The 51,934-nt window shown below is 74.3% G+C and carries 43 protein-coding genes (1 of these 43 running past the window's edge); 18 read left to right on the forward strand and 25 right to left on the reverse strand.

Annotation, left to right across the window (positions count from 1 at the left end):
• On the forward strand, nt 1-870 hold the 3' portion of the coding sequence (locus tag BLS70_RS08525) for a class I SAM-dependent methyltransferase (protein ID WP_091765789.1). The gene continues 768 nt to the left of window position 1, outside the view; the window shows 870 of its 1,638 coding nt (coding positions 769-1,638); its start codon lies off the left edge, out of view; its stop codon occupies nt 868-870.
• On the forward strand, nt 849-1,235 hold the full coding sequence (locus BLS70_RS08530; RefSeq protein WP_091765792.1) for a DUF6752 domain-containing protein: 387 nt from the start codon (nt 849-851) through the stop codon (nt 1,233-1,235). Before BLS70_RS08525 ends, BLS70_RS08530 begins: the two co-directional genes overlap by 22 nt.
• A gap of 49 nt (nt 1,236-1,284) precedes the next feature.
• On the opposite strand, the gene dprE2 is transcribed toward BLS70_RS08530, so the two are convergent.
• Genes dprE2 through BLS70_RS08550 form a run of 4 tightly spaced genes read right to left on the reverse strand, consistent with a single transcriptional unit; the run spans nt 1,285 to nt 4,892 of the window.
• Nucleotides 1,285-2,040 carry a decaprenylphospho-beta-D-erythro-pentofuranosid-2-ulose 2-reductase gene (gene dprE2 / locus BLS70_RS08535; RefSeq protein WP_091765795.1) on the reverse strand — a complete coding sequence of 252 codons (756 nt, stop codon included), beginning with the start codon at nt 2,038-2,040 and terminating at the stop codon, nt 1,285-1,287.
• Nucleotides 2,037-3,386 (reverse strand): decaprenylphosphoryl-beta-D-ribose oxidase, encoded by a 1,350-nt coding sequence (gene dprE1 / locus BLS70_RS08540; RefSeq protein ID WP_091765798.1) that lies wholly within the window; start codon nt 3,384-3,386, stop codon nt 2,037-2,039. Before dprE1 ends, dprE2 begins: the two co-directional genes overlap by 4 nt.
• On the reverse strand, nt 3,379-4,362 hold the full coding sequence (locus BLS70_RS08545) for a decaprenyl-phosphate phosphoribosyltransferase (protein WP_218122337.1): 984 nt from the start codon (nt 4,360-4,362) through the stop codon (nt 3,379-3,381). The genes dprE1 and BLS70_RS08545 overlap by 8 nt, the downstream gene beginning before the upstream one ends.
• Nucleotides 4,359-4,892, reverse strand: coding sequence for a phosphatase PAP2 family protein (locus BLS70_RS08550; RefSeq protein ID WP_091765801.1), 534 nt, complete (start codon nt 4,890-4,892; stop codon nt 4,359-4,361). Before BLS70_RS08550 ends, BLS70_RS08545 begins: the two co-directional genes overlap by 4 nt.
• Before the next feature lie 91 nt (nt 4,893-4,983).
• Between BLS70_RS08550 and BLS70_RS08555 the strand changes: the two genes are divergently transcribed.
• From BLS70_RS08555 to BLS70_RS08570, 4 genes are all read left to right on the forward strand, one after another.
• Complete coding sequence (locus BLS70_RS08555) at nt 4,984-5,829, forward strand: TIGR03089 family protein (protein ID WP_255362334.1); 846 nt, start codon at nt 4,984-4,986, stop codon at nt 5,827-5,829.
• A 187-nt stretch (nt 5,830-6,016) separates the two neighbouring features.
• Complete coding sequence (locus BLS70_RS08560; protein WP_091765804.1) at nt 6,017-6,604, forward strand: hypothetical protein; 588 nt, start codon at nt 6,017-6,019, stop codon at nt 6,602-6,604.
• Nucleotides 6,604-9,216 (forward strand): hypothetical protein, encoded by a 2,613-nt coding sequence (locus tag BLS70_RS08565; RefSeq protein WP_091765807.1) that lies wholly within the window; start codon nt 6,604-6,606, stop codon nt 9,214-9,216. The genes BLS70_RS08560 and BLS70_RS08565 overlap by 1 nt, the downstream gene beginning before the upstream one ends.
• Before the next feature lie 115 nt (nt 9,217-9,331).
• On the forward strand, nt 9,332-12,487 hold the full coding sequence (locus tag BLS70_RS08570; protein ID WP_176946335.1) for an arabinosyltransferase domain-containing protein: 3,156 nt from the start codon (nt 9,332-9,334) through the stop codon (nt 12,485-12,487).
• A gap of 9 nt (nt 12,488-12,496) precedes the next feature.
• Here BLS70_RS08570 and BLS70_RS08575 read toward each other — a convergent pair whose 3' ends face one another.
• The 3 genes from BLS70_RS08575 to BLS70_RS08585 are packed head-to-tail and all read right to left on the reverse strand — an operon-like array spanning nt 12,497 to nt 15,441.
• Nucleotides 12,497-13,651 carry an acyl-CoA dehydrogenase family protein gene (locus BLS70_RS08575; protein ID WP_091765814.1) on the reverse strand — a complete coding sequence of 385 codons (1,155 nt, stop codon included), beginning with the start codon at nt 13,649-13,651 and terminating at the stop codon, nt 12,497-12,499.
• Nucleotides 13,652-13,673: 22 nt separating this feature from the next.
• Nucleotides 13,674-14,201 (reverse strand): 5-(carboxyamino)imidazole ribonucleotide mutase, encoded by a 528-nt coding sequence (gene purE / locus BLS70_RS08580; protein WP_255362335.1) that lies wholly within the window; start codon nt 14,199-14,201, stop codon nt 13,674-13,676.
• A 28-nt stretch (nt 14,202-14,229) separates the two neighbouring features.
• On the reverse strand, nt 14,230-15,441 hold the full coding sequence (locus tag BLS70_RS08585) for a 5-(carboxyamino)imidazole ribonucleotide synthase (RefSeq protein WP_091765817.1): 1,212 nt from the start codon (nt 15,439-15,441) through the stop codon (nt 14,230-14,232).
• 56 nt (nt 15,442-15,497) lie between these two features.
• Between BLS70_RS08585 and BLS70_RS08590 the strand changes: the two genes are divergently transcribed.
• Nucleotides 15,498-16,031: a GtrA family protein gene (locus BLS70_RS08590; RefSeq protein ID WP_255362336.1), complete on the forward strand. Its 534-nt coding sequence runs from the start codon at nt 15,498-15,500 to the stop codon at nt 16,029-16,031.
• Nucleotides 16,032-16,052: 21 nt separating this feature from the next.
• On the opposite strand, the gene BLS70_RS08595 is transcribed toward BLS70_RS08590, so the two are convergent.
• Together BLS70_RS08595 and BLS70_RS08600 are read right to left on the reverse strand one after the other, a co-directional pair.
• Nucleotides 16,053-19,013, reverse strand: coding sequence for an AAA family ATPase (locus BLS70_RS08595; protein ID WP_091765823.1), 2,961 nt, complete (start codon nt 19,011-19,013; stop codon nt 16,053-16,055).
• The gene (locus BLS70_RS08600) at nt 19,010-20,170 is read right to left on the reverse strand and encodes an exonuclease SbcCD subunit D (RefSeq protein WP_091765826.1); all 1,161 of its coding nucleotides are present in this window, start codon (nt 20,168-20,170) and stop codon (nt 19,010-19,012) included. Before BLS70_RS08600 ends, BLS70_RS08595 begins: the two co-directional genes overlap by 4 nt.
• A 161-nt stretch (nt 20,171-20,331) precedes the next feature.
• Here BLS70_RS08600 and BLS70_RS08605 point away from each other — a divergent pair, with 161 nt between their 5' ends.
• The gene (locus tag BLS70_RS08605) at nt 20,332-20,832 is read left to right on the forward strand and encodes a hypothetical protein (protein ID WP_091765829.1); all 501 of its coding nucleotides are present in this window, start codon (nt 20,332-20,334) and stop codon (nt 20,830-20,832) included.
• A gap of 47 nt (nt 20,833-20,879) precedes the next feature.
• Here the strand turns inward: BLS70_RS08605 and BLS70_RS08610 are convergent, their stop codons facing one another.
• Both BLS70_RS08610 and BLS70_RS08615 read right to left on the reverse strand, forming a co-directional pair.
• Nucleotides 20,880-21,536, reverse strand: a complete 657-nt coding sequence (locus tag BLS70_RS08610) for a PH domain-containing protein (RefSeq protein ID WP_091765832.1) — start codon at nt 21,534-21,536, stop codon at nt 20,880-20,882.
• A 31-nt stretch (nt 21,537-21,567) separates the two neighbouring features.
• Nucleotides 21,568-22,407, reverse strand: a complete 840-nt coding sequence (locus tag BLS70_RS08615) for a biotin--[acetyl-CoA-carboxylase] ligase (RefSeq protein ID WP_091765835.1) — start codon at nt 22,405-22,407, stop codon at nt 21,568-21,570.
• 98 nt (nt 22,408-22,505) lie between these two features.
• Between BLS70_RS08615 and BLS70_RS08620 the strand changes: the two genes are divergently transcribed.
• The 6 genes from BLS70_RS08620 to BLS70_RS08645 all read left to right on the forward strand — a co-directional run bounded on the left by BLS70_RS08620 (nt 22,506) and on the right by BLS70_RS08645 (nt 29,210).
• Nucleotides 22,506-24,134 carry an acyl-CoA carboxylase subunit beta gene (locus BLS70_RS08620; RefSeq protein ID WP_091765838.1) on the forward strand — a complete coding sequence of 543 codons (1,629 nt, stop codon included), beginning with the start codon at nt 22,506-22,508 and terminating at the stop codon, nt 24,132-24,134.
• On the forward strand, nt 24,131-24,364 hold the full coding sequence (locus tag BLS70_RS08625) for an acyl-CoA carboxylase subunit epsilon (RefSeq protein WP_091765841.1): 234 nt from the start codon (nt 24,131-24,133) through the stop codon (nt 24,362-24,364). Before BLS70_RS08620 ends, BLS70_RS08625 begins: the two co-directional genes overlap by 4 nt.
• A complete protein-coding gene (locus tag BLS70_RS08630) occupies nt 24,361-24,969 on the forward strand; it encodes a Maf family protein (protein WP_091765844.1) in 609 nt (202 codons plus the stop codon). The genes BLS70_RS08625 and BLS70_RS08630 overlap by 4 nt, the downstream gene beginning before the upstream one ends.
• 66 nt (nt 24,970-25,035) lie before the next feature.
• Nucleotides 25,036-26,865 (forward strand): serine hydrolase, encoded by a 1,830-nt coding sequence (locus BLS70_RS08635; protein WP_091765847.1) that lies wholly within the window; start codon nt 25,036-25,038, stop codon nt 26,863-26,865.
• Complete coding sequence (locus tag BLS70_RS08640) at nt 26,862-27,353, forward strand: hypothetical protein (protein WP_091765849.1); 492 nt, start codon at nt 26,862-26,864, stop codon at nt 27,351-27,353. Before BLS70_RS08635 ends, BLS70_RS08640 begins: the two co-directional genes overlap by 4 nt.
• Nucleotides 27,354-27,452: 99 nt before the next feature.
• The gene (locus BLS70_RS08645) at nt 27,453-29,210 is read left to right on the forward strand and encodes an acetyl/propionyl/methylcrotonyl-CoA carboxylase subunit alpha (RefSeq protein ID WP_176946336.1); all 1,758 of its coding nucleotides are present in this window, start codon (nt 27,453-27,455) and stop codon (nt 29,208-29,210) included.
• 4 nt (nt 29,211-29,214) lie between these two features.
• On the opposite strand, the gene BLS70_RS08650 is transcribed toward BLS70_RS08645, so the two are convergent.
• From BLS70_RS08650 to BLS70_RS08695, 10 genes are all read right to left on the reverse strand, one after another.
• Nucleotides 29,215-31,590: a reprolysin-like metallopeptidase gene (locus tag BLS70_RS08650; protein WP_091765855.1), complete on the reverse strand. Its 2,376-nt coding sequence runs from the start codon at nt 31,588-31,590 to the stop codon at nt 29,215-29,217.
• 53 nt (nt 31,591-31,643) lie between these two features.
• A complete protein-coding gene (locus BLS70_RS08655) occupies nt 31,644-33,398 on the reverse strand; it encodes a reprolysin-like metallopeptidase (RefSeq protein ID WP_176946337.1) in 1,755 nt (584 codons plus the stop codon).
• Nucleotides 33,399-33,558: 160 nt separating this feature from the next.
• Nucleotides 33,559-34,962 (reverse strand): NAD(P)H-quinone dehydrogenase, encoded by a 1,404-nt coding sequence (locus tag BLS70_RS08660; RefSeq protein ID WP_091765861.1) that lies wholly within the window; start codon nt 34,960-34,962, stop codon nt 33,559-33,561.
• A gap of 71 nt (nt 34,963-35,033) precedes the next feature.
• Nucleotides 35,034-35,798: a polyprenol monophosphomannose synthase gene (locus tag BLS70_RS08665; protein ID WP_218122338.1), complete on the reverse strand. Its 765-nt coding sequence runs from the start codon at nt 35,796-35,798 to the stop codon at nt 35,034-35,036.
• 35 nt (nt 35,799-35,833) lie between these two features.
• Entirely contained in the window at nt 35,834-37,345 is a 1,512-nt protein-coding gene (gene mptB / locus BLS70_RS08670; RefSeq protein WP_091765865.1) for a polyprenol phosphomannose-dependent alpha 1,6 mannosyltransferase MptB, read from the reverse strand.
• 76 nt (nt 37,346-37,421) lie between these two features.
• Nucleotides 37,422-38,441, reverse strand: a complete 1,020-nt coding sequence (gene meaB / locus BLS70_RS08675; protein WP_091765868.1) for a methylmalonyl Co-A mutase-associated GTPase MeaB — start codon at nt 38,439-38,441, stop codon at nt 37,422-37,424.
• Nucleotides 38,442-38,456: 15 nt separating this feature from the next.
• Entirely contained in the window at nt 38,457-40,700 is a 2,244-nt protein-coding gene (scpA, locus tag BLS70_RS08680; protein ID WP_091765871.1) for a methylmalonyl-CoA mutase, read from the reverse strand.
• Nucleotides 40,697-42,682, reverse strand: coding sequence for a methylmalonyl-CoA mutase subunit beta (locus tag BLS70_RS08685; RefSeq protein WP_091765874.1), 1,986 nt, complete (start codon nt 42,680-42,682; stop codon nt 40,697-40,699). The genes scpA and BLS70_RS08685 overlap by 4 nt, the downstream gene beginning before the upstream one ends.
• Nucleotides 42,679-43,971, reverse strand: a complete 1,293-nt coding sequence (locus tag BLS70_RS08690) for an amidohydrolase (RefSeq protein WP_091765877.1) — start codon at nt 43,969-43,971, stop codon at nt 42,679-42,681. The genes BLS70_RS08685 and BLS70_RS08690 overlap by 4 nt, the downstream gene beginning before the upstream one ends.
• Nucleotides 43,968-45,170, reverse strand: coding sequence for a glutamate--cysteine ligase (locus BLS70_RS08695; RefSeq protein WP_091765880.1), 1,203 nt, complete (start codon nt 45,168-45,170; stop codon nt 43,968-43,970). Before BLS70_RS08695 ends, BLS70_RS08690 begins: the two co-directional genes overlap by 4 nt.
• 151 nt (nt 45,171-45,321) lie before the next feature.
• Between BLS70_RS08695 and BLS70_RS08700 the strand changes: the two genes are divergently transcribed.
• From BLS70_RS08700 to BLS70_RS08715, 4 genes are all read left to right on the forward strand, one after another.
• A complete protein-coding gene (locus BLS70_RS08700; RefSeq protein WP_091765883.1) occupies nt 45,322-46,134 on the forward strand; it encodes a purine-nucleoside phosphorylase in 813 nt (270 codons plus the stop codon).
• Nucleotides 46,131-46,949, forward strand: a complete 819-nt coding sequence (locus tag BLS70_RS08705; RefSeq protein ID WP_091765887.1) for an NAD-dependent epimerase/dehydratase family protein — start codon at nt 46,131-46,133, stop codon at nt 46,947-46,949. Before BLS70_RS08700 ends, BLS70_RS08705 begins: the two co-directional genes overlap by 4 nt.
• A gap of 16 nt (nt 46,950-46,965) precedes the next feature.
• The gene (locus BLS70_RS08710) at nt 46,966-48,591 is read left to right on the forward strand and encodes a phospho-sugar mutase (RefSeq protein ID WP_091765889.1); all 1,626 of its coding nucleotides are present in this window, start codon (nt 46,966-46,968) and stop codon (nt 48,589-48,591) included.
• 169 nt (nt 48,592-48,760) lie between these two features.
• Nucleotides 48,761-49,324: a dihydrofolate reductase family protein gene (locus BLS70_RS08715; RefSeq protein WP_091765891.1), complete on the forward strand. Its 564-nt coding sequence runs from the start codon at nt 48,761-48,763 to the stop codon at nt 49,322-49,324.
• Nucleotides 49,325-49,327: 3 nt separating this feature from the next.
• Here the strand turns inward: BLS70_RS08715 and BLS70_RS08720 are convergent, their stop codons facing one another.
• The 4 genes from BLS70_RS08720 to BLS70_RS21625 all read right to left on the reverse strand — a co-directional run.
• Complete coding sequence (locus BLS70_RS08720; RefSeq protein ID WP_091765895.1) at nt 49,328-50,218, reverse strand: Gfo/Idh/MocA family protein; 891 nt, start codon at nt 50,216-50,218, stop codon at nt 49,328-49,330.
• Nucleotides 50,219-50,220: 2 nt separating this feature from the next.
• Nucleotides 50,221-50,844, reverse strand: a complete 624-nt coding sequence (gene upp, locus BLS70_RS08725) for a uracil phosphoribosyltransferase (protein ID WP_091766103.1) — start codon at nt 50,842-50,844, stop codon at nt 50,221-50,223.
• Between the two features lie 56 nt (nt 50,845-50,900).
• Nucleotides 50,901-51,308, reverse strand: coding sequence for an HNH endonuclease (locus tag BLS70_RS21620; protein ID WP_369406224.1), 408 nt, complete (start codon nt 51,306-51,308; stop codon nt 50,901-50,903).
• Nucleotides 51,305-51,934, reverse strand: a 630-nt coding sequence (locus tag BLS70_RS21625; protein ID WP_369406225.1) for a DUF222 domain-containing protein, incomplete at its 5' end; no start/stop codon positions are given. The genes BLS70_RS21620 and BLS70_RS21625, both read right to left, overlap by 4 nt.

Here is a 51,934-nt window from a genome sequence, read left to right on the forward strand (position 1 = left end):
CGGCTGCAGGCGCGGCGCGATCAGGTCGTCCCCACGATCACCATCGACGTGGAGGGTCGCCCCGAACCCGCGCCGCGGGAGCCCGAGCTCATGCTCGAGGCCAACTACGGCCCGGGGTGGAAGGTGCCCGACCCCTCCTACCGGTTCGACATCCCGCGCTCGGTGCAGGACCGGTTCTGGGGCTGGTTCTCCGACTACGGCATGGACCGGACCATGTGGGAGGACTTCTACCGCTACGACATCGAGGGCGCCCGCGTGCCGCTCGGCAGCGCGCCGTCGGACTACGCCCGGTGGCTGGCCGACCGGATCCCGGCCGGGGCGCGGGTGCTCGAGCTCGGCGCCGGACGCGGGCACGACGCCCTGTGGCTGGCCGGGCAGGGCTTCGACGTCGAGGCGCTGGACTACGTGCGCTGGCCGATGCGCGCGGCCGCGCAGACCGCCGAGGACCAGGGTGCCGGCGTCCGGTTCCGGGTGCTCAACCTCTACGACCTGCGCCGGGTGATCACGCTGGGCGCCGAGATGGCCGCCCGCCGGGAGCCGCTGGTCGTCTACGCCCGCGGGCTGCTGGGCAACTACTGGGACATCGGGCGCCCCATCCTGCTGCGGGGCCTGTCGATGCTGCTGCGCAGCGGCGGTCAGGCGCACCTGGACGTGCCCCGCTCCAGCCTGATGCCGCAGCCGGGCACCGGCATCCCGATGCACCGCGCCGTCGCCGTGGAGATGCTGCGCGCGGAGATGGCCCCCTACGGGCTGCGCATCGACGAGGTGCACGACGCCGACGAGGTCGTCGAGCACACCCCCTGGGAGACGGGCACCGACCCGCTCCCGACGACGAGGATGGTGGTGACATGGCAGCGACCGGTGCGGTGAAGCGGCTGGTGCGGGCTCCGGCGAAGGCGTTCCGGAAGGCTCTCTTCCCCGACTACGAGGTGGTGCTGCGCGACATCCGGCTGGCGTTCGACTCCCTCGAGGCGGCGCACCAGGGCATCGCCGACCTCCAGGTGGAGAACGCCGCGCTGCGGGCCCGCCTGGACGAGGCCCACCTGCGGCTGGACGAAGACCACGGCCGGCTGGACGAGGCGCTCCCGCGGCTGACCGACGGCCTGCTCGAGGAGCGGCGGCTCAACCTGCGCATCGCCGAGCTGACCGACCTTGTGACCGAGGTCGTGCTGCCGCTGCACGACCGCGACATCGACCCCCAGCGCCTGCAGCGGCTGGCCGCGGACACGCTCTGAGCCGGTCCCCCACCGGTGGCCCTTCGCGGCCGCCGGTGGCGGGAGCCGTCTAAAAGGGCAGCCGGCGGAAGATCGCGCGCGGCGTGTGCCGCAGTCCGCTCATCACCCAGCGCATCGCGCCGGGGACCCACACGGTGTGCCGTCCCTTGCGGACGCCGCTGACGATCGCCTCGGCCACGGCCTCGGGCGTGGTCGACAGCGGGGCCTCGGGCAGCCCCTCGGTCATCTTGGACCGGACGAACCCGGGGCGGACGACGAGCACCGAGACGCCGGTGCCGACGAGGGAGTCCGCCAGGCCCGAGAAGTAGGCGTCCAGGCCGGCCTTGGTGGAGCCGTAGACGTAGTTCGACCGCCGGGCCCGCTCACCGGCGACCGAGGACAGGGCGACGATCACGCCGTGGCCCTGCTCGCGCATGCGGTTGGCCAGCAGGGTGCCGACGACGACCGGCGCCACGTAGTTGACCTGGCCGAGGGCGGCGGCCGCCGCGGGGTCGGAGGCGAGCTGGTCCTGGTCGCCGAGCTGGCCGAAGGCGATCACGGCCACGTCGATGTCGCCGCCGGCCGCGGCCGCCGCGACCATGCGCTCGGCCGAGCTGGGGTCCTCCGCGTCGAAGTCGACCACCTCGACGTCGCCGCCCGCCGCGCGCAGCTCGTCGGCGACGGCCGACCGGCGCGGGGTGTCCCGGGCCGCGACGACGACGCGCAGCGGCCGCTCCGCCAGGTAGCGGCGGGCCGTGGCGACGGCGATGTCGGAGGTGCCGCCGACGAGCAGGAGCGATCCGGGGGATCCGAGCGCGTCGATCACAGTGCGAGCCTCCTGGCCAGGTCGGAGGTGAAGACGCCCTCGGGGTCCACCCGCTTGCGCACCGCGCGGAACTCCTCGAGGCGCGGGTACATCGTCGCGAAGGTCTCCGGGCGCACCCGGGAGTCCTTGGCCAGGTAGGTCCGGCCCTCGGCGGCGATGACGACCTCGTCCAGGGAGTCGAGCAGGCCGGCCAGCCCCTTCATCACGGGGATGTCCAGCGCCAGCGTCCAGCCGGGCGAGGGGTAGGACAGCATGCCGGGGTTGCCGGGGCCGAACCGCTTGAGCACGGCCAGGAAGGACGCCGTCCCGAACGAGCTGAGCCGGTCCAGCACCTCGCGCATGGCCTCCTCCTGCCCGAAGGGCACGGTGACCTGGTACTGCACGAAGCCCCGGGGGCCGTAGATGCGGTTCCACCCACCCACGGCGTCGAGCGGGTGGAAGAACGTGGGGATGCTCTGCAGCTGGTTGCGCTTGCGCTTCGGCGACTTGCGGTACCAGAGCTCGTTGAAGGCGGCGACCGTGGCCAGGTTCAGCAGCCCCGGCGGGAAGACGTCGGGCACCGTGACCTTGATCGAGCCGTGGTACTTGAGCGGGTCGGCCTTCCGCTTCTCCGGCAGCTCGTCCAGGGTCGCGAACCGACCGCGGGTGACCACGGACCGGCCCATGCGCTTGCCCTTGGCGAGGGTGTCGATCCAGGCCACGGAGTACTCGTAGAGGTGGTCGGTCTCGGCCAGCAGCGACATGAGCGAGTCGAGGTCCGGCGTCCGGTCGGTGTCGACCAGGCAGCGCGAGGACTCGATCCGCTTCATCTGCACCTGCGCCCGCAGGATGACGCCGGTCAGCCCCATGCCGCCCGCGGTGGCCCAGAAGAGGTCCGGGTCCTGCTCCGGGCTGACCCGGTGGACCTCGCCGTCGGCGGTGAGCAGGTCCAGCCAGCGGACGTGCTGGGAGAAGCTGCCCGCGACGTGGTGGTTCTTGCCGTGGATGTCCGCGCCGATGGCGCCGCCCACGGTCACCAGGCGGGTCCCCGGGGTCACCGGCACGAAGAAGCCCTGCGGCACGAACCGGTTCATCAGCTCGTCCAGCGAGATCCCGGCCTCGACGTCGACCAGCCCGGTCTCCGCGTCGAACGCGAGCACGCGGTCGGCCGCGGTCATGTCGAGGACGTGACCGCCGGCGTTCTGCGCGGCGTCGCCGTAGCTGCGGGCCAGTCCGCGGGCCACCACACCGCGGCCGCCGGCGGCGGCGAGCACGGCACGCACCTGGGCGTCGTCGTGGACGGGGGTGAGCACCGCCGGGGTGGGCGCCGTACGGCCCCAGCCGTTGAGCAGCACCTGGTCAGACATCGAAGACTCCCAACGCCATGGTGGCCACCCAGAGCACACCGAGGCACAGCAGGACACGGTCGCGCAGGACGATCTCCTCGGGCGCACCGGCGGCGCCCTTGTCGACGTCCACGGCGTACCTGAGGATCGCCATCACGAAGGGCGCGATGGAGATGGTCGACCAGGGGATGCCCTCCTGGGTCTCCCCCAGCTCGAAGGCCCACAGGCTGTAGGCGGTGACGGCCACGCCGGCCGACAGGCTCCACACGAACCGCAGGTAGCTCGCCGAGTACTCCTTCAGCGTCTTGCGGGTCGCGGCGGCGTCGCCGACCAGGACGAGCTCGGAGTAGCGCTTGCCGGCCACCATGAACAGCGAGCCGAACGCCGCCACGAGCAGGAACCACTGGGACAGCAGCAGCCCCGCGGCGACGCCACCGGCGATGCCACGGAGCAGGAACCCCGAGGCGACGACGGCGAGGTCGATCACCGGCTGGTTCTTCAGGAGGACGCAGTAGGCCAGCTGGATGACCACGTAGCTGCTGAGCACGAACGCCAGCTCGGGCCGGGTGAGCAGGACGGCGGTGACCAGCGCGATGCTGAACAGCACGGCGGCCATCGCCACGGCGAGCCAGCGCGGCACGATGCCGGCGGCGATGGGGCGGAACCGCTTGCGCGGGTGGCGGCGGTCCTCCTCGACGTCGATCGTGTCGTTGACCAGGTAGACCGCCGACGCGGAGAGGCAGAACAGCACGAAGGCCACGGCGGTGGGCCGCATCACCTCGGCGTTGAAGATCTCCCCCGCGGCCAGGGGGGCGGCCAGCACCAGGACGTTCTTGACCCACTGGCGAGGGCGGAGCGCCCGGACCAGGCCCCAGGCGAAGCTGCCACGGAAGCCGGGGAGCCGGGGGGCCAGCTCCGGCGTGGACGAGAGCTCGCCGTCGGCGGGCGCGGTGCCCTCGGGAGCCAGTGCGGGGCTCGACTGGGGGTGCACGGTCACGCCTTCCTGCCTGCGTCTCTGGTCATGCGGCGCCGCACGGCCGAGGCCACGCCGGTGCCGAGCACCGCGCCCGACACCACGTCCGAGGGGTAGTGGACGCCCAGGAGAACCCTCGAGACCAGCATGACGCCGGTCACCACCACCATGGGGGGACGCCCGAGCATCGGCCCGAAGCCGACGGCCGCCGCGGCGGTGGAGCAGCTGTGCGCGCTCGGGAAGGAGAGCCGGCTGGGCGTCCCGACCAGCGCCGGGACGTCCTCGAGCGCGGGACGCACCCGGCGCACCACGCGCTTGACCACCACCCCGGCGGCGTGCGCGGCCACGACGCCGGCCATTCCTGCGGCCCAGTCCTCGCGCCGGCGCCCGGTCGCCCAGCCCGCGGCGCCCAGCGCCAGCCAACCCAGGGCGTGCTCACCGAAGTGCGACAGGCCCCGGGCGACGGCGACGGCAGGGGTGTCCCCCAACGCGCGGCGCGTCGAGCGGAGCACCGCGTGGTCGATCCGGATCAGGGCAGCGCTCGGTGCGGTCATCGAGTGACGACTGTAGACGGGCGGGCCCGTCGTCGCCGGGACCACGCGGGGCGGACCGATCCGTCGCACCGTCCCCTGCCACTCTTGCCCCGTGTCCACCACCCGACCCACCACGTCCGGCGCCGGGCGCCCGCAGGCCGACCTGCCGGGCGAGCTGCTCGCCTCCGTCGTCCGCCGGAACTCCGCCGCTCCGCTGCTCACCGCCTACGACGACGCGACCGGCGACCGCGTCGAGCTGTCCGCTGCCACGCTGGCCAACTGGGTCGCCAAGACCGCGAACCTGTTCCAGGCGGAGTTCGACATCGCCCCCGGCAGCACCGTCGCGGTGGCGCTGCCCGTGCACTGGCAGACCGCCGCGGTGCTCCTGGCCGCGTGGAGCTGCGGCGCGGCCGTGCTCGACACCGCGGCGGAGGACGACGACCGGCTCGCCGGCTCCGACCTCGTCCTCGCCGACCGCGACCGGCTGCCCGCGTTGGAGGACGCCCTGGCGCAGGGCGCGGGCGGGGAGCTGCTCGGGTTGTCCCTGCACCCGCTGGGCCTGGGCATGACCGACTACGTGGGACCGGCCCGTGACTTCGCCCTCGAGGTGCGGGCCCAGGGCGACTTCTTCGCACCCTGGCAGCCCCCGGATCCCGCCGCACCGGGGCTGGTGACCGGCGGGCTGACCCTGGACCTCGGGGGCCTGGTGCCCGCCGCCGGCGAGCTCGCCACCCGGCTGGGCATCCGACCCGACGACCGGGTCCTCGTCGACGCGGACACCGCGGCCGAGGCCGGGCCGGTGGCGTGGCTGCTCGCGCCGCTCGTCGCGGGGGCGTCGACGGTCCTGGTGCGGAATCCAGCACCTGAAGGCCTGCCGCACCGGGCAGAGACCGAGCGCGTGACGGCCACGCTGGGCGTGCGGATCGACGGGATCCGCATGCTGGGCGCGCCCGGCTGAGGTCCACGGCGGCGCAGTTCCACGACGCGCCGTAGTCGGTCGGTTACTGGACGCGGGCGGCACCTTCTTGGTCTGCTGAACCGCGCTCCACACTGTTCCGACCCGCTGCTCAGCCGCCTCGGATGCGACGGCTCGGCCGTCCGTCTGCTTTCGGGGATGCTGCGCTCGACACCACTGAGGTGTTGCTGTGCCTTCCCGTCCCCGCCCGTCCCGCCTCCGCCGCACGCTCCTGGTCCTCCTGACGGTGGCTGTCGCCGCCGCTGCCGGCTTCTGGCTCACCACCCGCGCGGACGACGACGGCGGCACGACCGCGGGCGACACCTCCCCCGTGGCGGCGCCGACGACCGAGGCCCCCGTCCCGGGCGGTGACCCGGTCGCCACCCTCGAACCCGAGCGCACCGGCGGGGCACCGGTGCCGACAGAGCCCTCGGGCGAGGTCGCCACGGACGCCCCCGCCCCGACCGAGGAGGCCGGTGGCGAGGTCGCACCCCAGATCACCTACTACGGCTGGGACGACGCCATCGGCGGGGTCGAGGCCGGCGGCATCGTCATGGGCATCGTCGAGTCCGGCGGCACCTGCACGCTGACGCTGACCCAGGGCGCGACCGCGGTGGACGTCTCGGTGGAGGCCGTCGACAACGTGACGTCGACGTCCTGCCCGGCGATGACCGTGCCCGGTGACCGCCTGGCGTCCGGGACGTGGCAGGCCACCCTCTCCTACGAGTCCGACGACTTCCGCGGTGCCGGCGCCGCGGTGGAGGTCGAGGTCCCGTGATGCGTCCGCTGATGCGCGTCCTCGCGGTCCTCGTCGTCGTCGGGGCCTCGCTGCTGAGCCCGGTCGCCACCAGCACCCCGGCCCAGCAGGCCCAGGCAGCGGACGCACGGCTGTTCGATCCCGGCAACATCATCAACGACGCCGTCTTCTTCGACGGGCGGGCGATGACCGCCGCCCAGATCCAGGACTTCCTGCGCAGCAAGAGCCCCAGCTCATGCCCCGACCCGGCGCTGGACAGCAGCCCGTGCCTCGAAGACTTCCGGATGGACACGACCTCGCAGGCGGCGGACGACCTGTGCGCGGGCTACCAGGGCGCGATCGGTGAGAGCGCCGCGACGATCATCGCCAAGGTGGCAGTCTCCTGCCGGGTCAGTCCCCGGGTCATCCTCGTGCTGCTCCAGAAGGAGATGGGCTTCATCACGAGCAGCAACCCGACGGCCAAGATGTACGACCGGGCCGCCGGCTACTACTGCCCGGACATCGGGACCGGGTGGTGCCACCCCGACTACGCCGGGCTGCAGAAGCAGCTGTACAACGCGGCACGGCAGTACCAGCGGTACGCCGCCAATCCGAAGAGCTACAGCTACCGGTCCGGCTACAACAACACCATCCAGTGGAGCGTCCCGAAGTCCTGCGGCACCTCCGTGGTCTACATCCAGAACCAGGCGACGGCCGGGCTGTACAACTACACGCCCTACCGACCCAACCAGGCGGCGCTCGACGCCGGCTACGGCACGGGCAACAGCTGCTCGGCCTACGGCAACCGCAACTTCTGGCTCTACTTCACCGACTGGTTCGGCTCCACGCAGCACGCGACCGGCGGTGCCGTCGTGGCCCGCGCGCAGGCCTCGGACACCCGGTCGCTGATCGGATCCTCCACCGGCAACGTCATCTGCGGTCTCCGTGAGGGCGGCTGCTTCCAGCCGTTCGAGCGCGGCGCGATCTACTGGTCGCCTGCCTCGGGAGCACGGATCGTCCGCGGCCCGATCCACGAGCGCTGGGCCGGCATGAAATGGGAGACCGGCCGTCTCGGCTACCCCACGGGCGAGGAGATCTGCGGCCTGAAGGACGGCGGCTGCTTCCAGGACTTCCAGCACGGGGCCATGTACCGGTCCTCGTCGACCGGCGCCCAGCCGGTGCTCGGATCGGTCCGGAAGAAGTGGGCGTCGACGCAGTGGGAGACCGGCTACCTCGGCTACCCGACCAGCGCTGAGAAGTGCGGTCTCACCGCCGACGGCTGCTACCAGGTGTTCCAGGGTGGGCGCATCTACTGGTCCTCCGCGTCCGGGGCGCACGTGATGGTGTCCGGCCCTGTCTGGAACGCCTGGAAGCGTCAGGGCTACGAGAAGAGCGCACTGGGCTATCCGACCGGAGAGCAGATCTGCGGCCTGCGCGACGGCGGCTGCTTCCAGGACTTCCGGAACGGCGCCATGTACTGGACACCGGGCACCGGCGCCCGGCCCGTCGTGGGGGCCATCCGCACGAAGTGGGCCAGCACGAAGTGGGAGACCGGCGCACTCGGCTACCCGATCTCGGCCGAGGCGTGCGGGCGGGTCGACGAGGGTTGCTACCAGCGTTTCGAGGGCGGCTCGATCTACTGGTCACGGGCCAGCGGAGCGCACATCGTCACCACCACCGGCGTGATCCGGGACAAGTGGGTCGCCCTCGACAAGGAACGGGGCAGCCTCGGCTACCCCACCAGCGACCAGGAGTGCGGGCTGCGCGACGGCGCCTGCGCCCAGCAGTTCCAGGGCGGGACGCTCACCACGTCGGTGCACGGCACCTACCTCATCCGCGGCGCCACCCTCGCCACCTGGGCTGCGCGGGACGCGCACGCCGGCACGCTCGGCAACCCGATCGCCAAGACGGCCTGCGGCCGCACCGACGGCGGGTGCTACACGCGCTTCCAGGGCGGCTCGATCTACTGGTCACGGGCCAGCGGGACGCACATCGTCAGCGCCACCGGCGTGATCCGGGACAAGTGGGTCGCCCTCGACAAGGAACGGGGCCGCCTCGGCTACCCCACCAGCAACCAGGAGTGCGGGCTGCGCGACGGCGCCTGCGCCCAGCAGTTCCAGGGCGGGACGCTGACCACATCGGTGCACGGCACCTACCTACTGAGTGGGGCCGTCGTGGCCACGTGGACGGCGGAGGGCGCCCACGCCGGCCGCCTGGGCAACCCCATCGCCGCCACGGCCTGCGGCCGCACCGACGGCGGGTGCTACACGCGCTTCCAGGGCGGCTCGCTCTACTGGTCACGGGCCAGCGGGACGCACGTCATCAACGCCACCGGGGCGATCCGGGACACGTGGGTCGCCCTCGACAAGGAACGAGGCCGCCTCGGCTACCCCACCAGCGACCAGCGGTGCGGCCTCAAGCAGGACGGCTGCTTCCAGGACTTCCAAGGAGGGCACCTGTACTGGTCGCCGACCACGGGTGCCCACATGGTCAGCGGGAAGATCTTCACGGCCTGGGGCGCCCAGGGCTGGGAGACGGGCGCGCTGGGTTACCCCACCGGGGCGGCCGTGACGACCTCCTCGACGATCACCCAGGCGTTCCAGGGTGGGACGCTCGTCCAGAACCGCAGCACCGGCAACGTCACCCGCAGGTAGCGCGGCCGGCGCCGAGCGAGCGGCCGGAGGGATCCTTCCCTCCGGCCGCTCCCCCGTCCGTCGAGAAAGTAGGGTGCGCGGTGATGACGACCGCCCCGCAGGGCCTGGTTCGCCGGTGACCGCGGACTCGCCCGCAACGCCCCGGACCGGAGCGACGGCCGCGCCGTCCGGCGACGCCACCTCCCGCACCGCCTCGACCGGCAATGCGCGGCGGTGGCGCCGGGCCGGCTGGGCGCTCGCACTGCTGACCCTGGTGCTCGCCGTGGCCCTGCCGCTGGCCCCCGTCTCCGTGGACACCCCCGAGGTGCAGTGGCCGCTGGATCCCGCGGACCCGCAGCCCACGACGGCGCTGTTCATGCCGTACCGCCCGATCGACATCACGGCCACCGCGCCCTGCGCCACCGTCCGGGAGCTCGCCGGTCAGCAGGACGAGGGCACGTCCGCCGTCCTCCTGGCGACGGCGCTGCCCGACTCCACCCGTGGCAACGAGCGGGCCCTGTCGATCACCGTGGGTCCCGACGCGGTCCGGATCGTCTCCTCGGGCGCCGAGCTCTGGCAGGGACCGGTGCCCACCCAGGAGGACTGCGCGCTCGTCGTCCGGGCCGATCAGGACGGCACGCGCGCCCTGCTGGAGAACGCCGGCGAGGAGCCCGAGGTGCTCGCGGACGACCCCGGGGCCAAGGTCCCCGAGGTCACGGCGTTCACCACCGACGTCGCCCCTGGGGCCGGCCCCTCGCCGACCGTCGTCGCCCATCCCGACGCCCGCTTCCAGACCTCGCCCACGGCCGGCAAGCTCGTCCTCGTCGCCCTGCACGTGCTCGCGGTGCTCGCCTGCCTGTGGATGCTGTGGCGCGCCAGCCCGCCGGCGGTGCGCGGCCGTGACCGGACCGTGGACACCGAGGGGACCGAGCGCCCTCCGCTGACGTACGAGACGGTGCGGTGGGGCCGGGCGATGGGCCTGCTCGCCGACGTCGGCGTGGTGGCCACGCTCGTGGCCTGGACCGCGATCGGCTTCCTCAACACCGACGACTACTACTACAGCCTCGAGGCGCGGACGCTGGACAACGCGGGCTTCGTCGGGAACCAGTTCCGGTTCTTCAACGTGCCCGAGGTGCCGTTCGTCCTGCTCCAGACGCTCATGGCGCCGCTGACGGAGCTGTCCACCCAGCCGGTGGTGCTCCGCCTGCCCTCGCTGCTCGCGGGGCTGCTGGTGTGGTGGCTCCTCACCCGCCAGCTCATCCCGCTGCTCGTCGACCGGCCGCACCCGGCGCTGCGCCTGGTCGCCGGAGTGGCGCTGCTGGCCTGGTGGCTGCCGTGGAACATCGGCGCCCGGCCGGAGTTCCTGGTCACGCTGGCGTGGGCGGTGACCGCCACGCTGGCGCTGCAGGCGATCCGCCAGGAGCGTGCGTGGCTCATCGGGCTCGCCGCCGCCGTCGCCGGGACCGCGGTCACGATCACCGCGTCCGGTCTCGCCTGCGTGGCGACGCTGCTGATCCTCCTGCCCCGGATGTGGCCGACGCTGCGCCGGTCGGCGCTCGGCGAGTGGGGGACGCTCGCCCTGGTGACGGCCTGCGCCAGCCTGCCCGCCACGGTCGTCTTCTCCGACGCGACGCTGGCCACCGCGATCACCGCCCTGCGCGTGCACCAGGAGGTCGGCCCGGCCGAGTCCTGGGACATGGAGGTCATGCGGTACTGGTACCTGACCTTGGGTCCCGACGAGAACATGCGGACCTTCGCCAAGCAGCTGATCGTCGTCCTCACCATCGTGGTGGTCGTCGCGGTCTCGATCAGCCTGCTGCGCACGACCCGCCCCCGCGGCGGGCGCACGAGCTGGCTCGTCCCGGCCCTGGGCTTCCTGATCGCCGTCGTCGCGCTGGTCCCCTCCCCCACCAAGTGGACGCACCACTTCGGCGCACTGGCCGCACCGGGGGCCCTGGCCCTGACGGTGGCGGTGGCGCTGCTCGTGCGACGGCGCCCGGACCGCTGGGCCTCGCTGGGGATCCTCGGCGCGGTGGCCTTCACGGCGGCGCTGGCCTTCCACGCCGGCAACCAGCAGGTCGAGTCCTCCGCCTACGGCGTGACCCCCGTGCTGCCCGACGTGCTCGGGAACCCCGTGCTGTGGCTGGGCACCGGCCTGCTGTTCGCGGCCGCCGCCTGGTACGTCCGTCGCCGGATCGGGTCGACCGGCCGGCAGCCCTGGCCGGAGGCGGCCGTCGGCACGCTGGCGGCCGCGCTCGTGCTCTCCGTCGCCGTGCAGACCGCGAGCGCGGCGCTGGCCACCTGGCGGTACAAGGACACCTTCTCCATCGCCGGGAACGCGGTCAGCGCGTTCACCGGCGGGGAGGACTGCGGCTTCGCCGACCACGCCGTGGCGCTGACCGACCCCGTGGAGCTGCGCGCGCTCCCCGCTGCCGACGCCGCCGCCGAGGGCTCCCCCGACGGGGACTTCCCCGGCGCGGAGGGCTCCGCGGGCGCCCTCGCGCCCGAGGGCGTGCGCCGGTGGTCGACCTGGACCGACGAGCCCACCGCCGGGCCGACGACGATCACGACGCCCTGGCTGGAGATCGGCGACCTCACCGAGCGCGACGTCCTGGCCCTCTCGGTCACCGGAGCCCTCGACGACGGAACGGAGGTGAGCGTCGAGTTCGGCGCCGCGGGCGACGGCGCCGAGCCCGCCGTGCTCCAGGCGGTCGAGGTCGAGTTCGAGGACGACGAGGACTACGAGGGCTCGTGGGAGCAGGAGCGGCTCGGCTCCACCACGCACCTGCCGGCCGGGGCGACGCTGGTCCGCGTCCAGGCGGTCGACCGCAACTTCAGCGGGGGCGGCTGGCTCGGCGTCACCGACCCCTACCGGGTGGACGGGACGCCCCTCCGGGAGCTGTTCGAAGGACAGGACGTCGTCCTCGACTGGCCGGTCGGCTTCACGCTGCCCTGCGTCGACCCGCCGCGCATCGCCGACGGCATGGTGCCCCCGGTGGAGTGGATCATGCTCAGCGAGAAGTACGCCGACGCGCCGGAGCTGCTCGTCATCGACGAGCGCGGCGGCAGCTACTCGACCATGACCGAGGTCGCCGACGCGACCACCTACCCGGGCTTCTCCCCCGGCGTCGGCCCCGAGTACACCGAGTGGGGCCGGCTGATCCGGTACGACCGGGAGCTGCCTGCCGACGCCTACCGCCTGGTCGAGGACGAGCGCGTCATCGCCGGGTGGGGCTGGTGGCCCGGCGCCGGCGAGGGTCCGGTGCCGGACGGCGAGAAGCCCGACTCGTGAAGGAGCCGGTCAGCGGAGCAGGCTGCGGGCGATCACCATGCGCTGCACCTGGTTGGTGCCCTCGTAGATCTGGGTGATCTTGGCGTCGCGCATCATGCGCTCGACCGGGAAGTCCTGGGTGTAGCCGGCACCGCCGAACAGCTGGACGGCGTCCGTGGTCACCTGCATCGCGACGTCGGAGGCGAAGGCCTTGGCCGAGGCGGAGACGCGGGTGACGTCGGGGCGGCCGGCTTCGCCGGCGGCGGCCGCGACGTAGACGAGGTGCCGGGCGGCCTCGATCTTCATCTCCATGTCGGCGAGCATGAACTGGACGCCCTGGAAGCTGCCGATGCTCGAGCCGAACTGCTTGCGGTCCTTGACGTAGGCCACGGCGGCGTCGAGCGCCCCCTGGGCGACGCCCACGGCCTGCGCGCCGATCGTCGGCCGAGTGAAGTCCAGCGTCCGGAGCGCGGTCTTGAAGCCGGTGCCCGGCGCGCCGATGATCCGGTCGGCCGGGATGGTGCAGTCGGTGAAGTAGAGCTCACAGGTGGGCGAGCCCTTGATGCCCATCTTGCGTTCCTTGGGGCCGACGGCGAAGCCGGGGTCGTCGCGGTGGACGGCGAAGGCGGAGATGCCGTTGGCCTTCTTCTCCGGGTCGGTGACGGCCATGACCGTGTACCAGTCGGAGATCCCGGCGTTGGTGATCCAGGCCTTGGTTCCGTCGAGCACCCAGGTGTCGCCGTCCCGGCGGGCCCGGGTCCGCATCGCGGCGGCATCCGAGCCGGCCTCGCGCTCGGAGAGCCCGTAGCTGATCATCGATTCGCCCGAGGCGATGGAGGGCAGGACCTTCCGCTTCACCTCGTCCGACGCGGACAGGATGATCGGCATCGACCCGAGCTTGTTCACCGCCGGGATGAGCGAGGCGCTGACGTCGACCCGCGCGACCTCCTCGATCACGATGCAGGTCGCGATGGCGTCGGCGCCCTCGCCGCCGTACTCCTCGGGGACGTGCGTGGCGTGGAACCCTGCCGCGGTCAGGGCCTTCTGCGCCTCGGCCGGGAACCGGGACTCGGCATCCACCTCGGCGGCCCAGGGCGCGATCTCGCGCTCGGCGATGTCGCGCACCGCCTCCCGGATCGCCTGGTGCTCCTCGGTCAGCGCGTACAGGCCAGCGTTGTTACCCACGGGTAGATGGTAGGACGACCGACTACCTCTCGGAAGCGAGGCGCTCCTGGAGGGTGAGGTCGCGGGCCACGACGGACGCGGCCAGGTCGGCCTGGAAGCGGGCCACGTCGGCCAGCAGGGCCGGGTCACCCGCTGCCAGGATGCGGACGGCCAGCAGCCCGGCGTTGCGCCCTCCGCCGATGCTCACCGTGGCCACGGGCACCCCGGCCGGCATCTGCACGATCGACAGCAGGCTGTCCAGGCCGTCGAGCCGGTCCAGCGGACGCGGGACGCCGATGACCGGCAGCGGGGTCGCCGCGGCGACCATGCCGGGCAGGTGTGCGGCACCTCCGGCGCCGGCGATGATCACCCGCAGCCCCCGGCCGGCCGCGTTCTCCGCGTAGTCCAGCATCCGGCGCGGCGTCCGGTGGGCGGAGAGGACGTGCGCCTCGTACGGGATGCCGAACTCGTCGAGCGCCTCGGCGGCCGGCTGCATGGTCGGCCAGTCGGAGTCGCTGCCCATGACGATGCCGACCACGGGATCGTCGGCGTCGCGCCGCTGCTCGCTCACGGTTCTCCTCGGGTCGGCGGTTCGGGACTCAGTGGTCGTGCTCGAAGGCGAAGGCCGGGTCCACCACGCCGTCGGCGAGGTACCGGGCGGCGGCGACCGCGCGCGCCCTGACCTCGGCGACGTCCTCGCCCAGGGCGGTGAGGTGGCCGAGCTTGCGGCCGGGCCGCTGGCCCTTGCCGTACCAGTGCAGCTTCACGTCGGGCCAGTGCGCCATCAGGTGGTGGATGCGCTCGTCCAGCCCGGGACCGTCCCACTCCGCCGACGACGCCGCGCCGCCCAGGACGTTGGCCATCACGGCGACGGGGGCGGTCATCGCCGTCGAGCCCAGCGGGTAGTCGAGGACGGCGCGCAGGTGCTGCTCGAACTGGCTGGTGCGGGAGCCCTCGATCGTCCAGTGCCCGGAGTTGTGCGGCCGCATGGCCAGCTCGTTGACCAGCACGCCGTCGGCGGTCTCGAAGAGCTCGACCGCCAGCATCCCGACCACGCCGAGCCGGTCGGCGATGCGCACCGCCAGCTCCTGGGCCGCCGCGGACAGCTCCTCGGAGAGCCCCGGGGCCGGCGCCAGCACCTCGGCGCAGACGCCGTCGCGCTGCACCGTCTCCACGACGGGCCAGACGGCGACCTGCCCGAACGGCGAGCGGGCCACCTGCGCGGAGAGCTCCCGCAGCATCGGCACCCGCTGCTCGACCAGCAGCGTCCCGTGCCGCCCGACCAGCTCCGCGGCCGCAGCGACGTCGTGGACGACGAAGACGCCCTTGCCGTCGTACCCGCCGCGCGGGGTCTTCAGGACCACCGGCCAGCCGTGCCGCCCGGCGAAGTCCGCGACGTCGTCGGCCTTCTCCACCCGCGCCCAGGCCGGCTGGGGCTCGCCCGCCGCGGCCAGCGCCTCGCGGAGGACGAGCTTGTCCTGGGCGTGGACGAGGGCCGCGGGGCCTGGTGCCACCCGGTGCCCTGCCGACTCGAGTTCCCGCAGGTGCTCGGTGGGCACGTGCTCGTGGTCGAACGTCAGCACGGTGGCCCCGTCGGCCAGGTCGCGCAGCGCGTCGAGGTCGTCGTGGTTCCCGATCCGCACGTCCGCGGCCACCAGCGCGGCCGACTCCTCGGGCCCGGCGGAGAGCACCCGCAGCGACTGACCGAGGGCGATGGCGGCCTGGTGGGTCATGCGCGCGAGCTGCCCGCCGCCCACCATCGCGACCACGGGCAGGCCGGTGACGGCGGAGAGGGGCGCGGGACCGGACATGGCCGGATGAGCGTAGCGGGCCGCGATCCGGGACCTCCATGCCTAGAATCGTCCGGGTGCCTTCCCCACGCAGCCGGTCCGCCCTGATCGGCAGACGGGCGCGCCGTCGGCTCAAGGAACTCGGCGCCTTCGGTGTGGTGGGCGGGATCGCCTTCGTCGTCGACATCGGGCTGTTCCAGCTGCTCTACGGGCATCTCGAGGTCGGCGCGGTCACCTCCAAGACCCTGGCCACCCTGGTCTCGATGTCCGTGGCCTTCCTGGGCCACCGGAACTGGGCGTTCGCGCACCGGGACAAGACGACGATCCGTCGCTCGTTCACCCTCTTCACGCTCATCAACCTCTTCACCCTGGTGCTGGGCGCGGCGATCATCTGGTTCGTGCGGTACCCGCTCGACCAGGAGCGGCTGCTGGTCATCCAGGCGGCGAACATCGCCTCGATCGGGCTCAACAGCGTGCTCCGCTACCTGGCCTACCGCCGCTGGGTCTTCCCCGCGGCGCCCCGTCCGGGCGCCGTCGCCGCCCCGGGGGCGCCGCCGGCACCGGCCGGCGGCGAGGACACGGTGCCGGCGGCCACCCGCGAAGCCGTCTGAGCCCGACCACCGGCAGCCGGCTCAGCCGGCGAGCCGGGACCCGTTCCTGCCCGGGACTACCTCCAGGCGGCTGGTGATCCGGGTGCGCAGCTCCTCCACGTGGCTGATGACGCCGACCGTGCGCCCGCCCCGCCGGAGTTCGTCGAGCACGTTCATCACCGCGTCCAGCGCCTGCGGGTCGAGCGTCCCGAACCCCTCGTCGACGAAGAGGCTGTCGATCTGCACCCCACCGCTCTCCGCGGTGACGACGTCGGCCAGGCCCAGCGCCAGTGCCAGCGAGGCCATGAAGCTCTCCCCGCCCGACAGCGTCTTGGTGGGCCGCCGGGTGCCGGTGTACTCGTCGAGCACCTCCAGGCCCAGGCCGCCGCGGGCGCCGTGGCGACCCTGGGCGTCGCTGTGCAGGAAGGTGTAGCGCCCACCGGACATGTCCTGCAGCCGCCGGCTGGCCACCTCCGAGACCTGCTCGAGGCGGGCGGCCAGCACGAAGGACTGCAGCCGCATCTTCAGCCGGTTGGCGCCGCGGCCGGTGGCGAGGTCGGCCAGCGCCGTGACCTGCTCGGTCAGGGCACGCTGCCCGTCGAGCTCGACCTCGGCACCGGTGAGCTCGCCGGCCAGCTCGTCGAGCCGGGTGACGCGGCGCCGCGCGTGCTCCAGCAGCGCGACGGCGGACTCCCGCTCCGCCGTCGCCGCTGCGCAGGCGTCGGTGAGGGCCGCCAGGTCGGGGCGGGTGCCCAGGTCGGCCAGCTGAGGCTCGGTCAGGACCCCGGCGACCACGGCGCGAGCGCGGTCGTGCTCCTCGACCTGCCGGGCCAGCTCGGCGGCCCGGCCGGCCGGGAGCAGTGCCCCGGCGGCCGCGTCCAGGTCGGAGAAACCGGCCGCCTCCACGCGGGCCGCCGCGACCGCCAGCGCTCCCTCCTCGGCGAGCCGGGCGCGCGCCTGGGCGGCACCCGCCTCGACCTGGGCCTCGCAGCGCGCGGCCTCGTCCGCGAGCCTCGCGATGCGTGCGGGCAGATCGGAGTCGTCCCCGCACGCCGTCGCGAGCTGCCCGGTGAGGTCGGCGAGGGTCGATCGGATCCCGGCGACGGCCGCCTCCTGCCGACCCGCCTCCTCCCGGTCGGCGGCCAGCGCGGCCGACGCGGCCTCCCGCTCTCCCCGCAGCCGGTCGAGGGCGGCGCGGGCGGTGTCCAGGCCGTCGGCCAGGGACCGCGCCGCCCGGTGGTCGGCGACCAGCCCGGCCAGGTCGGCCTCCTGAGCGGCCAGCGGCTCGGCGCCGGCCTGCGCGCGGCAGGCGGCCAGCTCCCGCTCGGTGTCCCCGCAGGCGTCGCGGGCCGCCGTCCAGCGGACCTCGGCGCGCTCGGCCGCCAGGCGGGCGGCCTCCTCCTCGTCGCGGGTCACCAGCGGGCCCCCGGGTCGCGCGGGAGCGGGGTGCTCGAGGGAGCCGCAGACCGCGCAGGCGGACCCGGCGGTCAGCGCGGCGGCGAGCTCCGCGGCCATGCCGTCGAGCCGCTGGCTGCGCAGGTCGTTCCAGCGCTCGCGGGCGTCCAGCCAGCCGGCCCGCGCGGTGTCGGCCGCCGTGCGGCGGCCGGTCAGCTCGATCTCCAGCGAGACGGCCCGCCGGGCCGCCTCTGCCGAGGTCCGCCGGTGCTCGACGGCGGCGGTCAGCCCCGGGAGGCGCGCGGCGGCCGACGCCGCGGCATCCACCGACGCCTCCTGCGCCAGGAGCCGTGCCGGCCAGCCGGCCATCGCGTCCTCGGCTGCGGCGCACCGGGCGGCCAGCTGCCCGACGGCCCGGTCGCCGGTCGCGAGGTCCCGGGCCAGCCGATCGGCCCGGTCCAGCTCCGGCAGCAGCGCGCGCAGGGCGGCGGCCTCGTCGCGCAGCGTCCGCGCCAGGAGGGCGTCGGCAGCCCGGTCGGCGGCGACCTCGGCCCAGGCGCGGCGGGCGGCGGCGAGCGCGACCGATGCCTGCTCGGCCTCGAGCGCGGCGCGGCCGGCCGCCTCGAGGACGTCACGCACCGGCTCGGCACGGCGGCCGGCGTCCAGCTGGGCGCGCAGCGGTTCGAGCGCCGGCGCCGCGGCGTCGAGGCGGGCCAGCTCCGCGTGCGCCCGGTCCCGGCGGGCGTGGCACTCCTCCTGCGAGCGGGCCTCGACGAGGGCCGCCTCCTGCGAACGCGCCCGCTCGCCCGCGGCGTCCGCTGCGGCCCCGGCCCGCGCCGCGGCCTCCGCGGCCTCCGCCCGGACGCGGCGCACCCAGGAGGTGACCGGTGACCCGGGCGCGGCGCCCACGAGCTCGGGGGCGAACTCCTCGGGGACCGTGACGTCGGCGGCCTGGGCCACCAGCGAGACCAGCGTGCCGGTGCGCGTGCGGATCCGGTCGAGCTCCTCGCGGGCCGCCGTCCGCTGGGTCACGAGCCAGTCCTCGACGCGGGCGAAGCGGCCGACGTCGAACAGCGTGCGCAGCAGCCGGCCGCGGTCCTCGGGCTCGGCCCGCAGGAAGCGGGCGAAGTCGCCCTGCGGCAGGAGCACCACCTGGCAGAACTGCTCGGCGGAGAGGCCCAGGCGCGTGCGCAGGTACTCCGACCCCTCGTCGATGCGCGTGCTCACCGGCTCCCACAGCTCGCCGGTCCAGCGCTGCACGGTGAGCCGGGCCTGCTCGGTCGTCCACCCCTCACCGCGGCGCTTGGGCCGCTGCTGCTCGGGACGTCGAGTGACCCGGAGCCGCGCGCCGCCGAGGGTGAGTTCGAGTTCGACCTCGGTGCGCACGTCGTCCGCCGCGTGGTCGCTCCGCAGCCGCTTCTCCTCGCCACGGGCACCGGGCACGGTGCCGTAGAGCGCGAAGACCACCGCGTCGAGCAGCGTGGTCTTGCCCGCGCCGGTGGGACCCCAGAGCAGGAAGAGCCCGTCGCGGCCGACGTCGTCCAGGTCGACGTCGACCCGGGTGGCGAAGGGGCCGAAGGCGGTGAGCGCGAGCTGGTGGACCCTCACGCGGCGTCCTCGCCGGCGGCGACGGCGAGCGCGCGCGCCAGGAGCTCGCGCTCGGTGTCGCTGGTCCCGGCTCCCCGGACGTGCTGGACGAACTCCTCGGTGACCTGCAGGTCGCTGCGGCCGCGCAGCCGCTCCTGGTAGCTGCGCCCGTCGGCCGACGCGCCCGCGCCGGCCCACTCCAGGTGCACGCAGTGGGGGAAGCGCTCGCGCAGCTGCCGCATCGGATCGGTCGGGCGGACCGTGTCGGTCAGCCGGGCCGACACGAAGTGCTCCTCGGCCGCGGCGTGCTCCGGCGCGGCCAGCAGGTCGGCCAGCTCGCCGGTGAGGATGCTCAGCTGCCGGGGCGCCGGCAGCGGTACGGGCCGGACCTCGCCGAGGCCCGTGGCGCCGAGCTCGACCAGCCAGGCCTGCTTCTGCTGCCCCGCCTCGCCGAAGGAGTAGGCCAGCGGCGAGCCGCTGTAGCGGAGCCGGTCGCTCAGGGTCTGCGGGCGGTGCAGGTGCCCCAGGGCCACGTAGTCGACGCCGTCGAACACGCCGGCGGGCACGAGGTCCACGCCGCCGACGCAGATGTCGCGCTCGCTGTCGGTGGGCACGCCCCCGCCCACGAACGCGTGCGCCAGCACCACCGAGCGGACGCCGGGGCGGAGGAAGAGGTCGGCGCGGATGCGCTCCATCGCCGCGGTCAGCACGCCCTCGTGCCCGCGCACGGCGTCCTCGCCGCGGCCGGTGAGGCCGAGCTCGTGCCGGGCGACCTCCGGCTCCAGGTAGGGGATCCCGTAGACGGCCACGTCCCCGTGCTCGTCGGCCAGCAGCACCGGCTCGTCCAGGGCCGGCGTCACGGCGCGGACGTGCAGCCCGGCGGCGGACAGCAGGCCGGAGAAGGTGCCCAGCCGGCGGGCCGAGTCGTGGTTGCCGGGGGTGAGGACGACCTGCGCACCCGCTGCGAGCAGCCGGGCGACGACCCGGTCCAGCACCGCGGTGGCGTCGGCCGAGGGGACCGCCCGGTCGTAGATGTCGCCGGCGACGACCACCAGGTCGACCGACTCGGCGGTGACCACCGAGGCCAGCCCGCCGAGGACGGCCTCCTGCTCGGCGAGCAGGTCGGTGCCGTGCAACGTCCGGCCGATGTGCCAGTCGGAGGTGTGCAGCAGGCGCATGCCACGACGGTAGGCGGGGCCGCCGACAGTTCTGCCCGGGAGGCGGTGCCGGATCGGTCAGGGAGGCCCGTGGGCCGCGTGGGACGGGCGGGGTGGCCGAGGGAGGACACGCCGCCGGTCGGCACGCGGACCGGACCCCACCCGTGCCGGAGACTCCTCCCATGGCGGTATCCGGGACCGACGCGCATCCGCGGCAGGCGTGGGACGCCGCCGTCGGCCGGCTGCTCGCCGAGGCAGCCGCCGCGGAGGCCCGGATGAGTTCCCTGCTCCGGATCCTGGCCGGCGTCGACGGTCCTGCCGCGTCCGCCGTCCTTCCCCGCGAGGTGCCGGCCATGGTCGGCGTCGTCGAGGACCTCCTGCCCGTCCACATCCGGGACCGGCGGCTGCTCGACGACTTCCGGCGCTGGGTGCACGCCGTCGGTCGGCTGTGCGCGCTGCGCGCCACCGTCGTCCACGCAGTCTGGGAGCTGCGCCCCGAGGACGGCGGGGCGGTCATGCACCCGGCCTGGTCCCGTGCCGACACCGGCCGTCACCCCATGACCCCCGCTGAGCTCTCGCGGACCACGAACGCCGTCGCCCGGCTGCTCGGGCCACCCTCCGACGACCTGCTCCTGCGGCTGGACAAGGCGGTTCCCGAGCTCGGGGTCTTCAGCCACCGCTGAAGCGAGTGCGCCACCAGGGAACCGGCACACCGCGCTGCCGGTGCGGGTCAGAGGACCGACGTCGGCCGGCCGCCGTGCCCGTCGCGCGCGCCGTGCCAGTCGCCGTCCCAGTCGTCCTCGCCGGAGTCCCGGATGTAGCCCAGGTCGCGGATGTCGCCGGAGCCGCTGACGTGACCGGGGTCGCGGATGTAGCTCGCGCTCTCCTGCGCGCGGCGGTCGGCGTCCTCCTCGACCATGTGGTTGAGCAGCTGCTGGACGCCGTCGCTGTCCGGGATCCGGCGCAGCACCGTCGCACCGCCGTCGCCGGCCGTCTCGATGGTCAGCGTGCCGGAGCTGATCAGCCGCTCCCAGAGCGTCTGGGTGTACGAGACGTCGGTGATCCGGCCCAGGCCCAGGTCGCGGCCGCGCCGGGCGAGGATCCCCTCGCGGAACAGCAGCCGGTGGGTGCTGACGACGTAGTGCGTCGCTCGCCAGCGCGCCAGCGGCACGACGACCGTGACCAGCAGCAGGAACCCGGCGACCGCCAGCAGCACCAGGCGGTAGATGCCCTGCTGGCGCCCGTCGGGGATCATCGCCGCCCCGAAGGAGGTCGCGCCGACGATCAGCAGGAAGCGCACGACCGGCCAGAACACCGTCACCCAGTGCGGGTGCAGGTGCCGGACGACCTCTTCGTCGTCGGCGAGCAGTTTGTCCGGGTAGGGCATCGGGTCAGGATGACGTAGCGAGGGCCCGTGGTCATGCCTCCGGGGCGCGTGTCCTCAGGTGCCTGACGTCGCCGCTGGCCAGCTCCACCGTGCCGGCGGAGGTGCGCACGACCAGCCGGCCGTCCCAGTCGACGGCCTCCGCGACGCCCTCCAGCACCGACCCGTCCGGCATCTCGACGCGCACGTCCGACCCGACCGTGGACGACCGGCGCAGGTAGTCCGTCGCCAGCCCGGAGGACACCGGGTCGCCCAGGTGCTCCACCCAGCGGAGGTAGCGCCGTTCCAGCGCGCGGAGGAAGGCCAGCAGCACCGGCGCCCGGTCGACGGTCCCGCCGGTCACCTCGGCCAGCGACGTGCCGGTGTCGGGCAGCTCCGTCGCCGTCGTGGTCACGTTCAGGCCGGTGCCGACGACGACGGCGCGTCCCGAGCTCTCCGCCAGGATCCCGGCCAGCTTGCGGCCGTCGCGGGCGAGCAGGTCGTTGGGCCACTTGACCGAGGCCAGCACGCCGGTGGACTCACCCACCGCCTCGGCCAGCGCGACGCCGGTCAGCAGCGGCAGCCAGCCCCGGCGCGCGGCGGGGACGTCGGGGCGCAGCAGCACCGAGACGGTGAGCCCCGCCCGGGGCGGTGAGGTCCAGACGCGGTCGAGCCGGCCACGGCCGGCGACCTGGTGCTCCGCGACGAGCACGGTGCCCTCGGGCGCGTCCTGCCCGGCGGCGGCGACCAGGTCGGCGTTGGTCGAGCCCGCCTCGGCGACCACCCGCAGCGAGCGCCACAGACGGCTGTCCCGGGTGAGCGCGGCCTCCAGAGCGGCGCCGTCGAGCGGCGGACGCCCGAGATCGGACCATCGGGGTGAGGAGTCCTCGGGCACTCCCCTACGCTACGGAACCCGTGGCCGGGCGTGCGCGGTCACCGGATGTGCACCGACGGCCCGACCCTGCGGCCGAGGTGCGTCGGCGAGGAGGAAACGTGAGCGCGGCTGAACTCGAGAACGCCGGGGAGCAGGTCCCCGACGACATCGACATCCACACCACCGCCGGGAAGCTGGCCGACTTCGAGCGCCGCGTCCAGGAGGCCCAGCACGCGGGCTCCGAGCGCGCCGTGGAGAAGCAGCACGCCGCCGGCAAGATGACCGCCCGCGAGCGGATCGAGGCACTGCTGGACCCGGGCTCGTTCACCGAGTTCGACGAGTTCGCCCGCCACCGCTCCACGAACTTCGGCATGGACGCCAAGCGTCCCTTCGGCGACGGCGTCGTCACCGGCTACGGCACGGTCGACGGCCGGCCCGTCGCGATCTTCTCCCAGGACGTCACGGTCTTCGGCGGCAGCCTCGGCGAGGTCTACGGCGAGAAGATCGTCAAGGTCCAGGACTTCGCCATCAAGAACGGCTGCCCCGTCGTCGGCATCAACGAGGGCGGCGGCGCGCGCATCCAGGAGGGCGTGGTCTCCCTCGGCCTCTACGGCGAGATCTTCCAGCGCAACGTGCACGCCTCCGGCGTCATCCCGCAGATCTCGCTGGTCATGGGCCCGGCCGCCGGCGGGCACGTCTACTCCCCCGCGCTGACCGACTTCATCGTCATGGTCGACAAGACCAGCCAGATGTTCATCACCGGCCCCGACGTGGTGAAGACCGTGACCGGCGAGGACGTCACGCTCGAGGAGCTCGGCGGCGCGCGCACCCACAACACCAAGTCCGGTGTCGCGCACTACCTGGCCGAGGACGAGGCCGACGCGCTGGACTACGTCAAGGCGCTGCTGTCCTACCTGCCGAGCAACAACCTCGACCCGCTGCCGGCCCTCGACGTCCCGCCGGTCGACGTCGTCCTGCCCGACGCCCTCACCGACGAGGACCTCGAGCTCGACACCTTCATCCCGGACTCGGCGAACACGCCCTACGACATGCACACCGTCATCGAGCACGTCCTCGACGACGGCGAGTTCCTCGAGGTCCAGCCGCTGTTCGCGCCCAACATCCTCATCGGCTTCGGCCGCGTGGAGGGCCGGCCGGTCGGGGTCGTGGCCAACCAGCCCACCCAGTTCGCCGGCACGCTGGACATCGACGCCAGCGAGAAGGCCGCGCGCTTCGTGCGCACCTGCGACGCCTTCAACATCCCGGTGCTGACCTTCGTCGACGTCCCCGGCTTCCTGCCCGGCACCTCGCAGGAGTGGGACGGCATCATCCGCCGCGGCGCCAAGCTGATCTACGCCTACGCCGAGGCGACCGTCCCGCTGATCACCGTCATCACCCGCAAGGCCTACGGCGGCGCCTACGACGTCATGGGTTCCAAGCACCTGGGTGCCGACGTGAACCTCGCCTGGCCGAGCGCGCAGATCGCCGTCGTCGGTGCGCAGGGCGCCGTCGGCATCCTGTACCGCAAGGAACTGGCCGCCGCCGAGGACCCGGACAGCCGCCGGGCCGAGCTGATCGCGGAGTACGAGGACACCCTCGCCAACCCGTACATCGCGGCCGACCGCGGGTACGTGGACGCGGTGATCCCGCCCTCGCACACCCGCGTGCAGGTGACCAAGGCGCTGCGCGTGCTGGCCAACAAGCGCCAGACCCTGCCGCCGAAGAAGCACGGGAACATCCCGCTGTGAGCGAGGGAGCCGAGCAGGCCGCCCCGGTCGCGCCGCTCCTGCGCGTCGTCAAGGGCGAGCCGTCCGCGGAGGAGCTCGCGGCGCTGACCGTCGTCGTCGCCGCCCTGTCGCAACGCCGGGAGCGCCGCCGGCCCACGCCGGTCGGTGGCTGGGCCTCCTACGGGCGCACGCACCGCACCGCGCTGACGACCGGCCCGGGTGGCTGGCGTGCGGCCGGGGGTCCGGCATGACCGTCGACCGCAGGCTGGTCCTCGCCTCGGCGTCCCCGGCCCGCCTCTCGCTGCTGCGGCAGGCCGGGCTGGCCCCCGAGGTCGTGGTGAGCGACGTCGACGAGTCGGCCTACTCCGCCCCGCGGGTGGCCGAGCAGGTCGCGCTGCTGGCGGCTGCCAAGGCCGCGGCGGTCGCGAAGCGGGAGACCGACGCCCTGGTGATCGGCGCGGACTCGCTGCTGGAGTTCGCCGGCAAGCCCCTGGGCAAGCCCTCCGACGCCGCCGACGCCCGCGACCGCTGGCGCCGGATGTCCGGGCGCTCCGGGATCCTGCACACCGGCCAGGCGCTGTTCGACGTCCGGGACGGCGGTGTGGCCAGCCGGGACATCGCCGTCGCCTCGACCGTCGTCTACTTCGCCGAGCCGACCCAGCCGGAGATCGAGGCCTACCTCGCCACCGGGGAGCCGCTGGCGGTGGCCGGCGCCTTCACCCTGGACGGCCTCGGCGCTCCCTTCGTGCGCCGGGTGGAGGGCGACCCCGCCGCGGTCGTCGGGCTGTCCCTGACGGTCCTGCGCACGCAGCTCGCCAAGCGCGGTCTGGCCATCACCGACCTCTGGCGGCACTGACGCCCCATCCGACACGGAACCGCCCGGTTCCTGTGGAATCGTGCCCCTCCTACCGGGGGAGCACGCATGACCAAGCGCTGGATGCGCACGTTCGTCGCCGCAGCCGTGGCGATGGCGCTCCTGCTGCCGGGCGGGGGCATCGCGCGTGCCGACAGCTGGCAGGACCGGGTGTCGGCCGGGAGCAAGGCCGCCACCGCACGGGGCACCACGATCGAGATCGCCGTGCTCGACCGGGTCACCGGCCAGTACCGCGACAACGGACGCGCCGCGCACACCCGGATCGAGTCGGCATCGGTGATGAAGGTCTTCATCGCCGAGCACCTGCTGCACCGGCGCGACCTCGGCCAGATCCACCTCTCCGCCGCCGACATGGGCGACATGGGCCGGATGCTGAGGGAGTCCCTCGACGCGCCGGCCAGCCGGTTCTGGGGGCGCTTCGGCGCGAACGCCATCGTCCAGGAGGTCATCGGGCGCTACGGGCTGACCGAGACGCGGGTGACCTCGAACGTCCGCTACTGGGGCAACACGCTGATCACCGCGCACGACATGGTGGTCTTCTACCGGCGGATGATGGACCGCTCGGCGGGCCTGTCCGCGGCGTCCCGTGACTGGATCGTCGGGCAGCTTCGCCGCTCGACCGTGCAGGGCGACGGCGCCCGGCAGTTCTTCGGGCTGCGCGACGGCCTGCCCCGCGAGCAGGTGATCGCCCAGAAGCAGGGCTGGATGTGCTGCGTCAACGGCAGCATCTACCGGCACTCGACCGGCCTGATCGGCCCCGACGGCCGCTTCGTCGTCGTCGTGCTGACCCGCGAACCCTCCAGCCGGGGCGGCGCCCACATCGAGAGGTCGATCACCGACGCGGTGCGGACGATGTTCCCCGAGGGCCTCGTGCCCCGCGTCCAGGGGCAGATCGGCGAGCAGTGGTACCGGATGGGCGGCGCCTCCGGCCGGCTGGGCTACCCGACCAGTGACGAGATCCGGCTGCACGGCGGCGCGGTGCACTTCTTCCAGGGTGGGTCGATCTACTGGTCCCCGGCGACGGGCGCCCGCGCCGTCTGGGGCGAGATCCTCAAGGCGTACGGCGCCCTCAGGTGGGAGACCGGCCGGCTGGGCTACCCCACGAGCAGCGAGATCGCGCTGCCCGGCGGTGGCGCGGCGAACAGCTTCCAGGGCGGCCGCATCTACTGGTCACCGCGCACCGGAGCGCACTCGGTGAGCGGGTCGATCCTCGCCGCGTACAAGGCGCAGAGGTACCAGCTCGGCCCTCTCGGCTTCCCGACGAGCGACGAGATCGCGCTGCCGGGCGGCGGTACGGCGAACCGCTTCCAGGGCGGCCGCATCTACTGGTCGTCCCGCACCGGGGCGCACTGGGTCATCGGATCGATCCTCGCCGCGTACAAGGCCCAGCACTACCAGGCGGGCCCGCTCGGCTTCCCGACGAGCGACGAGATCGCGCTGCCCGGCGGTGCTGTCAGCCACTTCCAGGGCGGGTCCGTCTTCTGGTCGCCGGGCCGGGGCGCCCACGTGCTCCGCGGGGGGCTGCTCGCCGCCTACAAGGCACAGGGGTACCAGAAGGGGTCGCTCGGCTACCCGGTCAGCGACGCGTACCGGGTCACCGGGGGCACGCGCATGGACTTCCAGGGCGGCCGTCTGGTGGTCCCGACGACGCCCGCGCCGGTTCCTACCGCACCGAAGGCCGCCGCCGTTCCGGGGACGTCGGCCGTGCCGGCCGCGCCTGCCGACGACGTCGGTCCGTCCGGTGTGCCCACCGGTCCCACGCCGTCGGGCACTCCGTCCGTGCCGGCTCCTCCCCCCGCAGGTGCCGTGCCCACGACGACACCCCCCGTGCCGGGGACCGGAACCGGGAGCGCTGCGGGCGAGGGCGACACCCCGTGAGGTCGCTGCGACGGGGGGCCGCGTCGGCCCTCCTGGTCCTGGCCGTGGCCGGCTGCACGGACGACGCCGCCGGCCCCGCGCCGACCTCGTCGAAGTCGACCTCGTCGGCGTCGGGGACGACCGACGCGGACCTGGCCGGCGGGGCGGAGGCGGAGGCCCTGGCACCGCTGCCCGCCGGACCGGCCACCGGCACCGCGGTGCTCGTCTACTCCGGGCTGGGCGAGCTGCGCGCCCCCTTCACCGGGCAGTGCTCGCACGAGGGCTCCACCACGCGCATCGAGGGCTCGGCCGACACCGCCCGGATCGTCCTGGACGTCACCCCCGACGGCGCACGGCTCGCCCTGGACGACGACGGCGTCACGGCCACCTCGGACCTGTCCACCGGCCGCTACGAGGTCACCGGCTCGCACCTCTCGCTCCGGGCCGACATGAGCCAGGACGGCGAGTCCGCGGGCTCGGCGGAGCTCGAGATCGACTGCGGTGGCTGACCGGCCCCCTTCCCGGCGTTCCCGAAGGGGCCACCCTGTCGCGCCGCGCTCGCGGCGCCTGGCTAATCTCCGTGCGGTCGACTGAGAAGGAGAGCCCCGGTGCAGAAGGTCCTGATCGCCAACCGCGGTGAGATCGCGGTGCGTGTGGCGCGAGCGTGCAAGGACGCCGGTCTCACCAGCGTGGCCGTCTACGCCGAGCCGGACCGCGACGCGCTGCACGTGCGCGTCGCCGACGAGGCGTTCGCCCTGGGCGGCACGACCCCCGGCGACTCCTACCTCGTGATCGACAAGATCCTGGACGCCGCCAAGCAGTCCGGCGCCGACGCGATCCACCCCGGCTACGGCTTCCTCTCGGAGAACGCCGACTTCGCCCAGGCCGTCATCGACGCCGGGCTCACCTGGATCGGCCCGTCGCCGCAGGCGATCATCGACCTGGGCGACAAGGTGGCCGCGCGGCACATCGCCATGAAGGCCGGCGCCCCGCTGGTGCCCGGCACCAAGGACCCGGTCGGCGGCGCCGACGAGGTCGTCGCGTTCGCGAAGGAGCACGGCCTCCCGGTCGCCATCAAGGCGGCGTTCGGCGGTGGCGGTCGCGGGCTGAAGGTCGCCCGCACCATCGAGGAGATCCCCGAGCTGTTCGACTCCGCCGTCCGCGAGGCCGTGTCGGCCTTCGGTCGCGGCGAGTGCTTCGTCGAGCGCTTCCTGGACAAGCCCCGGCACGTCGAGGCCCAGGTCCTCGCGGACACCCACGGCAACGTGATCGTCGTCGGCACCCGCGACTGCTCCCTGCAGCGGCGCAACCAGAAGCTGGTCGAGGAGGCCCCCGCGCCGTTCCTCACCGACGAGCAGCGGGCCCGGATCCACGAGTCGGCCAAGGCCATCTGCAAGGGCGCCGGCTACCACGGCGCCGGCACCGTCGAGTACCTCGTGGGCGTCGACGGCTCCATCTCCTTCCTCGAGGTCAACACCCGCCTGCAGGTCGAGCACCCGGTGTCGGAGGAGACCAGCGGCCTCGACCTGGTGCGCGAGCAGTTCCGCATCGCCGAGGGCCTGCCCCTGGAGATCACCGAGGACCCCACCCCTCGCGGGCACAGCATCGAGTTCCGGATCAACGCCGAGGACGCCGGCCGCAACTTCATGCCCGCCCCCGGCCCGGTCGAGCGGCTGGAGATCCCGCAGGGCCCCGGCGTCCGCTGGGACTCCGGCGTCGAGACCGGCGGCGAGGTGGCCGGCGCGTTCGACTCGATGCTCGCCAAGCTGATCATCACCGGCGCCACCCGCGAGGAGGCGCTGCAGCGCGCCCGCCGCGCCCTGGACGAGCTCGTCGTCGAGGGCATGCCCACGGTCATCCCGTTCCACCGGGCCGTCGTGCGCGACGAGGCGTTCACCAGCGAGCCCTTCACCGTGCACACGCGCTGGATCGAGACCGAGTGGGACAACCAGGTCCCGCCCTACGCCGCCGCACCGGCCGAGGCCGACGAGCAGGCGCCCCGGCAGACCGTCGTCGTCGAGGTCGGCGGACGCCGGCTCGAGGTGTCGCTGCCCGCCGGCCTGGCCGCCGGTGGCGGCGCGGCGACCGGCGCCCCCGCCAAGCCCCGCAAGCGCGGCGGCGGGGGTGGCGGCTCGGCCGCCTCCGGTGACTCCCTCACCTCGCCCATGCAGGGCACGATCGTCAAGGTCGCGGTCGAGGACGGCGCCACCGTGGCGGCCGGCGACCTGGTCGTCGTCCTCGAGGCGATGAAGATGGAGCAGCCCATCACCGCCCACAAGGCCGGGACGGTCACCGGCCTGTCGGCCGAGGTCGGCGCCTCGGTCACCAGCGGCGCGGTCATCTGCACCATCGCCGACGCGGAGTAGCGGTTCAGCCGGTCAGCGTGCCGCCCATGAAGCGCTGCTTCCACACGCCGCCGGAGCGGTAGGGGTCCGACGCCGGGTAGCCCAGGGGGCCGGTCTCCCAGCCCTGGGCTCCCCACCGCTCCAGGATCCGGCCCGAGACCGGGTGCGCTCCGGTGATGGCGGAGTAGTAGATCGACCCGCGCTGGAACCGCTGGAAGCAGCCGTAGTACCGCAATCCGCAGATCTCGTCGCTCACGGGGTACCCGAGGCTCGACGAGGGGCCGCCCAGCCTGCGCCACGTCGCGTCCACCTCGCCACGGATCACCCGGTAGCCCGTGGCGGCGGTGCCCACCAGGTCGGCGTAGGCGAAGGCCTGCCGGCAGCCGCCCCCGGGCAGGCCGCACCGCGGGTCCGCGACGGGGACGCCGACGCCCGCGTGACGGCCCAGCGCCGTCCACCGCTTCAGCAGCCCCCCGGTGACCGGATGGGTGCCCTGACCTCGTGCATGGACGAGGACACCGCCCCGGAAGGACTGCCGGCAGTAGGCGTGCTGTCCGCTGCAGACCATGTCGGCGGTCGGCAGCCCCAAGGCGCTGCGGGTGTCCCCCATGGACGTCCACTTCGCCACGATCTCCGGGCGGGTGATCCGCACACCGCCGGAGGGCGTGCTCAGCAGCGTGCCGCCCTGGAACCGCTGGGTGCAGACGGAGCGGGCCGCGCACCGGACGTCGGCCGCCGGGTACCCCAGCTTCCCGGCCTCGGCCTGGAGCCCCGCCCAGCGCGTGAGCACGGGACCGGAGACCTGGCGTGCGCCGGTCGACCGGGACCAGAACAGCCAGCCGCGCTCGAACCGCTGCCGGCAGCCGCCCTTCGCGCGCCCGCACTGCTCGGCGCTCGTCGCCTTGCCGAGGGTGCCCGTGGCCCCGCCGAGTGCGGCGTGTCGCTGCGCGATCGGTGAGGGTGGCGTGCTCACGCGGACGACGGCGCCGGCCGGGGTGACCGACTGCACGGACACCGCGTAACCGCCGGGCAGCCGGACCGTGCCCCCGACGGGCACCGACCAGGTGCCGTCGCTCCGGTAGGCGTCGGGTCCCGGCGTCGGGTCGAGCAGCAACGACTCGCGGGCCCACCCGCCGCCGGTCTTGCGCAGCTGGACGCCGGCATCCAGGCGGTACCAGGTGAGCCGGTCGTCGGCGAGCCAGGCGTCCTGCCCGACCGCGGGCCGGTACTCCAGCCAGTACTGGGTCGCGGCGTCGACCGATATCCGGACCGCCCGCACCCCCGAACGGCCGCTGATCGGCGCGAGGGTGGCGGTGGCCGCCCCGGTGACGTTGCTGACCTCCCGCCGCTGCGCCGCCGGGAGCCGGCCGAGGTCGAACTGGTGCTGCGCGGTGAACGTGCCCAGCTGGTCGAAGTTCCCCATCGGGTCGTACCAGTCGAGGTAGGGCACGAGCACGCACCGGCCGGGTCTCCCGGGGGCGAGCTCGGTGGCGCCGTCGCAGGTGTACGTCGAGGAGTGGCTCAGGCCGAAGTTGTGCCCGAGCTCGTGCACGACCACGTCGGGCTCCAGCGCCGTGATGTAGGACTCGCCACCGCCCCGGGCAGTGCCGTAGACCGCGAGCCCGTAGGAGCAGCCGGCCCGCTCGTAGGCGGCCTCCGGGAAGTAGAGCAGCAGGTGCTTGCCGGGCCCGGAGGTCCAGCCGATCGCCTCGGCCACCTCCCACCACAGGGCCATGGACCGGTCGCAGCCGTTCTTCGTGGAGCGCCACCCGTGCCGGGCGGTGACCCCCAGCCGCACGGCCCCACCGGTCTGGGAGGACCAGTAGCGGGCCACCGGGCCGTCGACGAGCGCCGCGACGGCGGCCGTCGTGGTCGCGTCCCGGGCCACGCCGGGCGGCGTCACCAGCACGACCGTGACCTGGTTGGTCAGCGTGGTCGTCGCCGCCGTGGCCGGGCCGGGCGGCTCGGCCAGGACGCTGGCGGAGGTGACGTCCACCGGTTCGTCCGCGAGGCCGGTCGGCGACTCGTCCAGGGTCACCGCCACGGTGGCACCGGTGGGGAGGGCCGTCACGTCACCTGCGTCGACCTGTACCGGTGGTCCGTCGTCCGGCCGCACCCACGCCTCGGCCTCGTGCGGAGGTTCCGGGTGCTGGTGCTGGTGCCGGTCCCGGGGATCGGGCTCGACCGGGATGCGGGTGAGCACTCCCTCGAGCCGTTCGTCGCCGGCCGGCGTCTCCGCATGCGCCGGCACGGCGCCCAGGAGCAGCACACCGACGAGGAGGGGTACGAGGAGCCGGCGGGGCCCGCCGAGTGCAGCGCGGGCTGCCGCGGGCAGCCATCGGGTGGACGACGACACGTCCTGGTCATCGCGGACCGGCCGGATGATCTTGCGTCCGACCACCCGATGGAGGGACGCAGGACGCCCCCGGCCCGCCGCTGCCACCGTCGTACGGGTCAGCGGGTGCGGAGCCGCGCCCGCCGCAGCGCCAGGAGTGCGGTGCCGGTCAGGCCTATGCCGGCCACGGCCGCCACCACGAGCAGGCTCCCGGTCGAGGTCGATCCCGCCGCGGGTGCCAGCGCCGGTGCACGGGTGGCTCCGGCCGCGGCGGGGAGCGGGGTCGAGGGCACCGTCACCGGGAGCTGCCCGGGAGCGGCGGCCGGGACGTCCACGGCCGCGTCATGTCCCGGCGCGGCGGCGCCGCGGCCGGTGGAGCCGCCGTCGGTGGACCCGCCGTCCGCGGAGTCGCCGTCGGCCGCCAGCAGCCGGCCGGCGCCCTCCTCCCGCGGCGCGGGCGGGGCGGCGGCCACCGCCGGCGTCGTGGGCACGACGTCGACCGCGGCGCCGTCGGCGGTCGTCGACCGGACGGTCACGGTGAAGTCCCCGCCCGACAGGACCACCGGGACGTCCACGGGCAGTGCGGCCTGCAGGTCGTCGTCCCACCCGGAGGACGCCGAGGGGGTGCCGTCGAGCAGCACCGAGGTGTCGGGGAACTCCGCCTCCCGGCGCAGCAGCACGCCGGTCTCCAGCCGATACGGGTTCGAGGCGGCGCGGCCCAGCCAGGCGTCCGCGCCGGTCGCCGTCCGGTACTCGAGCCAGTAGTCGGTGCCCTCGGCGTCGGTCAGGCGGAGCGCCCGGGTGCCGGTGCGCGTCCCCGTGGGCGCGAGGACCACCGGGGCGGCGTCGTCGTGGACGTCCAGGGACCGGAGGGCACCGGCGGGCAGGACGCCGAGCCGGGCGGCCTGGAGAGCGTTGAGCGATCCGAGCTGCGACCAGGAGACGCCCATGACGTCGTAGAAGTCGCGGTAGCCGGTCGTGCGGCAGTTGCCGGTCTCGACCGTCTCGTCGCACTGCCGGCCCGAGGAGTGGCTCAGGCCCAGGTTGTGGCCCAGCTCGTGGGCGATGACCGACGGCAGCGTCTCGCGGACGTAGAGCCGCCCACCCGACGAGGGGCCGGCGCCGACCTCGGCGAGGGCGTAGGAGCACCCGGGCTGGGTCGCGGTCCCGCTGCTCAGGTGGAGCATCAGGTGCTTGCCGGGACCGGGCCGGAAACCGACGGCGTCCGCCGCCTCGTCCCAGAGCGCGGTGGGATCGGTGCACCCGGCCGTGGTGCGGAGCCACCCGGAGCTGGCGGCCACCCCGAACCGGACGGCCCCGTCGGTCTGCTCCGACCAGAAGTCCGCGACGGTGCCGTCGACCACGGCCGCGACGTCCGCAGGCACCAGCGCTGCGTCGGGGCTCGTGCCCGCCGGTGCGACGAGCACGATCGTCACCTGGTTGGTGACCGGGCGGCGCACCGCCGCGACGGTCGTCGCCGGGGTGACCGATGCCGTGCTCAGCACCCGCTGCGCCGGCTCCAGGCCGTGCTCCTCGGTGCCCTCGTCGCGCACGTCGGCGCCCACCGTGAGCTCGACGGTCGCACCCGCCGGCACCCCGGCGAGGTCCTCGGTCGGGACGCGCACCGACCCGTCGGCGGTCTCGACCCAGCTCAGCGGGGCCGCCGCCTCGGCGTGGGCGTGCTCCTCGCCGGGCGCCTTCTCCGGCCACGCCTGCAGGAGCCGGCCGACGACGGCGGTGCCGGCCGGCTCCTGGGCCGAGGCCGTACCCAGGTCGGCCAGGACGACGACCGGAGCCGCCACGGCGACCGCCCCGGCGACGACGAGCGCACGCAGCAGGGCGGAAGGGCGACGGACAGCAGGGGCGGGAGACATCCCCTCCTGCATCGGCGGGCTCCGCGCGCGTCGGCACCGGATCCCCCGACTTGAGCGGAAACGCCGTCACACCCGACACAGCGGCCCCGTACGGCCCTCCTGGAGGGGCCCCCGTCGCGAGCCTGCGAGCGGCGGGGGGCAGGAGGGTCCTTCTGCCGCCCTACGCCAGGTGGTCGGCCCCCATGAGCCGCCGGCCGGCCTCGGTGATCGACCCCGACAGGGAGGGGTAGATGGCGAACGTCTGCGCGAGGTCGGCGACCGTCAGCCCCTTGGTGACCGCCAGGGCGATCGGGAGGATGAGCTCCGACGCACCCGGCGCGACCACCACACCGCCCATGATGACGCCGGTGGAGCGGCGGGCGATAAGCTTCACGAAGCCGTCCCGCAGGTCGCTCATCTTGGCGCGGGCGTTCGTCGCCAGGGGCAGCCGGACCACCTGTATGTCGTCGCCCTCGGTGACCGCCGCCTCCTGCACGCCGACCGTCGCGATCTCCGGGTGGGTGAAGACGTTGGCCGCCACGGTCTTGAGCTTGATCGGCGTGACGGCCTCGCCCAGGGCGTGCCACATGGCGATCCGGCCCTGCATGGCCGCCACCGAGGCGAGCTGGAAGACGCCGGTGACGTCGCCGGCGGCGTAGATGCCCGGCACCGACGTCCGCGAGACGCGGTCGACGACGACGTGGCCGGCCTCGGTGAGCTGCACGCCGCAGTTCTCCAGGTTCAGCCCGCCGGTGTTCGGCACGGTGCCGACGGTCATGAGCGCGTGCGAGCCCTCCACGAGGCGCCCGTCGGTGAGCTCGACGACGGCGCCCTTCTCGGTGCGGCGCACCCCCGCCGCCCGGCCGCGCTCCAGCCGCCCACCGCGGGACTGGAAGACCTCCTCCAGCACCTCGGCGGCGTCGGAGTCCTCCCCGGGCAGCACCCGGTCGCGGGAGGAGACCAGGGTGACCGGCACGCCGGCCTCCAGGTACCCGGAGGCGAACTCCGCGCCGGTGACCCCCGAGCCCACGACGACCAGGTGCTCGGGCATCTCGTCGAGGTCGTAGACGTCGCGCCAGTCGAGGATGCGCTCGTGGTCGGGCTCGGCTCCGGGCAGCACGCGCGGGTCGGCGCCGGTGGCGATGAGGACGACGTCGCCCTCGAGCTCCTCGGTCACCTCGCCGGCCGTGTCGAGCACCTGCACGCGGTGCGCGGCGAGACCCCGCACGTCGTCGGTGAGCCGCCCCTGCCCCGCCACGATGCGGACGCCCTCGGCGGCCAGGCGGGCGTGGATGTCGGCGGACTGCGCCACCGCGAGGCCCTTGACCCGCTGGTTGACCGCGGCGAGGTCCAGCCCGACGGCCGCGGGCTCGGCCCCGTGCACGCCGAGGACCGCGGAGTCGTGCACCGTGGTCATGGCGCCCGCGGCGGCGATGAGGGTCTTGGAGGGGACGCAGTCGGTCAGGACGCTGGCGCCGCCGATGCCGTCGCGCTCGATCACGGTGACCTGGGCACCGAGCTGCACGGCGACCAGCGCGGCCTCGTAGCCGGCCGGGCCGCCGCCGATGATGACGATGCGGGTCATGGGTCCTTCTTCTTCTTCGCGATCGGGAGGACGTCGTCCGCCATTGTCCCCGCTCCGCCGCGTCGGGGCCGTCAGCGAGCTCCGGACGCGTCGTCCCCGGGGCCGGGCGTCCGCGCGGCGCGCGCCGAGGGCGCCTTGGTGAGACGGATCCGCCAGACGGCCGACACCGCCTCCACGGCGATGCCGGTGTTCATCTTCGACTCACCGAGCTCGCGATCGCGGAAGGTGATGGGCACCTCGACGACGCGGGCACCGGCCTGCAGCGCCCGGTAGGTCGTCTCGATCTGGTAGCCGTAGCCGTTGGCGGCGAACGAGTCGACGTCCAGCCGGCTCAGCAGGTCGGTGCGCCAGGCCTTGAAGCCGCCGGTGAGGTCGCGGAGCTGCGTGCGCAGGACCGTCCGGGCGTAGAGGTTGCCGACCCAGGACACGGTGCGCCGGCTCCACGGCCAGTTCTCCACCCGTCCCCCCGCCACGTACCGGGAGCCGATCACCAGGTCGGCCCCGTTCATGTGGGCCAGCAGGTCGTCGATGGCAGCGGGGTCGTGCGAGCCGTCGACGTCCATCTGCACGATGACGTCCCAGCGCCCCAGGGCGAGCGCCTGCTTGAAGCCGGCGACGTAGGCCGTGCCGAGCCCGAGCTTGCCCGTGCGCTCCAGCAGCTCGACGCGGCCGGGGTGCTCCGCGGCGAGGGCCCGCACGATGTCCGCGGTGCCGTCCGGGGACCCGTCGTCGACGACGAGCACGTCGGGCCGGGCCGGCCGGGCGAGGACGGCCTCGACGTGCCGGCGCACGTTCTCCGCCTCGTTGTAGGTCGGCGTGACCACCAGGATGCGCACGGTCTTCCTTCTCTCTCGGGGAGCAGGAGCAGATGTCAGGAGGCAGGCTCGGGCACCGGCCGGCGTCTGCGCCGGCGGGCCACGAGCACGTGGACGAGTCCGGCGAGGATCGCCGCGCCCACGACGCCCAGCACGATCTGGTCGACGAGCGGGCGTTCGTAGAGGTCGGTCACCGAGTGCCCACCGGGGAGCACGGTGAACAGCAGGACCACCGACCACACCACCACGAGCACCCGCTCGGCGGCCACTCCGGCCGCGGCGAAGAGCAGCGTCGGCCACACGAAGTACCAGGGCCAGACCACCGATCCGGTGAGGATCACCGTCAGGGCGATCCACGACGTGACCCGGACCAGACCCCACCGGCGGAGCCGGGTCAGGAAGAACAGCCCGAGCACCACCGAGACGACCACCCCGGCCTGCCGCGCCCCGTCGATCGGCGGGTCGTCGACGTCGAGGGCGAAGGCCAGGGCGGTCGTGGGGGTCATCGCCTCCAGCGCCTTGCCCGGGGTGTCCAGGTTGTCGAGGAAGGTCCACCCCCAGCCAGTGAGCTGCACCGACAGGGCGAAGGCGCCGGCACCCAGCCCACCGGCGAGCACGAGGGCCCGGAGCCGCGCCGGCCAGCCGTCCTGGCGCTGTGCCCAGTCCACGCCGATCACCAGGACGGCGATCAGCGCGGTGGCCTTGATGCCGGCACCGGCCACGCACAGCACGATGCCCAGCAGCGGGCGGTCGAGCAGGGCGAGCAGCAGCCCTGGCAGCAGCAGGGCGAGCATGAGGGCGTCGTTGTGGTTGCCCGACACCAGGTGCACCAGCACCAGCGGGTTGATGCCGCCCAGCCACATCGCCACCGCGGGGCTGCCGCCCAGGCGCGCGGCGATCCGGCAGACGATGAGCGCGCACACGGCCCAGCCGGCCACGCACAGCACCCGCACCGCGACCAGCACGGAGAGCAGGTCCTGGTCGAACGTCCACGACAGCCCGGACAGGAGCGAGACGAACGGCGGGCTGTAGGGCGTCGGGCTGAACCGCCAGAACCGCTCCGCGCCGCGCACCACCTCGACGTCGCCCAGCACGCCGGGTCCGTACTGGAAGGGGTCGACGCCGTTCTGCACGGCGGCGCCGATGGCCGTGTAGAACCACGGGTCCGCGGTGAAGAGCGGGGGCCCGATCAGGAGCGGCACCGACCAGAGCACCCCCACCAGCAACAGCCACCGGACCGCGACGCCGCGGCGGACGGCGAGCCCGGTCAGCAGCCAGGCCACGGCGAGCAGCCCGAGCGCGGCGGCGCTCCAGGAGCGGGCGGCCTCGTAGCCCAGCACCTCGGGACTGAGCGAAGGCGGGTCGTCGTAGAACCAGAGATCCGGCGCGTCGAGGTGCCCACCCAGGCTGGTCCCGGCCGCCGCGAGATACGCGGTGCCGGCCGTGCCGAGGAGCGCGCCGAGCACCAGGATCAGGGCGGTGACCGCACCCGAACGGGCCGGGGGGACGGACGTGACGGGCGCGGTCTCGATCGGGGTCGTACCGGCCACGCTCGTGCTGACGGCCATCTCCTGACTGCTCCCGTGGACGGGCCCTGCCCCGATCCGTCGTCGTCCCGCCACCGGACCGGCAGGCGGGCCGAGACTAACAGCGCGGCCGGGGCCCCTCGGCACCTTCGGCGGAGGACCCGAAGGTCTCCAGGATCCGCCGGGCGGCGAGGGCGGGGGTCAGCTCGCCGGCGAGCACCGCCCTCTCCAGCCCGGGGGCGGCGGCCCGCACGCCGGGGTGCCCCCGCAGGGCGTGCTCCAGGCCGTCGCGCACCAGCTGCCAGGTCCAGCGCACCTGCTGGGTGCGGCGCCGCTGGTCGAACTCCCCCGAGGCCTTCATCCGGTCCTGGTGCGCGACCAGCTGCGCCCAGACCTCGTCCAGGCCGTCGCCGGTGAGGCCCGCGCAGGTGAGCACCGGCACGTCCCAGGTCTCGTCGTGCCCGCGCAGCATGCGGATCGCCTGGGCCAGCTCGCGCGCGGCCTTGCGGGCCCCGGGCGCGCCGTCGCCGTCGGCCTTGTTCACGGCGATCACGTCGGCGATCTCCAGGATGCCGCGCTTGATGCCCTGCAGCTGGTCCCCGGTGCGAGCGAGGGTCAGGAACAGGAACGAGTCGACCATCTCGGCGACGGTGATCTCCGACTGCCCGACGCCGACGGTCTCGACGAGGACGACGTCGTAGCCGGCGGCCTCGACCACGACCATCGACTCGCGCGTCGCCTGGGCGACGCCGCCGAGGGTGCCCGAGGTCGGCGACGGTCGGATGAAGGCGGCCGGGTCCACCGACAGCCGGGCCATCCGAGTCTTGTCGCCGAGGATCGACCCGCCCGAGCGGGCCGACGACGGGTCGACGGCGAGCACCGCCACCTTGGAACCGGCGGCGGTCAGCGTCACCCCGAGTTGGTCGATGAACGTGGACTTCCCGACGCCGGGGACCCCGCTGATGCCGACGCGGCGCGCTCCCCCGGCGTGCGGGAGCAGCTCCACGAGCAGCTCCTGCGCCCGCTCGCGGTGGTCGGCCCGCCGCGACTCGACCAGCGTGATGGCGCGCGCCATCACCCGCCGGTCGCCGGCGAGCACCCCTTCGGCGAGCGCCGGGACGTCCACCTCACGCCCCATCAGTGGCCCTGCATCTCAGTGACCCAGGCGCTGCGACAGGGTGCGCAGCAGCTCCTGGGCGGCCTCGGCGATGACCGTGCCGGGCGGGAAGACCGCGGCCGCACCCATCTCCTTGAGCGTCGGGACGTCGTCGGGCGGGATGACGCCGCCGACGACGATCAGCACGTCGTCGGCACCGAGCTCGGCCAGCGCGTCCTTGAGCGCGGGCACGAGCGTGAGGTGGCCGGCCGCCAGCGACGAGACGCCGACGACGTGCACGTCGGCCTCGACCGCCTGGCGCGCCACCTCGTCGGGCGTCTGGAACAGGGGGCCCACGTCGACGTCGAAGCCGAGGTCGGCGAAGGCGGTGGCGATGACCTTCTGGCCGCGGTCGTGCCCGTCCTGGCCCATCTTGGCGACCAGGATGCGGGGACGGCGCCCCTCGGCCTCCTCGAACGCCTCCGCCATGCGGCGGGTCTCCTCCATCGGGCTGTCCTCCCCCGCCTTGCGCCCGGCCATCGCCTCGTCGCGGTAGACGCCGGAGATCGTGCGGACCTGGCCGGCATGCCGTCCGTAGACCTCCTCGAGCGCGTCGGAGATCTCGCCGACCGTGGCCTTCGCGCGGGCGGCGTCCACGGCCAGCTTGAGCAGGTTGGAGTCCAGCCCGCTCTCCCGCCGTCCCTCGGCCGCGGCCCGCGCGGCGTCGGTGAGCCGGCGCAGCGCGTCGGTGACCGCGGCGCCGTCCCGATCGGCGCGCAGCTGCTCGAGCTTGGCCTTCTGCTGGGCCAGGACGTCCTTGTTGTCGACCTTGAGCACCTCGATGGCCTCGTCGGCGTCCACGCGGTACTTGTTGACGCCGATGACCGGCTGGCGCCCGGAGTCGATGCGGGCCTGGGTGCGGGCCGCGGCCTCCTCGATGCGCAGCTTCGGGATGCCCTCGTCGATGGCCTGCGCCATGCCGCCGGCCTCGGTGACCTCCTGGATGTGCGCCCACGCGCGGCGGGCCAGGTCGTAGGTCAGCTTCTCGACGTAGGCCGAGCCACCCCACGGGTCGATGACCCGCGTGGTGCCCGACTCCTGCTGGAGCAGCAGCTGGGTGTTCCGCGCGATGCGGGCGGAGAAGTCGGTGGGCAGGGCCAGCGCCTCGTCGAGGGCGTTGGTGTGCAGCGACTGGGTGTGCCCCTGGGTGGCGGCCATGGCCTCCAGGCAGGTCCGGACGACGTTGTTGTAGACGTCCTGCGCGGTCAGCGACCAGCCCGAGGTCTGCGAGTGGGTGCGCAGCGCGAGCGACTTCGGGTTCTGCGCACCGGCCTCCTTGACCAGCCGGGCCCACAGCAGCCGCCCGGCGCGGAGCTTGGCGACCTCCATGAAGAAGTTCATCCCGATGGCCCAGAAGAAGGACAGCCGCGGCGCGAACGCGTCGACCTCGATGCCGGCGTCCTTGCCCGCCTTCAGGTACTCGACGCCGTCGGCGAGCGTGTAGGCCAGCTCCAGGTCGGCCGTCGCCCCGGCCTCCTGGATGTGGTAGCCGGAGATCGAGATGGAGTTGTAGCGCGGCATCTCCTTCGAGGTGAAGGAGAAGATGTCGCTGATGATCTGCATCGAGGGCTTGGGCGGATAGATGTAGGTGTTCCGCACCATGAACTCTTTGAGGATGTCGTTCTGGATCGTGCCGGTGAGCTGCGCGGGCGAGACCCCCTGCTCCTCGGCCGCGACGATGTAGAGCGCCAGCACCGGGAGCACCGCGCCGTTCATCGTCATCGACACCGACATCTTGTCCAGCGGGATGCCGTCGAACAGCTGCCGCATGTCCAGGATCGAGTCGATGGCCACGCCCGCCATGCCGACGTCGCCGACCACGCGCGGGTGGTCGGAGTCGTAGCCGCGGTGGGTGGGCAGGTCGAACGCGACCGACAGGCCCTTCTGGCCGGCGGCCAGGTTGCGGCGGTAGAAGGCGTTGGACTCCGCGGCGGTGGAGAAGCCGGCGTACTGGCGGACCGTCCACGGCTGCGTCGTGTACATCGTCGGGTAGGGCCCGCGCAGGAACGGCGGGAGGCCGGGCAGGGTCTCGAGGAAGTCGAGCCCCTCCAGGTCGGCCGGGGTGAACAGCGGCGGGACGGCGATGCCCTCGGGGGTCTCCCAGGTCGCCTCCTCGACGCCGCGGCCGGTCGTCTCCTCGAACGCCTTGGCCCAGGCTGTGTAGTCGGACGACCCACCCGCCCGGTCGGCCGCCGCCGGGCGGCCCAGCTCGACGTCGCCGAAGTCGGGGATTCCGGTCATGCCTGCACTCCTTCGAGGCCCAGCTGCGCGTGGACGGTGCCGAGCACGTCCAGGGCGTCGCATCCGGCGTACACGTAGCCGTCGACGCCGTCGACGGCCAGGTCGGGCTTGCCGGCCAGCCACACGTGCGTGGCGCCGGCGTCCTTGAGCGCGGCGGCCAGCCCGGCCGCCTGCTCGGCGTAGTCCTTGTCGGTCCCGCAGATGCAGGCGACGGTCGTCCCCGCCTCGGCCAGGCCCCCGGCGCCGTCGCCGGCCGGCGTCGCCAGCCCGCCGGCCTGGAACAGGTTGCCGGCGAAGCTCGCCCGGGCGGTGTGCCGGGCGATCGGGCCGATGGTGGCCAGGTAGACCTGCGGCCGCTGCGCGCCGTTCGATGCCAAGGCGGCGTCCGCTGCGTCGCGCAGTGCCTCGAACTCCTGGGCGGCGCGGACGCGGGGCAGCCCGCCGCTCGGGTGCAGCTCGGCTGCCGGCTGCCGCTGGGGCAGCTTCTCGGTCAGGTTGGGGAACTCGCTGACGCCGGTGATCGCGTCGGCGCGGGTGGCCAGCCGCTTCGCCCGTGCGTCCCAGGCGGTGGCGATCCGGTCGCGGACCAGGCCGGAGTCCAGCGCCGCGGCCAGGCCACCGGCCCGCTCGATCTCGGTGAACCAGTCCCAGGCGGCCCGGGCGAGCTCGTCGGTCAGGCACTCCACGTACCAGGAGCCACCGGCGGGGTCGAGGACGCGGGCGAGGTGCCCCTCCTCCACCAGCAGGCTCTGGGTGTTGCGGGCGATCCGCCGGGAGAAGGAGTCGGGCAGGCCGAGCGCGGCGTCGAAGGGCTGGACGGTGACGGCGTCGGCACCACCCACGCCCGCGGCGAAGCAGGCGACGGTGGTGCGCAGCATGTTGACCCAGGGGTCGCGCCTCGTCGTCATCACCGAGGAGGTGACGACGTGCTGGTGCTGGCCCCGCACCCCGGGGGCGGCCCCGCTGACCTCGCCGACGCGGTCCCAGAGCCGGCGGGCGGCGCGCAGGGCGGCGATGGTCGTGAACTGGTCGGCGCTCGCGCTGTAGCGGAACTCCAGCTGGGCGAAGGCCTCGTCCACGCCCAGCCCCCCGCCGGTGAGCGCCCGCAGATAGGCGACGCCGGCGGCCAGCGAGCAGCCGAGCTCCTCGACGGCCGAGGCGCCCGCGTCGGCGAAGACCGTGCCGTCGACGACGACGCTGCGCAGGGTGGGGCGCGGCCGACCAGCACTGAGGGCGGCGGCGCGGCGGGCGATGCCGGCCAGACCGCTCAGGTCCTGCGGCTGCCCGGAGGCGGCGTGCTCGCCGAGCGGGTCGAGGCCGAGCGAGCCGCCGGGAGCTAGCGGCCCATCGCCGTCGCTCCGCGCGTCCACGAGGTCGAGGAACGCCTCGGCTGCTGCCGTGCCACCGGAGACGCTCACCGGGGCCAGGTCCAGGTAGACGTCGGCCAGCACCTCACCGAGCCGGTCGGCCGGCACCGCGCCCTCGCCGACGACCAGCCACAGGGAGGTGACGCCGTTCTCCAGGTCGGCGGCGATCGCCTCCTTCGTCACCGCGACGTCGGGGTGCGCGTGCCGCTGGCGGATGTCCCAGCCACCAGGGGCGCCGCCGTCGGCACCGCCCGAGGCGGTGACCTCCGCCGACCCGGCCGGTCCTCCGGAGGGCCGGGAGCCGCGCACGAACGGCGGGAGTCCCGGCACGCCGACCCCGGTCGGCAGGTCCGCGGCATCCGCGGCGGTGTAGAGCGGGGCCACGGTGACGCCCGTGGCCACCGTGCGGCGCAGCGCCTCCTCGACGGGCTCGGGAAGGTCCTCCCGGCCGGCCTTGCGCAGGACGCCGGCGACCAGGTCGCGCCACTCGTCGCGCGTGACGCCGGGGAACTCGGCGGCCAGCCCGAGGCTCTCGGGGACCTCGTGCTCGCTGGGGACCTGGGCGTCGGCCGGCGCCGGCGCGGGGTGGCTGCTCTGCTGGTCGGTGGAACTCATCCTCGGTGGGACTCCTCGTCAGCTCGTCTGGCTGCAGTGTCTCCAGGCGCGTGCAGGTGCGTGCGGCCGGGTGGCTGCGGGGCCACCCCGACGGGGTGCCCGGCGTCGGCCTCCAGCGCGTGCAGCGCCGTCCGCGCCAGCAGCCGGACGCCCACCGCGATCGCCCGCTCGTCCACGTCGAAGGTGCCGCGGTGCAGGTCCAGCGGCTCTCCCCCGCCGTGCGTGCCCAGCCGGGCCAGCGCGATGGGCAGCCGCTCGGCGAACCAGCCGAAGTCCTCCCCGCCCATGCTCTGCGGCGACAGCACGACGGCGTCGGCACCCACCGTCTCGACGGCGGCGGAGCGGAGCAGGGCCACCGACCGGGGGTCGTTGACCACCGGCGGGACGCCGCGCACGTAGTCGACCTCCACCCCTGCACCGGTCGCGGCGCCGACCTTGCCGACCAGCGCGCGGATGATCTCCTCGGCGCCCTGCCAGGCGTCGCGGTCGAGCACCCGCACGGTGCCGCGGAGCGTGCCGCGCTGCGGGATGGCGTTGGCCGCGACACCGGCGTCCACCGAGCCCCACACCAGGGACATGCCGGCCCGCGGGTCGACCTGGCGGGACAGCAGCCCCGGCAGACCGGTGATCAGCCGGCCGAGCGCGTCGACGAGGTCGACGGTCAGGTGCGGCCGGGCGGTGTGGCCGCCGGGGCCGGTGAGCGTGACGTCGATGCGGTCGCAGGCGGCGGTGATGGCGCCGGTGCGCAGTCCCACGCTGCCCACCGGCACCGAGGGGTCGCAGTGCAGGGCGAAGGCGCGGGTGGCGCCGTCGAGCGCGCCGGTGGCCACCACCTCCGTGGCGCCACCCGGCACCGTCTCCTCGGCGGGCTGGAAGATGCAGCGCACCCGGCCGGGCAGGCTCCCGACGGCGGCCAGCGCCAGGGCGACGCCGAGGACCACGGTGGTGTGGACGTCGTGCCCGCAGGCATGGGCCAGCCCCTCGCGGGTGGAGGCGTACGGGACGTCCTTGAGGTCGGGCAGCGGGAGCCCGTCGATGTCCCCGCGCAGGACGACGGTGGGGCCGGGGCCGTCCCCCACCTCGACGACCAGCCCGGTGCCACGGGGCAGCCGGCGCGGCTCGAGCCCCACCTCGCGCAGCCGCTGCTCGAGGTAGGACGTCGTCTCGACCTCTGCATAGGCGAGCTCGGGGTGGGCGTGCAGGTGCCGGCGGGTGGCGATCAGCTCGGCCGTGTGCGCCTGCACCCAGTCGTCCACCGCGGCGCCGAGCTCCTCGACGACGGCGGTCACGCCGCATGCCCGGCGCAGTCGCCCGGACCGGGCGCGGGCTCGGTCGGGCGGCCGACGGGGCCGGTCGCGGGCAATCCGTCCCGCATCTCGGCCAGCAGGCTGTCGACGACGGGCCCGAGGCTGCCGTCGTGGGCGGCGGCGACGGCGCGCTGCCGCTGGTAGGAGGCGCCGACGTCCAGCACGCGCAGCACGTCGGCGAGCTCGGCCTCGCAGTCCAGGCGCTTCGCGGTCGGCCGCAGCTCCTCGACCAGGTCGATGATCGCCTGCCGCACCGGGCGGACGGTGCCCTTCTCGTCGACCACGATGTCGGCGTCCAGCCCGTACCGGGAAGCGCGCCACTTGTTCTCGCGCAGCACCCAGGACGCCGGGGTCGGGAGCGTGTAGCCGCGGTCGAGCTGGGTGTCGAACTGCTCGACGAGGCACTGGGCCAGCGCCGCGACCGCCCCGATCTCGTCGAGGGTGGGCAGGCCGTCGCAGATGCGCAGCTCGACCGTGCCGAAGTCGGGGTGCGGCCGGACGTCCCACCAGACCTCGCGGACGCTGTCGATGGACTTCGTGGAGATCAGCGTCTCCATGTACTCCTCGAACTCCGCCCAGCCGGCGAGCTGGTAGGGCAGCCCCGCCGTCGGCATGCCCTCGAAGATCTTGGTCCGCGACGAGGCGAGGCCGGTGTCGCAGCCCACCCAGAACGGGGAGGACGACGACAGCGCGAGGAAGTGCGGGATGTACTGGCACAGCGCGTTGACGATGGGGATGGCCTTCTCCGGCGCGCGCACGCCGACGTGCACGTGGACGCCGAAGATCTGCATCCGCCGGGCCATCCACTGCATCCGCTCGACGAGCTCGAGGTAGCGCTCCTTCGGCGAGATGAGCTGGCTCTGCCAGTCGGTGAACGGGTGGGTGCCCGCGCACATCAGCCCCAGGTTCCGCTGCTCCGCGGCGGCGGCCACCTCCGCCAGCGTGCCGGCGAGGTCGGCCTTGGCCTCGCGGACGGTGGTGCAGACGCCGGTGATGATCTCGACGGTCGACTGCAGCAGCTCGTGCTTGGCCTTGGGGTGCTCCTCGGCACCCTCCGGGCGCAGCTGCTCGAGGATCTCGTTCGCGCCGGGCGACAGCTCGCGGGTGTCGCGGTCGATCAGCTGCAGCTCCCACTCGACGCCGAGGCTGGCCCGCTCGGACGACCGGAAGGGGATCTCCACCTGCGGGAGTCTAGGGAGGTCGCGCGGTGCCCACCCGGCGACGCAGCACGATCACCCGAGCGGTGGACCGCGGTCCGGGAGCCTCCCCCGCCGTGGGCATCCGTGCCCCGCGCGAGGGGAGGCGCGGGCGGTTCTGCGTTAGCGTCCCTGCGTGAGCCAGCCACCCGGTACCGACCCCCAGTCCATCGCCGCCACCGCGGCCGACGACCTCATGACCGCGCTCGGCGGTCCGCACGACGTGGCCGTCGTCATGGGTTCCGGCTGGGCCCCCGCAGCCGACGCGTTCGGTGCGGCCGAGTACGCCGTCGCCATCGGCGAGCTGCCCGGCTTCGCGGCCCCGACGGCGGTCGGGCACGGCGGCGAGGTGCGCTCGGTGCGCGTCGGCGAGCGCAAGGTGCTGCTCTTCCTGGGGCGGACCCATCTCTACGAGGGCCGCGGCGTCGACCCGGTGGTGCACGGCGTGCGCACCGCGGCGGCGGCCGGCGTGAAGACCGTCGTCCTCACCAACGCAGCAGGCGGGCTCGCGCCGGAGCACCGGGTCGGCCAGGCGGTCGTCATCGCCGACCACCTCAACCTGACGGCCCGCTCCCCGCTGGTGGGCGCGAACTTCGTCGACCTCACGGACCTCTACTCCGCACGGCTGCGTCAGCTCGCCCGCTCGCTGGACCCGGAGCTGACCGAGGGCGTCTACGCCGCGCTGCCCGGGCCGCACTACGAGACGCCGGCCGAGATCCGGATGCTGCGCACGATGGGCGCGGACCTGGTGGGGATGTCGACGGCGCTCGAGGCGATCGCGGCGCACGCGGAGGGTCTCGAGGTCTTCGGCCTCTCCCTGGTCACGAACGCCGCGGCCGGGGTCACCGGCGAGAAACTGGACGCCGACGAGGTCATCGCCGCGGGCCGGGAGGCGGCCGGGCGGCTGGGCCAGTTCCTGGTGCGGTTCATCGGGCAGCTGCCCGCATGACGGGTCCGGTGCTGGTGACCGGCGCGGCCGGGCTCATCGGCACGGTCCTGCGCGGTGGGCTGCCCGAGCGCGGTTGGGCCGTGCGCAGCCTGGACGTCGTCCCGGTGCCGGAGCCGCGCCCCGGCGAGGAGCACCTGGTCGCCGACACGACCGATCTCCTGGCCCTGACCGAGGCCTCCCGCGGTGCCGCCGCCGTCGTGCACCTCGCGGGGATCGCCACCGAGTCGACGTGGCCGGCGATCGCGCACACCAACATCGACGGCACGTACTGCGCGTTGGAGGCCGCGCGTCGGGCCGGCGTCGGCCGGGTGGTGCTGGCGAGCAGCAACCACGCCACCGGCTACACCCCGCGTCCGGACGGCGGTCTCCTGCGCGAGGCCGACGCCCCGCCGCGGCCGGACACCTACTACGGCGTCTCCAAGGTGACGATGGAGGCGCTCGGCTCGCTCTACGCCGACCGCTACGGCCTCGACGTCGTCTGCCTGCGGATCGGGAGCGCCTTCCCCGAGCCGACGACGACGCGGCACCTGTCCACCTGGCTCTCCCCCGGCGACACCGTGCGGCTGGTCGACGCCGCACTGCGGGCGCCCTCGCCCGGGTTCGCCGTCGTCTGGGGCGCCTCGGCCAACACCCGCGCCTGGTGGGACCTCACCGCCGCCCGTGCGCTCGGCTACGAGCCCGCCGACGACGCCGAGAGCTACGCCGAGGCGCTGATCGCCGCCCACGGCGAGCCCGACCTGGCCGACCCGGTGCACGCCCGCGTGGGCGGCGAGTTCACCACGGCCGACTACGACTCCGAGCACTTCGACGCGTGAGGGACAACTGCCCGGCATGACCGACGACCTCCTGGCCACCGCCCGCGCCTGGGCCGACGCCGATCCGCACGACGGCGACCGCGCGGAGATCTCCGCCCTCGTCGACGCGGGGGACGTCGCGGAGCTGCGCTCCCGCTTCGCCGGCCCGCTGACCTTCGGGACGGCGGGGTTGCGCGGGCCGCTCCGCGCCGGCCCGGCGGGCATGAACGCCGCCGTCGTCACCCGGGCCGCCGCCGGCCTGGCTTCCTGGCTGCAGGGCTCCGGGTCGGCCGGTGGCGGCATCGTCATCGGCTATGACGCCCGTCGGCGCTCCGACGAGTTCGCCCGCATCTCGGCGTCGGTGCTGGCCGCGGCCGGGTTCGCGGTGCAGGTGCTGCCCCGGGCGCTGCCCACACCGGTGCTGTCCTTCGCCGTCCGGCACCTGGGCTGCGTCGCCGGGATCATGGTGACCGCCAGCCACAACCCGCCGGACGACAACGGCTACAAGGTCTACCTCGGCGACGGCGCCCAGCTGGTACCCCCGGCCGACCGGGAGATCGAGGCCGCGATCGCCGCGGTGGGGCCGGCCCGCGAGGTGCTGCTGTCGGACGAGTGGCTCACCCTCGGCGACGACGTCGCCGCCGACTACGTCGCCGCGGTCGTGGCGGCACTCGAGCCGGCGCGGGTGGCGTCGCGCGGGTCGCTGCGGGTGGCCTACACCGCGATGCACGGGGTGGGCGCCGACACGACCCGGGCGGTGTTCGCGGCCGCCGGCCTGGCGGAGCCGGTGAGCGTGCCGGAGCAGGACGAGCCGGACCCGACCTTCCGCACCGTGGCCTTCCCCAACCCGGAGGAGCCGGGGGCGACGGACCTGCTCAAGGCGCTGGCGGCGCGCACCGGTGCGGACGTGGCGATCGCGGAGGACCCCGACGCCGACCGCTGCGCCGTGGTCTGCGCCGGGCGGCAGCTCACCGGCGACGAGGTCGGTGCGCTGCTGGCCGACTGGCTGCTGCGGCGCGGCGTGCGCGGCACCTACGCGTCGTCGCTGGTCAGCGGCTCGCTGATGCACGTGATCGCCGCCGCGCACGGGGTGCCGTCGGAGGAGACCCCGACCGGCTTCAAGTGGATCATGCGGGCCGGCTCGGACGCCGCGCCGCTGGTCTACGGGTACGAGGAGGCGCTGGGCTACACGGTGTCCCCGTCGGTCGCACGGGACAAGGACGGCATCTCCGCCGCGCTGGCGGTGTCGCTGCTGGCCGCGGAGCTCAAGGAGTCGGGTCGAACGCTGCTCGACCGGCTGGACGAGCTGGCGCTGGAGCACGGGCTGTTCGCGACGGGGCAGTTGTCGGTGCGGGTCGACGACCTGTCGGTCATCTCCGACGCGATGGAGCGGGTGCGCGCGGCACCGCCGGCCACCCTGCTGGGCCGGGAGGTGGCGTACGCCGACCTGGCGCTCGAGTCGCCCCCGGTCGACGCGGTGCGGCTGCTCGGCGACGGCGTCCGGGTGATCGTGCGACCCAGCGGCACGGAGCCGAAGCTCAAGGCCTACCTGGAGACGGTGGTGCCGGTGCACCAGGACGCCGGGATGATCGCTGCCCGCGGCCGGGGCGAGGACGAGCTGGACCAGCTGCGCGCCGAGATGTCGGTGGCCCTGGGTCTCTGAGGGGGTCGCTCGTCGGGTGTTCCTCGCGCTCCTGCGGTCCTGCAGAGGCCGAGGAGCACGAAGAACATCACTCCAGCGCCTGGGCGGCCTGATCGACGACCGATGAGCGCGGGCGTCGGCGGGAGTCGGACAGTCGAGGCCCACCGGGCCCGTGAGGAGACGACGACGAATGCGCAAGATCGTGCTGCACCTGGGGATCTCGCTCGACGGCTACTTCGAGGGGCCGGACGCCGACATCAGCTGGGGCCGTGTCGACGACGAGCTGCACACGTACTTCAACGAGGTGCTGGCCGAGAGCAGCGCCTTCCTCGAGGGCCGCGTCACCTACGAGCTGATGGAGGCGTACTGGCCGACGGCGGATCAGGGCCCGGACGCCGACCCGCCCATGGTCGAGTTCGCCGGCATCTGGCGGGGCATGCCGAAGATCGTGTACTCGCGGACCCTCGACACCGTCGGGCCCAACGCCACCCTGCTGCGGGACGTCGTCCCCGAGGAGGTGCGGGCGCTGCAGGAGCAGCCCGGCGGCCCCATGGTCGTGGGCGGACCGGTGCTGGCCGAGTCGTTCCGCCGGCACGATCTGATCGACGAGTACCGGCTCTTCGTCAGCCCGGTGCTGGTGGGCCGGGGCCGTCGGCTGTTCGAGTCCGAGGGCACGCCCGCGGATCTGAGGCTGGCCGAGACACGCACCTTCGGCAACGGCGTCCTCATGCTGCGCTACGAACGGGACCGCTGACGGTCAGCGCGGGACGGTCTCCCGACAGCCGGACTCCAGTGCCCGGGCGGCCGTCTCCAGCACCTGGACGACGTCGCGGCCGAACCCGACGTCGCAGGGGTGCGTCCCGCCGGTGAGCGCGGCGGCCTCCAGCTCGTCGACCGCGAGCGCGAACGCCTCCTGCGCCGACCCGGAGTCGGGCAGCAGCACCAGCCGGCCGGCGTCGCCGTGGACGAAGAACTCGACCCCGCCGGACATGCGCGCCACGGTGAGGGACAGCGTCACCGTCGACGCCGCCCCGGACTCGTGGGTCAGCACGAGGTGCACGGTGTCGCCCAGCCCGGCGCCCGCCTGCACGGCAACGACCGGCCCGAGCGCGGGCACCAGCACCGACAGCGCGTGCGGGCCGACGTCCCACAGCGCCCCCCGCTCGTGGCGCCACGGGGATGCGGCGAACCGTGAGCCGGCCAGCGAGGCCAGCCACGACCCGGCGCCACCCGCGAGCTCCGTGCGCGCGGCCTGGGTCAGCCAGGTGGTCGTGGCGGCCTGGAAGCGGAGGGTGAAGAAGACGACAGACGCGACGCCGGCCTCGCGCACAGCGGCTGCGACGCGGTCGGCGGCCTCCGTGCTGAACGCGACCGGCTTCTCGAGCAGCAGGTGCTTGCCGGCCGCCGCCGCGCGCTCGGCCAGGGGCGCCTGCACGTCCGGGGGCAGGGCGAGGGTGACGGCGTCGACCCCGTCGAGCAGCTCGTCGAGGTCGTCGAAGCCCGGTACCTCGAACTCGGCCCCCAGCGCCTTGGCCTTCGCCAGGTCGCGACCCCAGACGCCGACGAGCTCGGCCGCCGGGTGGCCGGCGAGCGCCGGGGCGTGCACGGCCCGCGCCCAGGGGCCGGTGCCGAGGACCCCGAAGCGCATCCTCAGACCGCGCCGAACTGACGGTCGCCCGCGTCGCCGAGGCCCGGGACGATGTAGGCGTTCTCGTTGAGCCCCTCGTCGATGCTCGCGGTGAACACCCGCAGCGGCAGACCGCTGTCCCGCAGCCGCTCGATGCCCTCGGGGGCCGCCAACGCGCACAGCACGGTGATCTGCGTGGCGCCGCGTGCGGTGAGCAGGCCGCAGCAGTGCACCAGCGACCCACCGGTGGCCAGCATCGGGTCGAGCACGAAGACGTGCCGGTCCACGAGCGACTCCGGGAGGGAGGCCATGTAGGCCTCGGGCTGGAAGGTCTCCTCGTTCCGCGCCAGGCCGACGAACCCCATCTGCGACTCGGGAAGCATGCCGTGCGCCGTGTCGGCCATGCCCAGGCCCGCGCGCAGCACCGGCACGATGAGCGGCGGCGCGGCCAAGCGGTAGCCCGTGGTCGGAACGACAGGTGTCCGGATCGGCTCCTCGGCCACGGCGAGTTCCCGCGTGGCCTCGTAGACCAGCATCTGCGTCAGCTCGCGGAGCGCGGCGCGGAAGGCGGCGTTGTCCGTGCGCTCGTCGCGCATCCGGCTCAGCCGGGCTCGGGCCAGGGGGTGGTCGACGACGGTCAGCTGCACGCCCGAACGGTAGCGGCCCGGCACGGACCGACGGCACGCCCGCCCACTCCGGTGGCTCAGCCGGTGCGGGTGAGCTCCACTCCGTCGCTGGCCAGCGGGAAGACGACGATCTCGGTGTCGTCGGGGCGCCAGGTGCGCCATCGCCCGTCGGGTTGTCGTTCGACGCGGAACCCGTGGTGGACCTTGGTGTGGTGGCGTTCGCACAGGAGGGCGGAGTTCTCGAGTGAGGTGTCGCCGTCGTGGGCGAGCCATTCGAGGACGTGGTGGACGTCGCACCAGTGGGAGGGGGCGTCGCAGCCGGCGAAGGCGCAGTGCCGGTCGCGGATTTCCACTGCGCGGCGCAGGTGCGGGGGCACGACGCGGTGGGTGCGGCCGAGGTCCAGCAGCTGTCCGTCGGGGCCCATGACGACGCGGCTGACGGTGCTGTCGCAGGCGAGCCAGCGGGCGCGGGCGGCGGAGATCATCGCCCCGAACCGGTGCGGCCGGCGCCGGCGCCGGGGTGGGGGTCGACCAGGTCGTCCAGGTCGATGACGACGGCGACGTGCGGCTTCACCGTGCGCATCGTCGGCAGGTCGCCGGAGGCGAGGGCGTTGTCGGCGAGTCGCACCAGGGCGTCGGCCTGCCGCTGGGAACGGGTGCGCAGGTCGCCGGTGGGGCGGGAGGCCTGCACGATCGACTCGACCGCGGCCAGCACCTTCTCCCCGCCGACCGCGTCGAGGACGAACCGGCCGGTGACCACCCCCCGGGAGTCGCGGGCAGCGACGAAGGAGCGCTGCTCGGTGGGGTCGGGCTCGGCGCCGTCAGGATCGAGGCGGGCGAGGTAGTGCCCGACGACCTGCCGCAGCTCGGTGTGCGGACGGGTCGCGGCGACCCGGGCCAGCGCCGCGTCGATGGCGGCGACGTCCACGTCCTGCGCCTCCGCTGAGGCCAGGTTCTCGGCCGAGGCGACCGGCGCGATCGTCGACACCGCCTCCGCGGTCACCGCACCGGCAGCAGCCGCCGCGGCCAGCGACGGCAACTGCTCCAGGGCACGGCCGTTGCGCACCAACCTGCTCGCCTCGCCCGGGGACAGCCGGTGGTGCCCGCGCAG

The sequence above is a fragment of the Blastococcus aurantiacus genome, from assembly GCF_900102425.1.
Taxonomy (GTDB): Bacteria; Actinomycetota; Actinomycetes; order Mycobacteriales; family Geodermatophilaceae; genus Blastococcus; species Blastococcus aurantiacus.

What these genes read in the sequence shown, in the direction of transcription:
- BLS70_RS21620 (WP_369406224.1), bottom strand. Translation starts at nt 51,308, where the DNA reads ATGATCTCCGCCGCCCGCGCCCGCTGGCTCGCCTGCGACAGCACCGTC.
- dprE1 (WP_091765798.1), bottom strand. Translation starts at nt 3,386, where the DNA reads ATGTCTGACCAGGTGCTGCTCAACGGCTGGGGCCGTACGGCGCCCACC.
- BLS70_RS08600 (WP_091765826.1), bottom strand. Translation starts at nt 20,170, where the DNA reads ATGCGCCTGCTGCACACCTCCGACTGGCACATCGGCCGGACGTTGCAC.
- BLS70_RS08710 (WP_091765889.1), top strand. Translation starts at nt 46,966, where the DNA reads ATGACCGACGACCTCCTGGCCACCGCCCGCGCCTGGGCCGACGCCGAT.
- BLS70_RS08550 (WP_091765801.1), bottom strand. Translation starts at nt 4,892, where the DNA reads ATGACCGCACCGAGCGCTGCCCTGATCCGGATCGACCACGCGGTGCTC.
- meaB (WP_091765868.1), bottom strand. Translation starts at nt 38,441, where the DNA reads ATGGGGCGTGAGGTGGACGTCCCGGCGCTCGCCGAAGGGGTGCTCGCC.
- BLS70_RS08705 (WP_091765887.1), top strand. Translation starts at nt 46,131, where the DNA reads ATGACGGGTCCGGTGCTGGTGACCGGCGCGGCCGGGCTCATCGGCACG.
- scpA (WP_091765871.1), bottom strand. Translation starts at nt 40,700, where the DNA reads ATGACCGGAATCCCCGACTTCGGCGACGTCGAGCTGGGCCGCCCGGCG.
- BLS70_RS08585 (WP_091765817.1), bottom strand. Translation starts at nt 15,441, where the DNA reads ATGTCCGGTCCCGCGCCCCTCTCCGCCGTCACCGGCCTGCCCGTGGTC.
- BLS70_RS08660 (WP_091765861.1), bottom strand. Translation starts at nt 34,962, where the DNA reads ATGACCCGCATCGTCATCATCGGCGGCGGCCCGGCCGGCTACGAGGCC.
- BLS70_RS08630 (WP_091765844.1), top strand. Translation starts at nt 24,361, where the DNA reads ATGACCGTCGACCGCAGGCTGGTCCTCGCCTCGGCGTCCCCGGCCCGC.
- BLS70_RS08530 (WP_091765792.1), top strand. Translation starts at nt 849, where the DNA reads ATGGCAGCGACCGGTGCGGTGAAGCGGCTGGTGCGGGCTCCGGCGAAG.
- BLS70_RS08565 (WP_091765807.1), top strand. Translation starts at nt 6,604, where the DNA reads ATGCGTCCGCTGATGCGCGTCCTCGCGGTCCTCGTCGTCGTCGGGGCC.
- BLS70_RS08720 (WP_091765895.1), bottom strand. Translation starts at nt 50,218, where the DNA reads ATGCGCTTCGGGGTCCTCGGCACCGGCCCCTGGGCGCGGGCCGTGCAC.
- BLS70_RS08715 (WP_091765891.1), top strand. Translation starts at nt 48,761, where the DNA reads ATGCGCAAGATCGTGCTGCACCTGGGGATCTCGCTCGACGGCTACTTC.
- BLS70_RS08605 (WP_091765829.1), top strand. Translation starts at nt 20,332, where the DNA reads ATGGCGGTATCCGGGACCGACGCGCATCCGCGGCAGGCGTGGGACGCC.
- mptB (WP_091765865.1), bottom strand. Translation starts at nt 37,345, where the DNA reads ATGGCCGTCAGCACGAGCGTGGCCGGTACGACCCCGATCGAGACCGCG.
- BLS70_RS08610 (WP_091765832.1), bottom strand. Translation starts at nt 21,536, where the DNA reads ATGCCCTACCCGGACAAACTGCTCGCCGACGACGAAGAGGTCGTCCGG.
- BLS70_RS08635 (WP_091765847.1), top strand. Translation starts at nt 25,036, where the DNA reads ATGACCAAGCGCTGGATGCGCACGTTCGTCGCCGCAGCCGTGGCGATG.
- BLS70_RS08655 (WP_176946337.1), bottom strand. Translation starts at nt 33,398, where the DNA reads ATGTCTCCCGCCCCTGCTGTCCGTCGCCCTTCCGCCCTGCTGCGTGCG.
- BLS70_RS08685 (WP_091765874.1), bottom strand. Translation starts at nt 42,682, where the DNA reads ATGAGTTCCACCGACCAGCAGAGCAGCCACCCCGCGCCGGCGCCGGCC.